This is a genomic window from Streptomyces sp. NPDC043908 (genome assembly GCF_056435525.1).
Genome location: NZ_JBWKEI010000002.1, coordinates 691121 through 746279, shown reverse-complemented (window position 1 = coordinate 746279; position 55159 = coordinate 691121). Strand labels below are relative to the sequence as shown.

The 55159-nt window shown below is 72.5% G+C and carries 54 protein-coding genes, 1 pseudogene and 1 riboswitch (2 of these 56 cut by a window edge); of the genes and pseudogenes, 21 read left to right on the top strand and 34 right to left on the bottom strand.

Annotation, left to right across the window (positions count from 1 at the left end; translation table 11 throughout):
* A pseudogene (locus AC069K_RS07610) lies at positions 1-190 on the top strand (EamA family transporter) (its annotated part extends 272 nt beyond the left edge of the window); the annotation flags it as partial.
* Between the two features lie 483 nt (positions 191-673).
* Here AC069K_RS07610 and AC069K_RS07605 read toward each other — a convergent pair.
* On the bottom strand, positions 674-1504 hold the full coding sequence (locus AC069K_RS07605) for an alpha/beta fold hydrolase (protein ID WP_478613324.1): 831 nt from the start codon (positions 1502-1504) through the stop codon (positions 674-676).
* A gap of 236 nt (positions 1505-1740) precedes the next feature.
* Here AC069K_RS07605 and AC069K_RS07600 point away from each other — a divergent pair, with 236 nt between their 5' ends.
* Positions 1741-2679, top strand: a complete 939-nt coding sequence (locus tag AC069K_RS07600; RefSeq protein WP_365104162.1) for an RNA polymerase sigma-70 factor — start codon at positions 1741-1743, stop codon at positions 2677-2679.
* Between the two features lie 250 nt (positions 2680-2929).
* Positions 2930-3691: a GntR family transcriptional regulator gene (locus AC069K_RS07595; RefSeq protein WP_478613121.1), complete on the top strand. Its 762-nt coding sequence runs from the start codon at positions 2930-2932 to the stop codon at positions 3689-3691.
* 239 nt (positions 3692-3930) lie between these two features.
* Here AC069K_RS07595 and AC069K_RS07590 read toward each other — a convergent pair whose 3' ends face one another.
* From AC069K_RS07590 to AC069K_RS07580, 3 genes are all read right to left on the bottom strand, one after another.
* Positions 3931-5088, bottom strand: coding sequence for an ROK family transcriptional regulator (locus tag AC069K_RS07590; protein WP_358833471.1), 1158 nt, complete (start codon positions 5086-5088; stop codon positions 3931-3933).
* Between the two features lie 88 nt (positions 5089-5176).
* Positions 5177-5827 carry a response regulator transcription factor gene (locus AC069K_RS07585; RefSeq protein WP_358833472.1) on the bottom strand — a complete coding sequence of 217 codons (651 nt, stop codon included), beginning with the start codon at positions 5825-5827 and terminating at the stop codon, positions 5177-5179.
* Positions 5828-5937: 110 nt separating this feature from the next.
* On the bottom strand, positions 5938-7110 hold the full coding sequence (locus tag AC069K_RS07580; RefSeq protein ID WP_365104170.1) for a sensor histidine kinase: 1173 nt from the start codon (positions 7108-7110) through the stop codon (positions 5938-5940).
* Positions 7111-7217: 107 nt separating this feature from the next.
* Between AC069K_RS07580 and AC069K_RS07575 the strand changes: the two genes are divergently transcribed.
* The 4 genes from AC069K_RS07575 to AC069K_RS07560 all read left to right on the top strand — a co-directional run bounded on the left by AC069K_RS07575 (position 7218) and on the right by AC069K_RS07560 (position 9979).
* Complete coding sequence (locus tag AC069K_RS07575; RefSeq protein WP_478613114.1) at positions 7218-8159, top strand: ATP-binding cassette domain-containing protein; 942 nt, start codon at positions 7218-7220, stop codon at positions 8157-8159.
* A 3-nt stretch (positions 8160-8162) separates the two neighbouring features.
* Positions 8163-8909 (top strand): ABC transporter permease, encoded by a 747-nt coding sequence (locus tag AC069K_RS07570; RefSeq protein ID WP_478613111.1) that lies wholly within the window; start codon positions 8163-8165, stop codon positions 8907-8909.
* A 101-nt stretch (positions 8910-9010) separates the two neighbouring features.
* Positions 9011-9448, top strand: a complete 438-nt coding sequence (locus tag AC069K_RS07565) for a hypothetical protein (RefSeq protein WP_478613108.1) — start codon at positions 9011-9013, stop codon at positions 9446-9448.
* Positions 9449-9538: 90 nt separating this feature from the next.
* Positions 9539-9979 carry a hypothetical protein gene (locus AC069K_RS07560; protein WP_478613105.1) on the top strand — a complete coding sequence of 147 codons (441 nt, stop codon included), beginning with the start codon at positions 9539-9541 and terminating at the stop codon, positions 9977-9979.
* Between the two features lie 46 nt (positions 9980-10025).
* Here the strand turns inward: AC069K_RS07560 and mug are convergent, their stop codons facing one another.
* From mug to AC069K_RS07545, 3 genes are read right to left on the bottom strand one after another with little or no spacing between them, the layout of a single operon-like run.
* Positions 10026-10583 (bottom strand): G/U mismatch-specific DNA glycosylase, encoded by a 558-nt coding sequence (gene mug, locus AC069K_RS07555; RefSeq protein ID WP_365104180.1) that lies wholly within the window; start codon positions 10581-10583, stop codon positions 10026-10028.
* 40 nt (positions 10584-10623) lie between these two features.
* On the bottom strand, positions 10624-12066 hold the full coding sequence (gene purB / locus AC069K_RS07550) for an adenylosuccinate lyase (protein WP_358833479.1): 1443 nt from the start codon (positions 12064-12066) through the stop codon (positions 10624-10626).
* Between the two features lie 59 nt (positions 12067-12125).
* Entirely contained in the window at positions 12126-12953 is an 828-nt protein-coding gene (locus AC069K_RS07545) for an SGNH/GDSL hydrolase family protein (RefSeq protein WP_478613100.1), read from the bottom strand.
* A gap of 642 nt (positions 12954-13595) precedes the next feature.
* Here AC069K_RS07545 and AC069K_RS07540 point away from each other — a divergent pair.
* Positions 13596-13886, top strand: a complete 291-nt coding sequence (locus AC069K_RS07540) for a holin (protein WP_358833481.1) — start codon at positions 13596-13598, stop codon at positions 13884-13886.
* Positions 13887-13972: 86 nt separating this feature from the next.
* On the opposite strand, the gene AC069K_RS07535 is transcribed toward AC069K_RS07540, so the two are convergent.
* The 9 genes from AC069K_RS07535 to bioB all read right to left on the bottom strand — a co-directional run bounded on the left by AC069K_RS07535 (position 13973) and on the right by bioB (position 25226).
* Positions 13973-14992 (bottom strand): hemolysin family protein, encoded by a 1020-nt coding sequence (locus tag AC069K_RS07535; RefSeq protein WP_358833482.1) that lies wholly within the window; start codon positions 14990-14992, stop codon positions 13973-13975.
* Positions 14989-16605 (bottom strand): hemolysin family protein, encoded by a 1617-nt coding sequence (locus AC069K_RS07530; protein WP_478613095.1) that lies wholly within the window; start codon positions 16603-16605, stop codon positions 14989-14991. The genes AC069K_RS07535 and AC069K_RS07530 overlap by 4 nt, the downstream gene beginning before the upstream one ends.
* A gap of 394 nt (positions 16606-16999) precedes the next feature.
* Positions 17000-19564, bottom strand: a complete 2565-nt coding sequence (locus AC069K_RS07525) for an ABC transporter permease (protein WP_478613092.1) — start codon at positions 19562-19564, stop codon at positions 17000-17002.
* A 6-nt stretch (positions 19565-19570) separates the two neighbouring features.
* Positions 19571-20578: an ABC transporter ATP-binding protein gene (locus AC069K_RS07520; RefSeq protein ID WP_478613089.1), complete on the bottom strand. Its 1008-nt coding sequence runs from the start codon at positions 20576-20578 to the stop codon at positions 19571-19573.
* A gap of 130 nt (positions 20579-20708) precedes the next feature.
* Positions 20709-21380, bottom strand: a complete 672-nt coding sequence (locus AC069K_RS07515; RefSeq protein WP_478613085.1) for a class I SAM-dependent methyltransferase — start codon at positions 21378-21380, stop codon at positions 20709-20711.
* Between the two features lie 311 nt (positions 21381-21691).
* A complete protein-coding gene (locus AC069K_RS07510; RefSeq protein WP_358833487.1) occupies positions 21692-22045 on the bottom strand; it encodes a VOC family protein in 354 nt (117 codons plus the stop codon).
* A complete protein-coding gene (gene bioD / locus AC069K_RS07505) occupies positions 22045-22737 on the bottom strand; it encodes a dethiobiotin synthase (protein WP_365108806.1) in 693 nt (230 codons plus the stop codon). The genes AC069K_RS07510 and bioD overlap by 1 nt, the downstream gene beginning before the upstream one ends.
* Before the next feature lies 1 nt (position 22738).
* On the bottom strand, positions 22739-24046 hold the full coding sequence (locus tag AC069K_RS07500) for an adenosylmethionine--8-amino-7-oxononanoate transaminase (RefSeq protein WP_365108809.1): 1308 nt from the start codon (positions 24044-24046) through the stop codon (positions 22739-22741).
* On the bottom strand, positions 24039-25226 hold the full coding sequence (gene bioB / locus AC069K_RS07495) for a biotin synthase BioB (protein WP_478613080.1): 1188 nt from the start codon (positions 25224-25226) through the stop codon (positions 24039-24041). Before bioB ends, AC069K_RS07500 begins: the two co-directional genes overlap by 8 nt.
* A gap of 144 nt (positions 25227-25370) precedes the next feature.
* Here bioB and AC069K_RS07490 point away from each other — a divergent pair, with 144 nt between their 5' ends.
* Positions 25371-26513: an 8-amino-7-oxononanoate synthase gene (locus tag AC069K_RS07490; RefSeq protein ID WP_365108814.1), complete on the top strand. Its 1143-nt coding sequence runs from the start codon at positions 25371-25373 to the stop codon at positions 26511-26513.
* 16 nt (positions 26514-26529) lie between these two features.
* Here the strand turns inward: AC069K_RS07490 and AC069K_RS07485 are convergent, their stop codons facing one another.
* Entirely contained in the window at positions 26530-26778 is a 249-nt protein-coding gene (locus AC069K_RS07485; RefSeq protein ID WP_478613076.1) for a DUF397 domain-containing protein, read from the bottom strand.
* 7 nt (positions 26779-26785) lie between these two features.
* Positions 26786-27643 (bottom strand): helix-turn-helix domain-containing protein, encoded by an 858-nt coding sequence (locus AC069K_RS07480; protein ID WP_365108817.1) that lies wholly within the window; start codon positions 27641-27643, stop codon positions 26786-26788.
* A gap of 242 nt (positions 27644-27885) precedes the next feature.
* Here AC069K_RS07480 and AC069K_RS07475 point away from each other — a divergent pair, with 242 nt between their 5' ends.
* Entirely contained in the window at positions 27886-28317 is a 432-nt protein-coding gene (locus AC069K_RS07475) for an ATP-binding protein (RefSeq protein WP_478613073.1), read from the top strand.
* 98 nt (positions 28318-28415) lie between these two features.
* Here AC069K_RS07475 and AC069K_RS07470 read toward each other — a convergent pair whose 3' ends face one another.
* From AC069K_RS07470 to AC069K_RS07460, 3 genes are all read right to left on the bottom strand, one after another.
* Positions 28416-28889, bottom strand: a complete 474-nt coding sequence (locus AC069K_RS07470) for a C40 family peptidase (RefSeq protein ID WP_365108822.1) — start codon at positions 28887-28889, stop codon at positions 28416-28418.
* A 4-nt stretch (positions 28890-28893) separates the two neighbouring features.
* Positions 28894-29052, bottom strand: a riboswitch (cyclic di-AMP (ydaO/yuaA leader).
* Positions 29053-29392: 340 nt separating this feature from the next.
* Positions 29393-29701, bottom strand: coding sequence for a hypothetical protein (locus AC069K_RS07465; protein ID WP_365108825.1), 309 nt, complete (start codon positions 29699-29701; stop codon positions 29393-29395).
* A gap of 5 nt (positions 29702-29706) precedes the next feature.
* Positions 29707-30339, bottom strand: a complete 633-nt coding sequence (locus tag AC069K_RS07460) for an ATP-dependent Clp protease proteolytic subunit (RefSeq protein ID WP_365108941.1) — start codon at positions 30337-30339, stop codon at positions 29707-29709.
* Between the two features lie 82 nt (positions 30340-30421).
* On the opposite strand from AC069K_RS07460, the gene AC069K_RS07455 reads away from it, so the two are divergent.
* The 8 genes from AC069K_RS07455 to AC069K_RS07420 all read left to right on the top strand — a co-directional run bounded on the left by AC069K_RS07455 (position 30422) and on the right by AC069K_RS07420 (position 37324).
* Positions 30422-30703, top strand: a complete 282-nt coding sequence (locus AC069K_RS07455) for a type II toxin-antitoxin system Phd/YefM family antitoxin (RefSeq protein WP_358833496.1) — start codon at positions 30422-30424, stop codon at positions 30701-30703.
* Positions 30704-30911: 208 nt separating this feature from the next.
* Positions 30912-31214, top strand: a complete 303-nt coding sequence (locus AC069K_RS07450) for an urease subunit gamma (RefSeq protein WP_358833497.1) — start codon at positions 30912-30914, stop codon at positions 31212-31214.
* A 14-nt stretch (positions 31215-31228) separates the two neighbouring features.
* The gene (locus tag AC069K_RS07445; RefSeq protein ID WP_365108831.1) at positions 31229-31540 is read left to right on the top strand and encodes an urease subunit beta; all 312 of its coding nucleotides are present in this window, start codon (positions 31229-31231) and stop codon (positions 31538-31540) included.
* Positions 31533-33254 (top strand): urease subunit alpha, encoded by a 1722-nt coding sequence (locus AC069K_RS07440; RefSeq protein ID WP_478613064.1) that lies wholly within the window; start codon positions 31533-31535, stop codon positions 33252-33254. Before AC069K_RS07445 ends, AC069K_RS07440 begins: the two co-directional genes overlap by 8 nt.
* A 76-nt stretch (positions 33255-33330) precedes the next feature.
* Positions 33331-34005 carry an urease accessory protein UreF gene (locus AC069K_RS07435; RefSeq protein ID WP_478613061.1) on the top strand — a complete coding sequence of 225 codons (675 nt, stop codon included), beginning with the start codon at positions 33331-33333 and terminating at the stop codon, positions 34003-34005.
* A 184-nt stretch (positions 34006-34189) separates the two neighbouring features.
* Entirely contained in the window at positions 34190-34867 is a 678-nt protein-coding gene (ureG, locus tag AC069K_RS07430) for an urease accessory protein UreG (protein ID WP_478613058.1), read from the top strand.
* Positions 34855-35637, top strand: coding sequence for an urease accessory protein UreD (locus AC069K_RS07425; protein WP_478613055.1), 783 nt, complete (start codon positions 34855-34857; stop codon positions 35635-35637). Before ureG ends, AC069K_RS07425 begins: the two co-directional genes overlap by 13 nt.
* Positions 35638-35746: 109 nt before the next feature.
* Positions 35747-37324 (top strand): alpha/beta hydrolase, encoded by a 1578-nt coding sequence (locus AC069K_RS07420; protein WP_365108843.1) that lies wholly within the window; start codon positions 35747-35749, stop codon positions 37322-37324.
* A 61-nt stretch (positions 37325-37385) separates the two neighbouring features.
* Here AC069K_RS07420 and AC069K_RS07415 read toward each other — a convergent pair whose 3' ends face one another.
* From AC069K_RS07415 to AC069K_RS07385, 7 genes are all read right to left on the bottom strand, one after another.
* Positions 37386-38414, bottom strand: coding sequence for an NAD-dependent epimerase/dehydratase family protein (locus AC069K_RS07415; RefSeq protein WP_478613051.1), 1029 nt, complete (start codon positions 38412-38414; stop codon positions 37386-37388).
* A 64-nt stretch (positions 38415-38478) separates the two neighbouring features.
* Complete coding sequence (locus tag AC069K_RS07410) at positions 38479-39180, bottom strand: lysophospholipid acyltransferase family protein (RefSeq protein ID WP_478613048.1); 702 nt, start codon at positions 39178-39180, stop codon at positions 38479-38481.
* A gap of 40 nt (positions 39181-39220) precedes the next feature.
* A complete protein-coding gene (locus AC069K_RS07405) occupies positions 39221-39379 on the bottom strand; it encodes a hypothetical protein (RefSeq protein ID WP_180357116.1) in 159 nt (52 codons plus the stop codon).
* Positions 39380-39462: 83 nt separating this feature from the next.
* Entirely contained in the window at positions 39463-40413 is a 951-nt protein-coding gene (locus tag AC069K_RS07400) for a cytochrome c oxidase assembly protein (protein WP_365108851.1), read from the bottom strand.
* A gap of 105 nt (positions 40414-40518) precedes the next feature.
* Complete coding sequence (locus AC069K_RS07395; RefSeq protein WP_365108854.1) at positions 40519-41544, bottom strand: 6-phosphofructokinase; 1026 nt, start codon at positions 41542-41544, stop codon at positions 40519-40521.
* Positions 41545-41716: 172 nt separating this feature from the next.
* Positions 41717-42445 (bottom strand): type 1 glutamine amidotransferase, encoded by a 729-nt coding sequence (locus AC069K_RS07390; protein ID WP_361381817.1) that lies wholly within the window; start codon positions 42443-42445, stop codon positions 41717-41719.
* A gap of 22 nt (positions 42446-42467) precedes the next feature.
* Entirely contained in the window at positions 42468-43706 is a 1239-nt protein-coding gene (locus tag AC069K_RS07385) for a MurT ligase domain-containing protein (protein WP_358836097.1), read from the bottom strand.
* A gap of 117 nt (positions 43707-43823) precedes the next feature.
* On the opposite strand from AC069K_RS07385, the gene def reads away from it, so the two are divergent.
* Positions 43824-44381: a peptide deformylase gene (gene def / locus AC069K_RS07380; protein WP_478613041.1), complete on the top strand. Its 558-nt coding sequence runs from the start codon at positions 43824-43826 to the stop codon at positions 44379-44381.
* Positions 44382-44888: 507 nt separating this feature from the next.
* Here the strand turns inward: def and AC069K_RS07375 are convergent.
* Positions 44889-45539 (bottom strand): TetR/AcrR family transcriptional regulator, encoded by a 651-nt coding sequence (locus AC069K_RS07375; RefSeq protein WP_365108861.1) that lies wholly within the window; start codon positions 45537-45539, stop codon positions 44889-44891.
* Between the two features lie 207 nt (positions 45540-45746).
* Between AC069K_RS07375 and AC069K_RS07370 the strand changes: the two genes are divergently transcribed.
* Positions 45747-46976 (top strand): acyl-CoA dehydrogenase family protein, encoded by a 1230-nt coding sequence (locus AC069K_RS07370; RefSeq protein WP_365108864.1) that lies wholly within the window; start codon positions 45747-45749, stop codon positions 46974-46976.
* An 81-nt stretch (positions 46977-47057) separates the two neighbouring features.
* On the opposite strand, the gene AC069K_RS07365 is transcribed toward AC069K_RS07370, so the two are convergent.
* The 3 genes from AC069K_RS07365 to AC069K_RS07355 are packed head-to-tail and all read right to left on the bottom strand — an operon-like array spanning position 47058 to position 50996.
* Entirely contained in the window at positions 47058-47546 is a 489-nt protein-coding gene (locus tag AC069K_RS07365) for a glutathione peroxidase (protein ID WP_365108867.1), read from the bottom strand.
* Between the two features lie 27 nt (positions 47547-47573).
* A complete protein-coding gene (locus AC069K_RS07360; RefSeq protein WP_365108870.1) occupies positions 47574-48452 on the bottom strand; it encodes an acyl-CoA thioesterase in 879 nt (292 codons plus the stop codon).
* A gap of 30 nt (positions 48453-48482) precedes the next feature.
* Positions 48483-50996: a DEAD/DEAH box helicase gene (locus AC069K_RS07355; protein WP_478613034.1), complete on the bottom strand. Its 2514-nt coding sequence runs from the start codon at positions 50994-50996 to the stop codon at positions 48483-48485.
* Between the two features lie 123 nt (positions 50997-51119).
* Here AC069K_RS07355 and AC069K_RS07350 point away from each other — a divergent pair, with 123 nt between their 5' ends.
* Positions 51120-51911 carry a metal-dependent hydrolase gene (locus AC069K_RS07350; protein ID WP_365108876.1) on the top strand — a complete coding sequence of 264 codons (792 nt, stop codon included), beginning with the start codon at positions 51120-51122 and terminating at the stop codon, positions 51909-51911.
* 50 nt (positions 51912-51961) lie between these two features.
* On the opposite strand, the gene AC069K_RS07345 is transcribed toward AC069K_RS07350, so the two are convergent.
* Positions 51962-53743: an ABC transporter ATP-binding protein gene (locus AC069K_RS07345; protein WP_478613031.1), complete on the bottom strand. Its 1782-nt coding sequence runs from the start codon at positions 53741-53743 to the stop codon at positions 51962-51964.
* Positions 53740-55159, bottom strand: the 3' portion of a protein-coding gene (locus AC069K_RS07340) for an ABC transporter transmembrane domain-containing protein (protein ID WP_478613028.1). 395 nt of this gene lie beyond the right edge of the window; 1420 of the gene's 1815 nt are visible here — the last part of the coding sequence; its start codon lies beyond the right edge, outside the window; its stop codon occupies positions 53740-53742. Before AC069K_RS07340 ends, AC069K_RS07345 begins: the two co-directional genes overlap by 4 nt.

Sequence of the window (55159 nt, the reverse complement as noted above, 5' to 3'; positions counted from 1 at the left end):
CGCGCTGCTCTCCGCCGTCGGCATGGTGGGCTTCAACATGGCCGTGCTGGCCGCCGAGCGCACGGCCGAACCCGCCGTCCCCGGTGTGTTCGTCGGGTGCGCGCCGGTCGTGGTGGCGGTCCTGGTGCCGTTGCTCGACGGGCGACGGCCCACCCGGCCGGTGCTCCACGGAGCGCTCCTGGTGGCCGCCGGGGCCTTCACCGTGCAGGGCTGGGGCCGCACGGACGCGGTGGGCATCGCGTGGTCGGCGGGGGCACTGGTGGGTGAGGTGGGGTTCGCGGTGCTGGCGGTGCCGGTGCTGCGCCCGCTCGGGCCCAAGCTGCTCTCGGCGGCCGTCTGCGGCGTCGCGGCCGTCGAGTCCGCCGTGCTCGCCCTCGTACTGGACGGGCGGGCGGCACTGCGGCTGCCCGACGCCACCGAAACGGCGGCCCTGGTGTGGCAGGCCGCCGTGGTCACCGTGATCGGCTTCGTCTGCTGGTACATGGGTGTGCAGCGCATCGGCGCCGAACGCGCGACGCTCTTCTCCGGCCTCATCCCGGTGTCGGCCGCGCTCACCGCCCCGCTGGTCGGCGCCGGGGCGTACGGCACGGCGCAGGGGGTGGGCAGTGCGCTGGTCGGCGCCGGGGTCGCGCTGGGCGCCGGGGTGCTGGGCGGGCGCCCCCGGCGCGGCGGCTCAGCGGCTGGTGTCGAGGATGACGCGCGCGACCAGGGCGGGGTCGTCGTTCATCGGGACATGGCCGCAGCCGGGCAGCCGCACCAGCCGGGCACCGGGAAGGGTGTGCTTGGCGCGGATGCCCTGCCGGCGAGGCAGCAGCCGGTCCTTGGCGCCCCAGGCGACGGTGACCGGGACTCCCGCCACGTCGTCGGTGAACCGTACGTCGATCCCCGCCCGCAGCGTCTGGTCGAAGCCGCCGGCCTCACGCAGCGCGAGCGTCTCGGCGACGACGGCCTCGGGTGAACGGCGCCCGGGTCGCGCGTAGATGGTGCTGGTGAGCGCCGCGCGCCCCGGCGCGCTCCGGGACAAACGCTCGATGACCGGCAGCGGCAGCATCTTCGCCCCCCGCCGCATCGCGCTCAGCGTCGCGAAGGCGTAGCGGCGCTCCGCCTGGGACCAGAACCCGGCGGGGGAGAAGGCCGTCACCGACCGTACGCGCTTCTCGCGCCCCAACTCCAGCGCCAGCAGCCCGCCGAGGGAGTTGCCCGCCACATGCGGCCGCTCGATGTCCAGCTCCTCACAGAACGCGCCCAGGACCGGTACGACCGTGGACAGGTCGTACGAAAGGCCTTCGGGCAGCGCCGGGGAGCGGCCGAAACCCGGCAGGTCCACGGCTATGACATCGCGCTCGACGGCCAGCAGGTCGAACACCGGGTCCCAGGCCTGGCGGTGGTGGCCGATGCCGTGGAGCAGGAGCAGGGGCTCGCCGGAGCCGGCCCTGCGGTAGGAGACGGTGACGGTGCGGCTGCCCCGGGGGGAGCCGGTCGTGAAGGAGACCTCTTCGGTCATGGCGCTGCTCCCGGTCATCTGCTGCTCCCGGTCATGGGCGGGGGCCCTGGGCGGACGGACGGACCCGCGTGGAGGGTGGTGGACGCGGACGGCGGTAGACACCGTGTCAGCAACAATTACCCTTCGGTAGCTTGGAGTTCAAGAGGCGAGTCCAGGACAGCGCGCGCGGGACGGATATTCGAACAGCGCGGGCGCTCCTTCTGGACAGCCGGGAGCCGGTCGGCTGGGATGGAGCGGTGACTGCCCCCACCGCCGCCGATCTCTTCGAAGACCACCGGTCCGTTCTCACGGGCGTGGCCTACCGCATGCTGGGCCGTGTCACCGACGCCGAGGACGTGGTGCAGGAGGCGTGGCTGCGCTGGTCGGCGCGGGATCGCGAGAGCGTGCGCGACCCGCGCGCGTTCCTCGTACGGATCACCACCCGGCTCGCGCTCGACCGGCTCCGGCAGATCCAGGCGCGGCGCGAGGCCTATGTGGGTCCCTGGCTGCCGGAGCTGATCGCGACCGATTTCGGGCCAGCGGTCCCCGATACCGTCGAACAGGCCATGCTGGCCGACTCCGTCTCGCTCGCCGTGCTGGTGGTCCTCGAATCGCTCTCGCCGCTGGAGCGGGCGGTCTTCGTCCTGCGCGAGGCGTTCGGCTTCCCCTTCGCGGAGATCGCGGCCACCCTGGACCGCTCCGAGCCCGCGGTGCGCCAGCTCGCGGGGCGCGCCCGGCGCCATGTCGACGAGCGCAAGCCGCGCTACGACGTCGACCCCGCACACCGCCGCGACCTCACCGAGCGGTTCATGGCCGCGGCGGGCGGCGGCGACCTGGACTCCATGCTCGCCCTGCTCGCCCCCGACGTCCGTTTCATCGGCGACAGCGGCGGCAAGTCCAAGGCCCCGACCAGGATCATCGAATCCGCCGACAAGGTCGGACGCTTCCTCTACGCGGTGTCGCACGAGGGCGGGCCGGACAGCGAATTCCGCATCACGGAGATCAACGGCGGCCCGGCCGTCCTGGTCCTGTACGACGGAAAGCCCGACAGCGTGCTCCAGCTCGACCTCCTCGACGGCCGCATCCACTGCGTCTATGTCGTACGCAACCCGGACAAACTGATCGCTCTCATCCGGAAGGAAGGACGCGAGAGGTGCGAGGGTCGCGAGGAATACGTGGACCAGTCGCCCCGGTAGTCCCACCCCGCCCCAGCAGCCATGACCCCCGTGCCCGGAACCGGGCACGGGGTTTTGTCGCGCCTGGCGCACGGATGCGCGAACGCCGTGTGAACGCTCTGCGCCAGGACTCGGATTCGTTCCGTAACGGAACGAGGATTGGTCTTGACCAAGGGGGTGGGCCGCCCTATGGTCGCAGAGTTAGTGCAGGAACCTTTAATAAACAAGGGCGCAGAAAAGCCGCCGGGGCACGGCGATTGCGGAGGACAGGGTGGGGACCACGCAGCTGGAAACGGTGCCGGAGCCGAAGTACTGGCACCTCAAGACCGTGCTGAGCGAGGCGCTCGACTCGGACTTCGCGGTGGGAGAGATCCTGCCCAACGAGCGTGAACTGGCCGCCCGCTTCGGCGTCGCGCGCGCCACGCTCCGCCAGGCTCTGGAGCAGCTCGAACTCGAAGGCAGGCTGCAACGCCGCCGAGGTGTCGGCACGACCGTCGCCCCGCCGCGCGTGGGCGTCTCCGTCGGCACCGAGCAGCACGACTGGCCCGGCGCGGCCGGTGACGCCTGGCAGGCCGTCGACTGCGCCGTCGGCGCCCCGCCGCTCTCGGTGGCCCGGCTCTTCGACGCCGGGGCGCTCGACGAGGTGCACATCGTCCGCCGAACCCGCACCACGCACGGCCAGCCCGTCGCCGCCGAGCTCCTCTACGTACCGGCGTCCTCGGTACCGGACCTCACCTCGATCGACGCGCCGTCCGGACCGGCCCGCGCGCGCGGCGTGTTGCGCGAGCTCCAGCGCCTCGACCTGGAAGGCCAGGACCGCGCGGTCGAACTCGGCTCGGCCCGCGCGGACGACGCCAAGGAACTCGACCGGCTGCCGGGCGCGCCCGTCCTCGTCGTGACCACGCGCTACTTCTCCCAGGGCCGGACCGTCGCCGTCTCGGTGGCGACCTACCGCGCCGACACCTGCCGCCTCACCTTCGGCGACTCGGGCGACGTCCAGATCAGCCACGACGGCCACCGCCAGGCATCCTGACCCGCTGCCCCACGGTTTCTCCGGTACGGCCCGCCGCTGTCAGCGGCGGGCCGTATCTGTTGCGGCTGCGGTTGGAGACGGTGACCAGGGAGAGAGGGAGAGAGGGAGGGAGGCGGACCGGGGGAGACCAGGCGGCCCTCTTGCCCTGCTCCAGGCAGGGCGGCAGAACACCTGCCCGCCCGTCCGCTGGCATGCCGACTTGCCCGCTCGCCCGCCTGTCGGCTGTCCGTCGGCCCGGCTCAGCGGCGAGCCGTCACCGTGCCCTCGACCGCGAACAACTGCTCCTCGACATGGTCGAGCGCCAACCGCAGCGCACCGGTCGCCACCGCCGCCTCCCCCAGCAGGGAGAGGGCCACACGCGGCGGCCGCAGGCAGTACCGCGCCAGCTCCTGACGCAGCGGCTCCAGCACTCCGTCGATCCCGGCCGCCCAGCCGCCCACGACGACCAGCTCCGGGTCGAGGGCGAGCACCAGGGCCGCCACGTCGTGGACCAGCCGCTGGATGAACCGCTCGACCGCCTCCTGTGCACCGCTGTCCCCCCGCTTGGCCAGCGCGAACACATCGGCGACCGCCTGCTCGTCCAGCGGGTGCAACGGCTCCTCGGTCGTCGACAGCAGCCTCTCCGGCGTCACATCCCGGCCCAGCAGATGCAGCGCGCCGATCTCGCCGGCCGCGCCGCCGAAGCCCCGGTGCAGCCGCCCGCCTATCAGCGATCCGGCCCCCGGGCTCAGCCCCGCCAGGACGAACACGATGTCGTCGGAGTCGGTCGCCGCTCCCTTCCAGTGCTCGGCCACGGCCGCCGCGTTGGCGTCGTTCTCGACCAGCACCGGGCAGCGGAACGACCGCCGCAGCCGCTCGCCCAGGGGCAGACCGGTCCACTCCGGGAGCGCCGTCCCGAGCCGTACGGTGCCGTCGGCCTCCACTATGCCCGGGCTGCCGACACCGACCGCGCGGAGCGAGCTGCGCGCCACCCCGGCCCGCCGCAGCAGATCGGCGACCGTCGCCCTGACCCGTTCCAGGCGCTCGTCGGCGGAGGCCGTCTCGGACACCTCGCGGGATCCGGCGCCGACGATCCGCCCGTCGAGCCCGGACAGCAGCGCCGCCACCCGGTGCGGGCCGATCTCGATGCCCAGCAGATGGCCCGCCTCGGCCCGGAACCTGAACCGGCGCGCGGGACGCCCCTGGCGGCGCGCCTCGCCCTCCTCGGGCGCCGACTCGACGACGAGCCCGCCCTCCATGAGCCCCTCGACCACACCCTCGACCGTCGGTCTCGACAGACCGGTGATCCGGGTCAGATCGGTCAGAGTGGGGGATTCCGCCCCACGCAGTGCATGGAGAACCACCGCGGAATTGATCCGCCGCAGCAGAGAGGGATCCCCGCCGGTCAGCCGCCCCAACGTGTGTCCTCCCAGCTCGTACGCGTGTCTGCCGGATCGTACTCGCTGGTCAGGTATACGGCGAGTGGCGGATGGTCACGGAGACGCATCAGCTCGGAGCCACGAAACCCGACTCGTACGCCGCGATGACCGCCTGGGTCCGGTCCCGGGCGCCCAACTTCGCCAGCACGGCACTGACATGCGTCTTCACCGTCTCGGTACCGACGATCAGCTTGGCGGCGATCTCCGCGTTGTTGAGCCCCCGCGCCATCAGCCGCAGAACGGCCGCCTCACGCTCGGTGAGCGCCGCCTTGTCCAGGGCCTTCTTCGCCTCCCGGTTGCCGTACTCGGCCGCGAGCGCACGGACCGCGGCCGGGAACAGCAGCGACTCGCCCTCCGCGACGAGCCGCACCGCGTGCACGATCTCGGCGGGCCGCGCCCGCTTCAGCAGGAACCCGTCGGCACCCGCCCGCAGCGCCTCGTAGACGTACTCGTCGTTCTCGAACGTCGTGACCACCAGGATCTTCGGCGGATCCTGCACGGTACGCAGCACCGCCCGGGTAGCCTCTATGCCGTCGAGCAACGGCATCCGCACATCCATCGCCACCACATCGGGGCGCAACTGGCGCACCAGCGGGATGACGGCGGCGCCATCAGCGGCCTCGCCCACCACCTCGATGTCGGGCTGAGCCTCGAGAACGGCCCGCAGACCCGCTCGGACCAGGGGTTCGTCGTCGACGAGAAGAACGGTAACCGGCATCCGACCAGCCTAGGGCTTGTCCTGGGGCTCCTCCCTCGGTCGCGGGGGCCGGCACACACGTCTGCGGCGTTGTCCTCGCTCTACGGAAAGGCACACCCCGGGGCGATCCATCAGCACAGCCCGTCCAGCGGCAACCGCACGCGCACCCTCCACTCTCCTCCCTGTGGGCCCGATCGGGCCTCGCCACCCAGCAGCGCCGCCCTTTCCCGTATGCCGCGCAGCCCGCTGCCGCCCTGTCCCCTGGGCACGGGACCCGGCAGTGGATTCGTCACATCGAGCTCCAATCGTTCACCTGACACCGCTATGCGCACCCGCACGGGCACCGGCCCCGAGTGCCGCAGCACATTGGTCAGCGCTTCCTGGAGGATCCGGTACCCCTCCCGGGAGACGGGGCCCGGCACCGAGGTCAGCGGGCCGCTCAGCTCGGACTCCACCTTCGCCCCCGAGGCCCGCGCCGATTCGAGGAGCCGGTCGGCCTCGTCGAGCGTCGGCCGCTGCCCCACCGGCCCCCCGCTCTCCCGCAGGACCAGCAGGACGCGCTCCAGGTCGTCCAGCGCCGCCCGGCCCGTCTCCTCGATCGCCGCAAGCGCCCTGGCGGTGAACGCCGGATCTCCCGCCGTCCGGGCGGCGCCGGCCTGCACCACGGCGACGGTCAGCGCGTGCCCGATCGAGTCATGGATCTCGCGCGCGATCCGGTTCCGTTCGAGCAGCTGCTCCGTCCTCGCCTCCAGCGCGGTCAGCCGCTCCTCCTTCGACGGACCGAGCAGATGCCGCGCGATGGTGGCGTTCAGCTCACCGAGGGCCGCGACACAGCCGAGCATGAGGAAGAGGGGCAGCGGAGCGAGCACCCACCACCACCAGTGCGGTTCCATCTCGCGCAGGACGGGAACCTCGCTGGTCCCGCGGCCCGCCGGGGCGGTCAGCAACTCATACGTGATGATGGGGAGCCACACCGAGACCACCATGGTCACCAGCGCGAGGGCCAGACGGATCTCCAGCCACGCGACGGTCCGCCACCGCTCGGCCCAACTGGCCGACGACGCCGCGGAGACGGTCGCGTCATGGCGGCCCCGCTCCGCCGGCACGACGAGCAACTGGACCTGTATCCCCTCGGCCAGGCGCACGGCCGGTATCAGCCCTATCAACAGCAGGGCGAGAAACGGGACGTAGGGCTTTTCCATGTCGATGAACAGCCAAATGCCGTACACGGCGACGGGCATCGACAGATGCAGCCATCGCGTGTACGTCACGGAGCGGCCCAGCGGGCGGAGGAAACGGAACATGTCGTCATCGTGCCAGCGCCCGGATCGCCGCGGCTCCCCCGCACGGGGGAGATGATCCCCACGCACGGGGGAGGCCCAGGACCTGGCCCGACGGCGAATGTTGAGACATGACCAGCATCGACGTCCAAGAGCTCACCAAGGAGTACGGAACCACCCGCGCCGTGGACCGCCTGACCTTCAGCGTCCGGCCCGGCCAGGTCATCGGCTTCCTCGGCCCCAACGGCGCAGGCAAGTCCACGACCATGCGCCTCGTGCTCGGCCTGGACCGGCCGACCTCGGGCACCGCCATGATCGGCGGCCGCGCGTACGCGGAATACGAGGAGCCGCTGCACCACGTCGGCGCGCTCCTCGACGCCCAGGCCGCGCACGGCTCGCGCACCGCGCGGAACCATCTGCGCGCCCTCGCCGCCAGCAACCGAATACCGGCTCGCCGCGTGGACGAGGTGCTGGAAGAGGCGGGAATCGCCCGTGTGGCGGACCGGCGCGTCAAGACCTTCTCCCTCGGTATGCGCCAGCGGCTCGGCATCGCCGCAGCCCTGCTCGGCGACCCCTCGGTGCTGATCCTCGACGAACCCTCCAACGGCCTCGATCCGGAAGGAATCATCTGGATAAGGGAGTTGATGCGCGGATTGGCGCGGCAGGGCCGTGCCGTCCTCATCTCCAGCCATCTGATGAACGAGACCGCCTCGTTCGCCGACCATCTCGTCGTCCTCGGCCGGGGGCGGCTGCTGGCCGACACCCCCATGAAGGACTTCATCGACTCGCGTATCCAGCCGCGGGTGCGCGTGCGGACCACCGAAGGCGACCGCCTGCGCACCGGCCTCACCTCCCGGGGCTTCGCACCCGTCCAGGGTGAGGACGGCCGCTGGATCGTCGAGGGCGCACGGGTCGAGGACGTGGGCCCGATCGCCGCGGCGGAGGGCATCCCGATCCTCGAACTGGCGACAGAGGAGGCCACGCTGGAACAGGCCTACCTCGACCTGACAGCCGGCGAGGCGGAGTTCGCGTCCGCCCTGTCCGGAAATCCCCATCGCGACCAGGAGGTGTGAGCCGTGTCGTTCCCCGCAGTTCTCCACGCGGAGTGGATCAAGGTCCGCTCGCTGCGGTCCCTCGTCGGGTCGCTGATATCCGTGTTCCTGGCGACAGCCGGACTGACCGTCCTCGCGGTCGCCGCGCTGGGGCGTCCGGAGCCCGACAGCACCGACTTCGATCCTGTTCTGTTCTCGTACTACGGCCTGAACTTCGGGCAGATGGCGGCCCTCACCTTCGGGGCGATAGCCATGGCCGCGGAGTACAAGAACGGAGGGATACGGATCTCCCTCGGAGCCGTGCCCGACCGCGGGCTGTTCTACGGGGCGAAACTGGCCGTGATCGGTGGTCTGGTCCTCGCCGTCGGCCTCGTCACCAGCCTGACGTCGTTCCTGTCCGGACAGGCGCTCATGGACAAGGGGTTCGGCATAGGCATCGGTGACCCCGGGGCGTTGCGCGCGGTGTTCGGGTGCGCCCTGTACCTGGCCCTGCTCAGCCTCCTGGCCGCGGGCCTGGCGGCCCTCCTGCGCAGCGTCACCGGGGCCATGAGCCTGATCGTGCCGCTGTTCCTGATCGTGCCCTTCGTCGTGGGGGACGTGTCGCAGGGCTCCGGCGCCCAGGACTTCCTGCCGGACCGGGCGGGGCGGCAGATCCTGCTGCTCCAGCCTGAAGGGCCGTTGGGAGCCTGGAGCGGCATGGCGGTGCTCGCGTTGTGGAGTGCTCTGTCCGTGGCGGCGGGCTGGTGGGCGCTGCGGAGGCGGGACGCCTGAAAGCCCAGGTGCCCGGGAGACCAGACACCTGGGAGCCCAGACGCTTGGGAGCCCAAACGCTTGGGAGGTCAATTGTCAGTGGTGGCGGGTTTACTGACTGCATGACCACCGCACGGCATCTCGAAGTCATCGACCTGCTGCGCGTCCGCGACTTCCCCGCGGAGCGCGGGAGGTCGGGAGCGATCACCAGCGGCCCGGGCTACCACCTGGTGGAGCTCCGTACCAGCGAGGACTTCTGGGACGACGACGGCAGCAGACGCGTCGAGGTGCAGGAGCAGTACGAGGCGGAGTGCGAGGCCCTGGCCGGGCTGCTGAGCAGACGGTGGGGTGAGGCGCAGATGTTCAGCCTTTGGAGTGTGCTGACCCGGAGCATGGAAGGAGAGGAGATAGCCGCGCCATGGGACGAGTTGAGCAGCTGTGTCCCGTATCTCCACATCTGGCAGGCGGATGGCCGCTGGGTCGCCGTCGGAGTCTCGCAGTGGGACACGGAGCTGGAGTTCCAGTTGATGGCGGTGGTGACGGAGGTCGATCCGCCGTAGGGATCAGGCAGAAGATGCCGTACGGGGGAGGTGCATGGCAGCCGGGGGAGGGAGCGGCGGGTCGGGGGTCCGAGGTGGCGTAACGTCCTGATGCGTCGCCGTCTCCTGCCGGCGGGTGAGGAGATCGTGATGGCGTACGCAGTGGCGGACCTGGGCGGCGGTACGACGGAAGTGTCCGTCGTGGCGGACGGCGTGGTGCAGATGACCGGCTACGCGGGAGGCGGTGAGGCGTCGGTCGCCGAGTTCACTCCCGCGCGGGCCCGGGAGCTGGCGGCGGCGCTGGTGCGGGCGGCGGACGAGGCGGAGAACCTGGCGCCGAGCGAGCCCGTGTCGGTCAAGGCGCAGGATCTGCGGCGCGGTGACGTACGGGACGGTGACCGGTCGATGACCGTGGACCGGGTCAAGGTGGAGGGGGCGATCTCGACGGCGCACGTGACCTGGAAGTCGGACGCGGGCCGCACCTGGACGCAGAGCTATGCGATGGACACGGACATCCGCCTGCGGAGACGGGGGCCGGAAGGGGCGGGGTGAGGAGAGAGGGGGCGCACAGTCTGAACCGGGGGCGAGGTGCCCGTGGCTATCCGTCCGCCGGGCCGGGTTCCGCCTGTGCTGCTCTGCGCAGGCGGGCGAACTCCTCGGCCATCGTCTCGGCCGTCCAATGGGCGTTCAGGCCGCTGGGGTTGGGCAGGACCCAGACGCGGGTCCCGCCGATGGTGCGGGTCTGGGGGCCTATGCGGGCCTTGCGGTCGTCGAAGGCGGTGCGGTAGGCGGTGACGCCGACCACGGCGAGGTAGCGCGGGCGGAGCCGTTCGACCTTGGCGGTGAGGAGGCGGCCGCCCTCGCGGTACTCCTCGGCGCTCAGCTCGTCGGCTCGGGCACTCGCCCGGGCGACGACGTTGGTGATGCCGAGGCCGTAGGTGAGCAGCTCGTTCTGCTCGGAGGGCTTCAGCCGGCGCGGGGTGAAGCCCGAGAGGTGCAGGACCGGCCAGAAGCGGTTGCCCGGGCGGGCGAAGTGGTGGCCGGTGGCGGCGGACATCAGACCGGGGTTGATGCCGCAGAACAGCACGGACAGACCGCCCGCGACCACGTCGGGGATGACGTTGTCGCGAGCGGCCTGGAGTTCCTCGGGAGTCATCGGGTGGTCCCGTCGGTGACGTCGGTGGCCCGGGGCCGGGTCAGAGGATCGAACCGGGAGTGTACGCGGCGGCGGCCGGGTGCTGCTTGAGAATCTCCTCGATCCGGGAGACCAGGGCGGCGACCTGGTCACCGGCGGCGCCGGTGAAGGACAGCTTGTCGGCCATCAGGGCGTCGAGCTGGGCGCGGTCGAGCGGCATGCGGTCGTCGGCGGCCAGCTTGTCGAGGAGCTCGTTGCGCTCGGCACCCTGCTCGCGCATGGCGAGCGCGGAGGCGACGGCGTGCTCCTTGATGACCTCGTGCGCGGCCTCGCGGCCGACCCCGGCGCGTACCGCCGCCATCAGCACCTTGGTGGTGGCGAGGAAGGGAAGGTAGCGGTCCAGCTCACGGGCCACGACGGCGGGGAAGGCGCCGAACTCGTCGAGCACGGTGAGGAAGGTCTCCAGCAGACCGTCGAAGGCGAAGAACGCGTCGGGGAGCGCGACACGGCGGACGACGGAGCAGGAGACGTCGCCCTCGTTCCACTGGTCGCCGGCGAGCTCGCCGGTCATCGAGGCGTAGCCGCGCAGGATGACCATCAGGCCGTTGACGCGCTCGCAGGAGCGGGTGTTCATCTTGTGCGGCATCGCGGACGAGCCGACCTGGCCCGGCTTGAAGCCCTCGGTGACCAGCTCGTGCCCGGCCATCAGACGGATCGTCTTGGCGACCGAGGAAGGCGCGGCGGCGAGCTGCACCAGGGCGGTGACGACGTCGTAGTCGAGGGAGCGGGGGTAGACCTGGCCGACGGAGGTGAAGGCGTGGGCGAAGCCGAGGTGACCGGCGATGCGCTGTTCGAGCTCGGCGAGCTTGGAGGCGTCGCCGCCGAGCAGGTCGAGCATGTCCTGCGCGGTGCCGACGGGACCCTTGATACCGCGCAGCGGGTAACGGGCGAGGAGCTCCTCCAGACGGCCGTAGGCGACGAGGAGCTCGTCGGCGGCGGTCGCGAAGCGCTTGCCCAGGGTGGTGGCCTGCGCGGCGACGTTGTGCGAGCGGCCCGCCATGACCAGCTCCGCGTACTCACCGGAGAGCTTGCCGAGCCGGGCGAGGACGGCCACGGTCCGGTCGCGCATCAGCTCCAGCGAGAGGCGGATCTGGAGCTGCTCGACGTTCTCGGTCAGGTCGCGGGAGGTCATGCCCTTGTGGACCTGCTCGTGCCCGGCGAGGGCGTTGAACTCCTCGATCCGCGCCTTCACGTCGTGGCGGGTGACCTTCTCGCGCTCGGCGATCGAGGCGAGGTCGACCTGGTCGAGTACGCGCTCGTAGTCGGCGAGGGCGGCGTCCGGCACCTCGATCCCGAGGTCCTTCTGCGCGCGCAGCACGGCGAGCCAGAGCTGACGCTCCAGCTTCACCTTCTGCTCGGGGGACCAGAGGACGGCCAGCTCCGTGGAGGCGTAGCGGCCGGCCAGGACATTGGGGATGCGAGGCTTCGCAGACACAGCAGTCACGTGTCCAGATTCTACTGGCGATTTCTGCAGGCCAGCGCCCCGGGCCGGTTTGTGGCTTGCTACGAGAGCGCGGTCACGTCGCCGGAGGCCGTGCCGGGTCCGTCCGCAACGGGCGGAGTGAGGTCGTACGGCAGGAGTTCCCCGCGCTTCGCCAGGCGGCCGTCGCCCGAGGACCTGCCGGTGAGGCGGCGGCCGATCCACGGGGCGAGGTGCCGGCGGGCGAACCGGACGTCGGCCACCCGGCGCGTCGCCCAGCGGGGACGCGGCCCGTTCGGCAGCGGGGCGAGCCAGTCGTCCTCGGCGGGAAGTCCGAGCTTCTGCCAGACCGCCTCGGCCACCCGGCGGTGGCCCTCGCCGGTCAGATGGAGCCGGTCGACGTCCCACAGGCGCGGATCGCCGAGCACCGCCGCGCCGTACAGGTCGACCACGAGGGCGTCGTGCTTGGCGGCGAGGTCCTCGATGTGCGAGAAGAGCTCTTCCATACGGGGACGGAAGCGCTCCATGACCGGGCCGTTGCGGCCGGGGCTGCGCATCAGGACGAGCCGGCCGCAGGACGGCGCCAGCGTCTCCACGGCCTCGGTGAGCAGCCCGCGCACCCGGCCCATGTCGCACTTGGGGCGCAGGGTGTCGTTGAGGCCGCCCACCAGGGTCACCACGTCCGCCCGCATCGCGGCGGCGGGCGCGACCTGCTCGTCGACGATCTGGCCGATGAGCTTGCCGCGTACGGCGAGGTTGGCGTAGCGGAAGCCGGGCGTCCGCGCGGCGAGCCGGGCCGCGAGCAGGTCCGCCCAGCCGCGGTAGGAGCCGTCGGGCAGGAGGTCGGACATGCCCTCGGTGAACGAGTCACCGAGCGCGACAAAGCTGGTGTAGCTGGCATTCATCTCCATGGCGGAGCGATCGTACCGCGCGGTAGTGTCACGCGGTCCGGGTGGAGAGGGCGAGGGGGAAGCGGATGAGCGAGGGGCCGGAACAGACGTGGGCTGGGGCCCTGGTGGGGGCCCGGCCGGGGGCGTTGGCGGAGGCGCTGGCGGGGGTGGTCGCCGCGGGGGGCACCTGCGACGGGGGCTTGCTCGATGCCTCCTCGACCGCGGCGGCGGTCTGACCATCGGCCGCCGATCGTAGGCTCCGCTTGGCCCGGGCGCCCTCGCCAGAACCTGGTGCCGTCACCGGACCGGAACTTGGCGCCCTTCACGGGAGCCCGGAGCCCGGAGCCCGGCGCCCGTCACCGGAACCCCGCGCCGATCGCCGGCGCCCGGCGCCACTGCCTCCCCGGCGGGAACTCGGCCGGTCCGGGGCGCGCGGGCCCTGTCGGTGGGGGGCGTTCCGCGGTATGCCGGGAACACCATCGGACCCGGGCGCCCCGGTCCGCGTGCCCCGGCCTCAATGCCGCTTCTGTCCCGGGCACTTGACCACGCAGACTACGTAGACAGATCACCGCGCAGACCACGCCACGACACAAGACTGCAACCACGCACCACGCACCACGCACCACGTAATCACGCAACGACGCACGAGAGAGCGAGCGTTCCATGTTCACCAAAGCCTTCTGGAAGGCGACTGCCGAGCGGGCGGTCCGTACGTTCGCGCAGTCACTCGCGGCCGTCCTGACGGCCGGGGCGACCAACCTCTTCGACGTGGACTGGAAGGCGGCGCTCGCCACCGCGGGCCTGGCCACGCTCGCCGCCGTGCTGATGGCCATCGGTTCGTCGGGCCTGGGGCGGCCGGGTCCGGGCCTCACCGAGACCACGGAGCCGGACGCCCCCGCCAAGCCGGTGCCCGCCGCGCCGGGCACCGAAGCCGCCCCCAAGCCCGCGGTGTAACGGATCAGTGTCTGCTGGGGGCGGCGGGCCCGGGGGCCCCGCCCCCTTGGTCCCGCCCCTAGGCCCCCGCCCCTGAGCCCCGCCCCCTACGCCGTGTCCGGTCTGCCGACCAGCTCGCGCAGGACGTCCTCCATAGCGACCAGGCCCGCCAGCCGTCCGTCCTCGTCGAGTACCGCCGCGAGGTGCGTACGGCTGCGGCGCATGGCGGTCAGCGCGTCGTCGAGCGGTGTCGAGGTCCGGACCCGGGCGATCGGCCACAGCGCCGTCACCGGGAACGGCACGTCGCGCGGCATCGCGTCGAGCGCGTCCTTGACGTGCAGATAGCCGAGGATGCGGTCGCCCGTGTCCACGACCGGGAAGCGGGAGAAGCCCGACAGCGCGGCGAGCCGTTCCAGCTCCTCGGGGGTCGTGCCGACCGGGGTGTGCACCACCTTCTCCAGGGGTACGACCACGTCCTGGACGGGGCGTCGCCCCAGCTCAAGTGCGTCGTGGAGCCGCTCGGCTGCCCGGTCGTCGAGCAGCCCGGCGTCGCCCGCGTCCCGGACCATCCGGGCCAGCTCGTCGTCGGAGAATGTCGCCGCCACCTCGTCCTTCGTCTCCACCCGCAAGAGCTTCAGCAGCGTGTTGGCGAAGGCGTTGATGGCGAAGATCACCGGGCGCAGAGCGCGGGCGAGCGTCACCAGCGGCGGACCGAGCAGGAGCGCGGTCCTGGCGGGCTCGGCCAGCGCGATGTTCTTCGGCACCATCTCGCCGAGCAGCATGTGGAGATAGGTGGCGAGGGCCAGCGCGATGAAGAAGGAGACCGGACGCGCCGCGGCCTCGGGCACCCCGACCAGGTGGAACACCGGCTCCAGCAGGTGCTCGATGGCGGGTTCGGCGACCACACCGAGCACCAGGGTGCACAGCGTGATGCCCAGCTGCGCCGCCGCCATCAGGGCGGAGACGTGCTCCAGCCCCCAGATCACGCTGCGCGCGCGACGGTTGCCCTGTTCGGCGAGGGGTTCGATCTGGCTGCGGCGCACCGAGATCAGTGCGAACTCCGCGCCGACGAAGAAGGCGTTGACGACCAGCGTCGCCAGACCGATCAGCAACTGGATGACGGTCATCGGCCGGCCCCCTCGTCGTCGGAATCCCGCAGGCCGTCACGGACAGCGGTGTCCTTGTGGACGGCGGTGTCCTCGCGGCCGGGAGGGGCCTCTCGGGCCTCGCGGGTCTCACGAGCCTCGTGGTCCTGGTGGGTCTCGCGGGCCTTACGAGCCTCGTCGGCCTCGTGGCCTTCACGAGTCTCGCGGGCCTCGCGTCGGTCGCCCCGGCCCCGCCACGTACCCCCGTGCTCACGGTGCCCGGCGCCCCGGTGCTCCCGCCGTCGGCGGTGTCCCGGACTCTCGCCCTCGTCATCCGCGTCCCCGTCGCCGGGCAGCGGCGCGTGCAGCAGGGCGCGGGCGGCGCGGCGGCCGGACGCGTCGACGACGTCGAGTCGCCAGCCGCCCAGCTCCAGGCTGTCGCCCAGGGCGGGGATGCGGCCGAGCCCGGTGGCGATCAGGCCGGCCAGCGTCTCGTACGGGCCCTCCGGCACGCGCAGGCCGATGGCCTCCAGCTGGTCGGTGCGGGCGGCGCCGTCGGCCGAGTAGAGGATGCGCCCGTCGGCGTCCTCGCCGGCCCGGGCCAGGTCGGACGTCTCGTGCGGATCGTGCTCGTCGCGTACCTCGCCGACGACTTCCTCGACGATGTCCTCCATGGTGACGACGCCGGCCGTACCGCCGTACTCGTCGATGACGACGGCCATGGTCCGCCGCCCGTACAGCTGGTCGAGGAGCCGGTCCACGGTCAGCGTGGCCGGTACGAGCAGCGGCTCGCGCAGCAGCTCGGTGACGGGGTGGCGCGGCCGCTGCTCGACGGGGATGGCGAGGACGTCCTTGATGTGCGCGATGCCGACGACGGTGTCGAGGCTGCCCCGGTAGACGGGGAAGCGCGACAGACCGGTCGCGCGCGTGGCGTTGGCGACGTCCTCCGCGGTGGCGTGCACCTCCAGGGCGGTGACCTGTACGCGGGGCGTCATCACGTTCTCCGCGTCGAGTTCCGCCAGGCTGAGGGTACGGACGAAGAGCTCGGCGGTGTCCGCTTCGAGGGCGCCCTGCTTGGCGGAGTGGCGCGCCAGCGCGACCAGCTCCTGCGGGCTGCGGGCGGATGCCAGCTCCTCGGCGGGCTCCAGTCCGAGCCGGCGCACCATGCGGTTGGCGGTGTTGTTGAGGTGGCTGATGAAGGGGCGGAAGGCGGAACTGAAGACGCGCTGCGGGGTGGCCACGACCTTGGCCACCGCCAGCGGCGAGGAGATCGCCCAGTTCTTGGGGACGAGCTCGCCGACGACCATCAGGAACACCGTCGAAAGGGCGGTGCCGAGGACCAGTGCGACGGAGCGGGCCGTCGAGCCGGACAGGCCGATCGAGCCGAGGGGGCCGCTGATCAGCTTGGCGATCGAGGGTTCGGCGAGCATGCCGATCACCAGGTTGGTGACGGTGATGCCGAGCTGGGCGCCGGAGAGCTGGAAGGTGAGGCTGCGGACGGCCTTGAGGGCGCCGCTCGCGCCGCGCTCGCCGTTCTCGACGGCCCGCTCCAGCTCGCCGCGCTCCACGGTGGTGAGGGAGAATTCGGCCGCCACGAAGGCCCCGCAGGCCAGCGACAGCAGCACGGCCACCACGAGCAGAAGCACTTCGGTCATCGGTTCACCTCCGTCCCATGATCGGGCAGGGCGGGGAGGATCGCGCGATGTCGTGTACCGGTACGGGGACGGGTACTGGGAGGCTCGCCCATGGGCGGACGCTCACACCTTTCAGTCGTGGGTAGGTGCACCCATGGTAAAGCACTGGCAAAGTGACGGGATGGGGCGGCTTCGCCTGACGGGGCGGGGACGGGGATCGGGGTTGAGGCCAGGGCCGGGGCGGCGGCTCGGTGCCGGGGCCAGGAGATTGCCCACGTCGCCCGGCCCGACACCCACACCCACACCCACACCCACACCCACCGCCCGCCCCGCCCCCGTCCGCCGCCGCGTCCCCCGTCCGCCGCCGGGACCGTCCCCCGTAGGCAGCCGCCCCCTCTACGCGATCGGCCCACCCCTACTCATGCGCGATCGCGGCCAGCACATTCATCCGCGACGCCCGCAGTGCCGGGAGCAGCGCCGCCAGCAGGCCCACGGCCGCCGCGCCCACGGCGACCGCGACCACCGTGGACCAGGGCACGGCGAACGCCTTGAGGCCCTGGAGTGCCAGCACCTGCTGGATGCCCACGCCCCACACCATGCCGAGGACGAGCCCGAGGAGCGCCCCGAAGACGGCGATCACCACCGACTCCAGCCGGATCATGCGCCGCAGCTGGACCCGGGAGAGCCCGATGGCCCGTAGGAGTCCGATCTCGCGGGTGCGTTCCACCACCGACAGGGCCAGCGTGTTGACCACACCGAGCACCGCGATGACGATCGCGAGGCCCAGCAGCGCGTAGACCAGATAGAGCATCACCGCGATCTGGTCACGGACCAGCTCCTTGTAGTCCGCCCGGTCCCTCACCTGCACCTGGGGATACGGCTCCAGGGTCTTCTCCAGCGCGCCCCGCAGCCCGTCGGCGCCGGTGCCGCCGTGCGCGTTGACGTACAGCGCGGCGTCCTGGCCGCCCGGAAGGTAGCGCTCCACGGTGGCCAGTCCCATGAAGACCCCGCCCTCCACGCCGAACCCGCCCGAGGTGTCCATGGCGGTCAGTGCCGCCACCCGCAGTCGCGCGTGGGCGCCGGTGGCGAAGGTGACGGGGAGGGTGTCGCCGAGGTGTACGCGGTGGTCGCGCGCGTAGTCGCGGTCCATCGCCAGGTTGCCGGGGGCGAGGGCCTGGGCCGAACCGCCCGCCGCGTAGGTGAGGTGGGCGACGTCGTCGAGCTGGGGATCGTAGCCGGAGGCGGTCGTACGGGGGGTCCTTCCGTCGGGCAGTGTCAGCCGCAGCGGGGCGAAGCGCTGGCGGACGACGGTCTCCGTGCCCCGCACCGCGCGCACCTTGTCGGTGATCTCCCGGGGGAAGGGCTGGAAGGCGCTGTTCTGTACGACGAAGTCGGCGCCCAGGGTCTTGTCGATCTGCTGGTCGAACGACTCGGTCATGGAGGCGCTGGCCACCGACAGCCCGGTCACCAGCGCGATCCCCACCATCAGGGCGGACGCGGTGGCACCGGTGCGGCGCGGGTTGCGCAGGGCGTTGCGCCGGCTCATCCGGCCCACCGGCCCGTACAGCCGGGGGAAGGCCGCGCCGAGCACCCCGATCACCGGCCGGACCAGGAGCGGCCCGGCCACCACGGTCGCGATCAGGGTGAGCACCACGCCCAGCCCGAGCAGTGAGGAGGAGGCCGCCGTCTTCGTGGAGGTGACGCACCCGGTGATCGCCGCCGCCCCCGCCGCCGCGAGCACCGCCCCCACCACGGCCCGCACCCGCAACGGCCGTCCCGCGCCCGACACTTCGGCATCCGCGAGCGCCGCCATCGGGGAGACCCTGGCGGCCCGTCGCGCGGGGAGGTACGCGGCCACGAACGTCACGCCGACGCCGACCGCGTACGCCGCGACCGGCGTCCCCCAGCCGATCACCATCTCGGCGGTGCTGAGCTTCATCCCGAACATGCCCATCAGCGCGATCAGCCCGGCCGCCAGGCCGATCCCCGCGCCGAACCCCAGGGTGGAGCCGACCAGGCCGAGCAGTAGCGCTTCGACCAGCACCGACCGGCGCACCTGCCGCCGGTCCGCGCCGAGCGCCCGCAACAGGCCCAGTTCACGAGTGCGTTGGGCGATCAGCATCGAGAAGGTGTTGACGATCAGGAAGACGCCCACCAGCGTGGCGACCCCGGCGAATCCCAGCATCACGTACTTCACGACGTCGAGGAATCCGCCGAGTTCGTCGGTGGCCGACTTGGCCCGCTGGGCGGCCGTCCTGATCTCGTACGAGCCGCCGACTGCGGCCGTGACGCGCTGCTTCAGCTCCTCGTCCGAGACTCCGGGGGCCGCGTCCACCGAGATGGAGGTGGCGGATTCCGAGGTGCCCAGGAGGCGGGTCTGTGCGGTCGGGGTGTCCAGGAAGAGCAGCGCCGCACCCGGGTTGGTGGTGGTGAAGGTGGCGATGCCGACCACCTTCACCCGGAAGGAGCCGGGCTGGGCGAGGACGGTGAGCGGGTCCCCGACGCGGACGTGCTTCCGGTCGGCGGTGTCCTTGTCGAGGAGCGCCTCGCCGGGGCCGTGCGGCGCGTGCCCGCTGGTCAGCTTCACCGGACTGCGCCTGGTGGGCGACCAGTTGGTCGCGATGGTGGGGGCGCCGCCGGCCGGGCCGACCGCGTGGTGGGCGCGGTCGACGACGGTGATGTTCTCGACGGCCGCGTCCACGCGCGTGGCGGCCACGCCTTCCACGCTCGCGATCCGCGCGGCGAGGGAGGCCGGGACCGTGCGGATCACCCCGGACGACACCCGTTCGTCGAGCCCCTTGGGCGGCCCGACCGTCACATCGGCGGAGGTCGAGGCGAAGAGGCGGTCGAAGGTACGGGCCACGGTGTCCGAGAAGACCAGCGAACCGGCGACGAACGCCACCGAGAGGATCACCGCGAGCGCGGACAGCAGCAGCCGCCCCTTGTGGGCGAGGAAGCCGCGCAGGGTCGCCCTCAGCACGGCCGTTCAGCCCTTGCGCAGGGGGTCGAAGCCGGAGCCGCCGTCCTGGGCACCGCCCGGAGAGGCGCCACCGGGCGCACCACCACCCGGCGAACCACCCCCTGGCGAGCGGCCCTCGGGCGGACCGCCGCCTGGTGGACCACCGTCTGCCGAACGGCCTTCCGGTGGACCGCCGCTTGGCGAACCACCGTCCGTCGAGCGGCTTTCCGGTGAACGACCGCCCGCCGCCCGTCCGTCCCCCGCCGCCTCCGCCTCCGTCCCGGCGCCTCCCGAGAAGAGCCGCAGCCGGTCCAGGACCGCCTCGGCCGTCGGCCTCGGCATCTCGTCGACGATCCGGCCGTCGGCCAGGAACAGCACCAGGTCGGCACGGCTCGCCGCGACCGGGTCGTGGGTGACCATGACGACGGTCTGGCCCAGCCCGTCCACCGCCTCCCGCAGGAAGGTGAGCACCTCGGCCCCGGCCCGCGAGTCGAGATTGCCGGTGGGCTCGTCCGCGAAGATCAGCTCCGGGCGGGAGGCCAGCGCCCGCGCGCACGCCACCCGCTGCTGCTGGCCGCCGGAGAGCTGGGCGGGCCGGTGCCGCAGCCGGTCGCGCAGCCCGAGCGTGTCGATGACCCGGTCCAGCCACTCCGGGTCGGGCTTGCGCCCGGCGATGTCCATGGGCAGCGTGATGTTCTCGGCCGCGGTGAGCGTGGGCAGCAGGTTGAAGGACTGGAACATGAAGCCGACACGGTCCCGGCGCAGCCGGGTCAGCTCGCGCTCCTTGAGGCCGGTGATCTCGGTGCCGCCGAGCCACACCTGCCCCGCCGAGACGGAGTCGAGCCCGGCCAGGCAGTGCATCAGGGTCGACTTGCCCGAACCCGAGGGGCCCATGACCGCCGTGAACCGGCCACGCGCGATGTCCACGTCGACCGCGTCCAGCGCCAGTACCGCCGTCTCGCCCGTGCCGTACGCCTTGGTCAGCGCCCGGGCCCGCGCGGCGGCCCCTTCACTCGCCGCTGCAGCTGTGGACAAGGCCGCCTCCCGGGTCGTTGCGTCGTGGCCGGACCGACTCCCGTACGGCATACGAGAGTAGAGGCGCGGACCGGTCCCCGGCCATCCGACGGCAGCGGGAGATCCGGCCCGTCCGGGCGGCGCCGGCGCGTCAGCCGAGATCCGGGCGCCGTGCCGTGCCCAGGACGCACGGCGAGGCCGGGTGGCGCGGCCCGTTCTCGGGCAGCCGCAGCCGGCGGATCCCGGTCACCTCGAAACCGGCCGCCCCGATCGCCGCGACCGGGTCGCGGGCGGTGTGGCAGCCGCCGAACAGCAGCGGCCACAGGGTCCGGTCCGCCACCCGCTGGACGGCCGTCAGGAGACGGCCCTCGGCCCGGCCGTGCTCGAAGAAGCGCAGCTCGCCGCCGGGGCGCAGGACCCGGCGGATCTCGCCCAGCGAGCGCGGCACGTCCCGTACGGAACACAGGACGAGCGAGACCACGGCCGCGTCGAACGCCTCGCTCTTGACCGGCAGCGCCTCGGCCGCGCCCGGCACGACGTCGACCGGCACGTCCGCGCGCAGCGCCGCCCGGACGGCGAGCCCGCGCAGCCCGCGTTCGGGTTCGATGGCGACCACCTCGGAGACGGTGCCGGGATAGTGCGGGAAGTTGAGGCCGTTGCCCGCGCCGATCTCGATCACCCGGCCGCTGAGCCCGGCCAGCAGTTCACGGCGGTGGGCGGCCAGGCCCGCCCGGCGGTCGGCGCCTTCGCTGAACCGGCCGTAGAAACGGGCGAACAGGGGGTGGTGCACGGCGTCCGGGGCGATCTTGGCGCGCTGCTCCATGGGGACCCTCCAACCAGGGGCGGAGAACGGCGGGGCGGACACCGGGATTGTCCCCGCCCCGGCCCCACGTCACCCTTCCCCGGCCCCCGGGTCACCCGCCCCGGCCAGTCACCACCCCCAGGGCCGGGTCACCCGCCCCGGCCATGTAACCAGCCCGAGGCTGAGTCACTGGCCCCGGCCACGTTCACCGGCCCGAGGCTGGGCCACTTCGCCCCGCCGGGCCCCCAAGCGTCACCCGCCCCGCGGGTTCACCCCACCCGAGCCTGGGCGACCCCGCCCCGAGCCCGGGTCACCCCGCCCCCGATCCCCCATCACTCGCCCACGAAACAGAACTCGTTCCCCTCCGGGTCGCGCATCACCTGGAACGTGCCCTGGGCGTCCGTCGCGGTCCCGCCCACCGCCCGCGCGCCCAGCCGCACCGCGGCCGCCCGGGCGCGGGCCACGTCCTCCACCGCGAGGTCGAAGTGGAGGCGGTTCTTGCCCGCCTTCGCCTCCGGCACCCGCTGGAAGGCGAGCCGCGCGGTGCCCGGCGCGTCGAGGTGGGCCCAGCCCGCGTCGCGGACCACCGGGGTGCCGCCGAGCAGCGCCGCCCAGAACCGCGCCAGGCGGTCCGGGGCGGCGCAGTCGACGACCGTCTGGCGCAGCCGTGCCCGTAAGACCGCCATCACAGGCTCCAGTCGCCGCCGAGCTCCGGACCGAGCCAACGCGCCGCCGAGGCACGGAAGTCGGCGGCCGGGAGCCGCCCCGCCCCCTCCGGCACCAGCCCCACCAGCGGCGAGCCCGAGGACTCCGGCAGGTCGGCCAGGTTGCAGCGGGACGCCAGGTCCGGCTCGGCGGGCCAGCTCCCCACGACCACGCCCGCGCACGCCAGGCCGCGGGCCCGCAGGGCCTCGCCGGTCAGGGCCGCCATGTTCAGCGTGCCGAGGCCGGCGGGGGTGACGACCAGGACGGGCGCGCCGAGCAGCCGGGCCGCGTCCGCGAGGGTGCCGCCCTCGTCGTCGAGGCGGACCAGGAGCCCGCCCGCGCCCTCCACCAGGACCAGATCGTGCTCGGCGGCCAGCTTCTCGGCCGCCTCGGCGACCTCCTCGGGCCGCACCGCGCGCATCCCGGCCCGCCGGGCCGCCGTGTTGGGGGCCAACGGGTCGGGGAACCGGGCGAGTTCGGCGCCGGTGATGTCGTCGCCCGCCAGGCGCAGCACCTCCGCCACGTCCCCGTGCTCGCCGGGCGCGACCCCGGTCTGGGCGGGCTTGAGGACGGCGACCGTGCGCCCGGCGGCGCGGGCCACCGCGGCGACGGCGGCGGTGACGACCGTCTTGCCGATCTCCGTGCCCGTACCGCTCACTACCAGTACCGCCATCTCAGCCCTCCCGAGCCGCAGCGCCCACGGCACGGCAGACGCGCGCCAGGTCCTCGTCGTTGGTCACATAGGGCGGCATCGTGTAGACGAGGTCGCGGAACGGGCGCAGCCACACACCCTCGCGGACCGCCGCCCGGGTCGCGGCCGCCATGTCCACCTCGTGGTCGAGCTGGACGACGCCGATGGCGCCGAGGACGCGGACGTCCTTGACCCCGGGCGCGTCGGCGAACGCGCCCAGGCCGTCCCGCAGCCCCGTCTCCAGGCGCTTGATCTCCGCCTGCCAGTCCTGGGCGAGCAGCAGGTCGATCGAGGCGCAGGCGACGGACGCGGCCAGCGGGTTGCCCATGTAGGTGGGGCCGTGGGCCAGGACCGGGACCTCACCGGAGGAGATGCCCTCGGCGACCCGGGTGGTGCAGAGCGTCGCGGCCATCGAGAGGTAGCCGCCGGTCATCGCCTTGCCCACGCACAGCACGTCGGGCGCCACGGCGGCGTGCTCGGAGGCGAAGAGCGTGCCGGTGCGGCCGAAGCCGGTGGCGATCTCGTCGAACACCAGCAGCACGTCGTGCTCGTCGCACAGCTCGCGCAGCACCCGCAGATAGCCGGGGGAGTGGAACCGCATCCCGCCCGCGTTCTGCACCACCGGCTCGACGATCACCGCCGCCACCTCGTCGGCGTGGGCGGCGACCGTCTCCCGCAGATGGCGTACGTAGGCCTCGTCCGGCTCCGCGTCGTACCCGGTGGGCGGCGCGTCCGCGAAGACCTGCTCCGGCAGGCGGCCGGACCACAGGGAGTGCATCCCGCCGTCCGGGTCGCACACCGACATCGGCTGCCAGGTGTCGCCGTGGTAGCCGCCGCGCCAGGTGAGCAGCCGCTGCTTGCGCGGGCGCCCGGCCGACTTCCAGTACTGGAGGCACATCTTGATGGCGACCTCGACCGAGACCGAGCCGGAGTCGCTGAGGAAGACGTGCTGGAGCGGCTCCGGGGTGATCTCCACGAGCTTGACGCTGAGGCGCACGGCGGGCTCGTGGGTGAGCCCGCCGAACATCACGTGGCTCATCCGGTCCAGCTGGCCGTGCGCGGCGGCGTTCAGGGCCGCGTGGTTGTAGCCGTGCAGCGCCGACCACCAGGAGGCCATGCCGTCGACGAGCTCGCGCTGCCCGTGGACCTCCTCCGCCAGGCGCAGCCGGACCCCGGACGCCGACTCCACGACCAGCGGCTCCTGGCGGCCCGGCATGGGGCCGTAGGGGTGCCAGACGTGCCGGCGGTCCAGGGCCCGCAGCTCGGCGACGTCGTAGTGGGGATCAGGCATTGGGGGCGAGGTCCGTTCCGGCGCCCCGGCGGCGCACCGCCACCAGGTCCGTACGCGCCTCGGGGACCTCGGCCGGGGCCGGGACGCTCTCGCCGCACGGGCCGCAGCCGCCGCCCTCGTGCGAGCCGCAGCCGCTCGCCGCGTGCGAGCCGCAGCCCGCGGCGGCGACCGCGTCGGCGCGGTGCTCGGGCAGCGTCGTGGTGCCCGCGCCCTCCACCTCGAAGCCGGCGTCCGCGATCATCTCCAGGTCCGCCTTGCCCTCCTGGCCCTCACTGGTGAGGTAGTCGCCGAGGAAGATCGAGTTGACCAGGTGCAGGGCGAGGGGCTGCATCGAGCGCAGATGCACCTCGCGGCCGCCCGCGAGCCGCACCTCGACGTCGGGGCAGACGAACCGGACCATCGCGAGGATCCGCAGACAGCGCTGCGGGGTGAGGTTCCACTCCTTGGCGAGCGGGGTGCCCTCGAACGGGATGAGGAAGTTGACCGGCACCGAGTCCGGGTCGAGCTCGCGCAGCGCGAAGACCACGTCGACCAGGTCCTCGTCGCTCTCACCCATGCCCGCGATCAGACCGGAGCAGGCGGAGAGCCCGGCCCCGTGCGCCTTCTGCACGGTGTCGACGCGGTCGGCGTAGGTGTGGGTGGTCGTGATGTCCCCGTACGTCCCCTCGGACGTGTTGAGGTTGTGGTTGTACGCGTCGGCGCCCGCCGCGCGCAGCCGCTCGGCCTGGCCGTCGGAGAGCAGGCCCAGACAGGCGCACACCTCGACGCCCTCGTTCTGCTCCTTGATCGCCTCGATGGTCTGCGAGACGCGGTCCACGTCGCGGTCGGTCGGGCCGCGTCCGCTGGCCACCAGGCAGACGCGCTTGGCGCCGCCCGCGACACCGGCGGCGGCGGCCCTGGACGCCTCGTCCGGCTTCAGCCAGGTGTACTTGAGGATCTCGGCCTTCGAGCCCAGCCGCTGCGAGCAGTACGAGCAGTCCTCCGGGCACAGCCCGGACTTCAGGTTCACCAGGTAGTTCAGCTTCACCCGGCGCCCGAACCACTGCCGGCGCACCTTTCCGGCGGCGGCCACCACGTCGAGCAGTTCCTCGTCGGAGGTCGCCAGTACGGCGAGCGCCTCTTCACGGCTCGGCAGCTCGCGCCGCAGCCCCTTGTCCACCAGCGTGTTCAGCAGGTCCATGGCGCCGATCCTTGCCCAAGACCCCGCTTCCAGCCAAGGAGGGATCGTACAACTGCGCTCCCTGAAGGTGTGTGTATCGCCACACCCTGTCCTCGTCCGCGCCGGAATAGGGTCTGTGCGCTGCCTACAAAAGGGATCTCCACCATGCCCCGAGCGCCATTCGACTGGATCGACGGAGCGACCGAGCGGCGCGAGCGCGCCGGTCTCGTACGGGTGCTGCGGCCGCGCGCCGCCGACCAGGACCTTCTGGACCTGGCGAGCAACGACTACCTGGGGCTCACCCGGCACCCGGCGGTCACCCGGGGCGCCGCCGACGCGGCGCTGCGCTGGGGCGCGGGCGCCACCGGCTCGCGCCTGGTCACCGGCACCACCGAGCTCCACACCGAGCTGGAGGAGGCGCTCGCCCGGTTCTGCGGGTTCGAGGCGGCGCTCGTGCTGTCCTCCGGGTACGCGGCCAACCTCGCCGCGCTGACCGCGCTCGGCGAACGGGACACGCTGATCGTCTCCGACGCGGGCAACCACGCCTCGATCGTCGACGGCTGCCGGCTGGCGCGCGCCGGCACCGAGGTGGTCCCGCACGCCGACCCCGAGGCCGTGCGCAAGGCCCTGGACGCCCATGGCGGGCCCGCGCTCGTGGTGAGCGACTCGGTCTTCTCCGTCGACGGCGACGCCGCCCCGCTGCCGGGGCTGGCCGCCGCCTGCCGGGAGTACGGGGCGGCGCTGGTGGTGGACGACGCCCACGGCCTCGGGGTGCTCGGCGAGGGCGGCCGGGGCGGCCTGCACGCCGCCGGGCTCGCGGGCGCGCAGGACGTGGTGGCCACCCTCACCCTGTCGAAGTCGCTCGGCAGCCAGGGCGGGGCGGTCCTGGGCCCGGCCCGGGTGATCCGGCACCTGGTCAACGCCGCCCGTACGTTCATCTTCGACACCGGTCTCGCCCCCGCGGCCGCGGGCGGCGCGCTGGCGGCGCTGCGGCTGCTGGAGGCCGAGCCGGAGCGGGCCGGGCGGGCCCGGGCCGTGGCGGCCGAGCTGTACGAACGGCTGACGGCGGCGGGTCTGCGGGCGGCGCGCCCGGACGCGGCGGTGGTCTCGGTGCGGGCGCCCTCGCCGGAGCGGGCGGTGGCCTGGGCCGCCGACTGCCGGAGCGCGGGCCTGGCGGTGGGGTGCTTCCGGCCGCCGTCGGTGCCGGACGGCGTCTCCCGGCTGCGGCTGACCGCCCGGGCCGACCTGACGGATCAGCAGATCCAGTGGGCGGTGGACACGATCCTGCGGACCGCGCCCACCGCCTAGTCCCCCGTTCGCACGCTCAACTCCCGCAGTCGGGCGCCTCGTCGAGGTCGACGGGCAGTCCGGCGAGGAAGCCGCGCCAGGCCCGCGCTCCGAAGAGCAGCGCGGGTCCGGCGGTCCGCTTGGAGTCGCGGACGGCGAGCAGTCCGGCGTCGAGCAAAGCGGTCTCGACGCAATTGTTCATTCCTGTACTACGGCTGCTGCGCCGCCATTTCGCACTGTTCAAAGAAGTGCTGGAAGGTGCATGCGCGGGGGGTACGGGCACCATGCCTCCCTTACACGCCGTCAGCCATCACGGCGATGAGATTCAATGATTCCTCGAACGAGAGGGCCTGCGCCTCGACCGTATGGAACGCGGCGCTGTACGCCTCAAGGTCTTCTCTCCGTTCGAGATAGAGGCTACTCGTCAAGTGGTCGATAACCACAACGTCCAGATCGGAAATGTGCGGAAAGGAGAAGATAATGAAAGAGCCGGTGAGACCGATATGGCCACCGCAGCTGAAAGGCAGCACCCGCAGCCGCACCTGGGGCAGTTGAGCCGCCTCCAGGAGATGGCGCAGCTGCCGCCGCATCGCGGCCGCGCCGCCCACCGCGCGGTGCAGCGCCGCCTCGTCGACCACCGCGCTCAGCTCCAGCGGCGGATCGGCCCGCAGCACCTCCTGGCGCGCCAGGCGTACGTCCACCAGGGAGTCCACCCGTGCCGCGTCGAGCCCGCCGACGGCCGCCCGGGTCACCGCGCGGGCGTACTCGGGCGTCTGGAGCAGCCCCGGCACCACCGACGTCTCCAGGGTGCGCGCGGCCGACGCCTGGGACTCCAGGCTGATGAAGTCCCGGTACTGCGGCGGCAGCAGCCCCCGGTAGGCCTGCCACCACTGGCCGCCGCGCCCGTCCCCCGCGCCCGCCAGCGCCTCAAGCAGCGCCCGCAGCCCGGGGTCGTCCACCCCGTACACCTCCAGGAGGAGGGCCACGTCGGCCGCCTTCACCCCGCTGCGGCCGGTCTCGATCCGGCTCACCTTCGACTGGTGCCAGCCCAGCCGCCCGGCGACCTGGCCGCTCGTGAGGCCGGCCGCGCAGCGCAGCCGGCGCAGTTCCTCGCCCAGTTTGCGACGGCGTACCGCGGGCCCGTGCCACATGTCGGTCTCCTTCCACCCGGGCGGGATTCGGGTGATGGGCAAGTGTGGCGCCCAAATACGGTCCTTCGTCGCAGAGTTCACCGCTTTGAGCGACAGATATATGCACATCTTGGTGGATCGGCGCATCCGGCGGCACGATGAGTGGCACTCTGGCGCGAAGCACAAGTCCGGGCCGTCCTCGTGTTTGTCCGCTCGCCGCGAGTCCAGCAGGCCGGTCCGGGTGGGAAAGGGACAGCGTCGCCATGGCAGACCACCAAGAATCAACCCTCACTCTGCCGAGCGATCCCGCCTCGGTCTCCGCCGCCCGCAGACACGTCGCCGGCGTACTCACCGAGTGGGGTCTTCCGTCGGACGCCGACACCGCCGACACGATCCGCCTGATCGTCTCCGAGCTGGCGACCAACGCCGTGCAGCACACCTTCGGCCAGTCGCCGACCTTCACCGTGGACCTGCGCCTGGAGTGCGACGAGCAGCTCCACATCGGGGTGACGGACAGCCACCCGCGCTGGCCGAAACGGCTCCCCGCGGCCGTCCAGCAGGACAACGGCCGGGGCATGGTGATCATCCGCTGGCTCGCCGCCGAGTGCGGGGGGCGTCTTTCGGTCACCCCGACGCCGGAGGGCGGCAAGACCGTCTGGATCGCGCTGCCGTGGACGGCGCCGGTCCAGAGCTGAGCCCCGGGGGCGGCTCGGGCGCCCTTGTACGGGCCGCGGGCCGGTGAGTGCGGGCGCGCCCACCCGCCCGCACCGACCGGCCCCGGGGGCGGCGTGCGTCAGCGCACGCGCCCGTACCAGACGCTCTTCGACCAGATCTTCTCCAGCCGGACCACGGACCCCGTCTTGGGGGAGTGCCATATCTTTCCGTCCCCCGCGTAGATCCCCACGTGGTAGACGTTCGAGCCCGAGTGGAAGAACACCAGGTCGCCGCGTTGGCGGGCGGACGAGGAGATGTGCCTGGTGCTGTTGTACTGCTGCTGCGTGGTGCGCGGCAGCTTCTTGCCGGCCTGCTTGAACGAGTAGAGCGTGAGCCCCGAGCAGTCGAAGCGGTGCGGACCGCTGGCGCCGTACTTGTACGGGGCGCCCTTCTTCGACGCGGCGACGTTGAGCGCCTTCGTGCCCGACGTGGCGGCACTCGCCTCACCGCTGGCGCCCGGCGCCAGCATCGTGCCGCCGACGGCGGCGAGAGTGAGGGCGGAGACCGCCCCGACTCGGGTCAGCAGGGACGGAACGTGATTCAGCGCAGACATGCGCGACCCTTCGTCAAACCGCCTGCGAAGGATGACCTGTCGGGTTCGGACTGGCGAAGATGCCCGGCCGCTCTCACGGCTTCACCCCAGGGGCCTTCCGGTTGCCCGGCGGCCCCGCACTGCTTGGGTCCTCCACTCCTGCCGATCCGTGCGTTCGACCAGTCATCCGGGTACGGCGGCAGGACTCGGCGTCCGCCCGGACCGCCCCGCCGCGGTGGCGGGGGCTTGTCGTCGGTAGGGATCTTGACCCACCAAGTGTCGTATTTCCGAGCCGAAACGGCGTTTTGTGAGGCTCCTCACGACTGACCCGTTCGGGTGGACATCGATGTTTCAAGCTCCCTGACGGGGTGTCCGACCTGCGTCGTACCGGCGACGGAACGATTCATTCCGTCCGGTGTCTGCGCAGACGGAGCAATATCGCCGGTACGTCGTTCGGACCATCGGATGGTGCGAACGGGGGACGCCGCCTCGTACCGGCGCGGGGGTGAACGGACGCCGGGGCGTCAACTCGCGGATGACGGCGGCGGCACCGTGACCCGGCCCGCGCGGCGCTCCCCGTCGAGCAGCCGCAGCGCCCGCGCCAGCGTCTCGGAGTGCAGCTCCGTCTCCCCGCGCCGGTGCATGGTCGCCAGCGCGTCGCGCAGCGCCACGGCCCGCCCGACCAGGGCCTGCGCGGAGCGCAGCGCGCCGTAGGTGTCCCGGTGCCGGGCCGGGTTGATCCGGCCGAGCTTGTCGAGGGCGTCGAGGTAGGCGTCGATGAACTCGCCCTCGGCGCGTGTCAGGGCGGGCAGCGGCGGCAGTTCGGGCAGCACGGTCCCTACTTCCCCTGCGCGGCGGCCGAGTTCCCGCGGCCGGCGACGACGTGGTCGACCAGCCCGTACGCGGCCGCCGCGGCGGCGTCGAGGATGGTGTCCCGTTCGAGGTCCGCGTCGACCCGCTCGACGGAGTTCCCGGTGTGCCGGGCGAGCAGGTCCGTCAACAGTGCCCGGCCGCGCTGGAGTTCGGCGGCGTAGATCTCCAGGTCGGACGGCCGGCCCTGGATCGGTTCGGCGACCGAGGGCTGGTGGATCAGAACCCGCGCGCCGGGCAGCGCGAGCCGCTTGCCGGGGGTGCCCGCGGCGAGCAGGACGGCCGCCGCGGAGGCGGCCTGGCCGATGCACACGGTCTCCACGTCGCAGGTGACGAACCGCATCGTGTCGTAGATCGCCGTCATCGCGGTGAGGGAGCCGCCGGGGGAGTTGATGTAGAGCGAGATGTCGCGGTCGGGGTCGGCGTACTCCAGCTGCATGAACTGCGCCATCACGTCGTTGGCCGCGGTGTCGTCGACCGGGGTGCCGAGGAAGACGATCCGCTCCTCCAGGAGCTTGGAGTACGGGTCGAGGGTGCGGATCCCGGTCGAGGTGCGCTCGGAGAACTCGGGCAGGACGTAACGGGCGGACGGGCCGTGCATGACGTACCTCTTCTCTGGCGTGGCTCTCATGCCGTCGTCTGTGAAAAATGTACAGGACGTACAGGCCGTTATGATGGGGAGCATGGCCTATGAGATTCCGGTGACGCAAGCCCGAGCTGAGCTCGCCGAGCTGATCAACCGCGTGGTGTACGGCGGGGAGCGCGTCGTGGTGACCCGGCACGGCAAGCCCCTGGTCGCCCTGGTGTCCGCCGCTGACCTGGAGCGACTGGAGGGCGCGGCGGAGCCGGCCGAGGAGCAGGTGATCCGTTCGGTGTCGTCCGTGCGCCCGGCCGCGTCCGCTCCCGGCGAACGGCGCCGGTTCGGCATCGCCGCCGAGCACCGGCAGCCGCCGGCGGGTGACTGAGGGGCTCCGGGTGCGGGTCCGCGATGGATGCATTGGCCATGGATATGCAAAGCGTGAGTTAACGAGCCGGAAAAACTTCCGCCGTAACGTGCAATGCCTCGCTGTGGAGCAGGGAACCCCAGGTCAACAGAGTGTTGAACTTGGATAGGGTCCCGCAGCGTCGAGAACGGGATTCCCCCGTTCCGGGCACGACTGTGAGGTGGGAAGCGTGCAACTGACGCCGCACGAGCAGGAGAGACTGCTCATCCATGTGGCCGCGGACGTCGCGGACAAGCGCCGCGCCCGGGGGGTGCGGCTCAACCACCCCGAGGCCGTCGCCCTCATCACCTCGCACATCCTCGAAGGCGCCCGCGACGGCCGGACCGTGGCCGAACTCATGGTGTCCGGACGCGAGGTGCTCTCCCGCGACGAGGTCATGCCGGGCATCCCGGAGATGATCCACGACGTACAGGTCGAGGCGACCTTCCCGGACGGCACCAAGCTCGTCACCGTCCACGAGCCCATCGTCTGACGGGGGAGCGCCGCGTGATCCCCGGAGAGATCCTGTTCGCGGACGGACCCGTCGTCCTCAACGAGGGCCGCGAGACCACCACGATGACCGTCCTCAACGCCGCCGACCGGCCCGTCCAGGTCGGCTCGCACTACCACTTCGCCGAGGCCAACCCGGGCCTTGACTTCGACCGCGCCGCAGCCCGCGGGCTGCGGCTGAACATCGCCGCGGGCACCGCCGTGCGCTTCGAACCCGGCATCCCCGTCGATGTCGAGCTCGTCCCCCTCGCCGGACGCAGGACCGTCCCCGGGCTGCGCGGCGCGATCGGAGGCCCCCTCGATGGCTGAGCTCCACCGTGCCGTCCACGCCGACCTGTTCGGCCCCACCACCGGCGACCGCGTCCGGCTCGCCGACACCGATCTGCTGATCGAGATCGAGGAGGACCGCGCCGGCGGGCCCGGACGCGCGGGCGACGAGGCCGTGTTCGGCGGCGGCAAGGTGATCCGCGAGTCCATGGGCCAGGCCCGCACCACCCGTGCCGAGGGCGCCCCCGACACCGTGATCACGGGCGTCGTCGTCCTCGACCACTGGGGGATCGTCAAGGGCGACCTCGGCATCCGGGACGGCCGGATCACCGCGCTCGGCAAGACGGGCAACCCCGACACCATGGACGGCGTCCACCCCGACCTCGTCATCGGCCCCGAGACCGAGATCATCGCGGGCAACGGGAAGATCCTCACCGCGGGCGGTGTCGACACCCACGTCCACTTCATCTCGCCCACCCTGATCGACCAGGCGCTCTCCTCGGGCATCACCACCCTCGTCGGCGGTGGCACCGGTCCCGCCGAGGGCACCAAGGCCACCACCGTCACCCCCGGCCCCTGGCATCTGGCCCGGATGTTCGCGGCCCTGGAGAACGCGCCCGTCAACATCGGCCTGCTGGGCAAGGGCAACACCATGTCGCGCGAGGCCATGCACTCCCAGCTGCGCGGCGGAGCCCTAGGATTCAAGATCCACGAGGACTGGGGCGCCACCCCGGCCGTCATCGACGCCTGTCTGTCCGTCTGCGACGAGACCGGCGCCCAACTCGCCATCCACACCGACACGTTGAACGAGGCGGGCTTCGTCGGCGACACCCTCGCCGCCATCGCGGGCCGCTCGATCCACGCCTACCACACCGAGGGCGCGGGCGGCGGGCACGCCCCCGACATCATCACCGTGGTCTCCGAGCCGTACGTGCTCCCGAGCTCCACCAACCCGACCCGGCCGCACACCGTCAACACCATCGAGGAACACCTCGACATGCTGATGGTCTGCCACCACCTGAACCCGTCGGTCCCGGAGGACCTGGCGTTCGCCGAGTCGCGCATCCGGCCCTCGACCATCGCGGCCGAGGACATCCTGCACGACCTGGGCGCCATCTCCATCCTCTCCTCCGACTCCCAGGCCATGGGCCGGATCGGCGAGGTCATCCTGCGTACCTGGCAGACCGCGCACGTCATGAAGGCGCGCCGGGGTGCGCTCCCGGGCGACGGCCGCGCCGACAACCACCGGGCCCGCCGCTATGTCGCCAAGTACACGATCAACCCGGCGGTCGCCCAGGGCCTGGACGACGAGATCGGCTCGGTCGAGCCGGGCAAGCTCGCGGACCTGGTGCTGTGGGACCCCGCGTTCTTCGGGGTCAAGCCGCAGCTCGTCATCAAGGGCGGCCAGATCGCCTACGCGCAGATGGGCGACGCCAACGCGTCCATCCCCACCCCCCAGCCGGTGCTGCCGCGCCCGATGTTCGGCGCGTACGGGAAGGCTCCCGCGGCCAACTCGCTCACGTTCGTGGCGCAGGCGGCCCTCGACGACGGGCTGCCCGAACGGCTGGGCCTGGACAAGAGGTTCACCGCCATCAAGAGCACCCGCCGGGTGGGCAAGGCGGACATGCGCGAGAACGACGCGCTGCCGGACGTCCGGGTCGACCCGGACACCTTCACCGTGACCATCGACGGCGAGGCGGTCGAGCCCGCGCCCGCCGCCGAACTGCCCATGGCGCAGCGGTACTTCCTCTTCTGATGCGCCGGTCACCCCACGCCGGTCCCGATGCCTGTCCCCACCCCTGTCCCGATGTCTGTACGAAAGCGGCCGGCCGATGTCTCGCGCAGCTCTGCTCGTCCTCGCCGACGGCCGGTTCCCGGCCGGTGGCCACGCCCACTCGGGGGGCGCCGAAGCCGCCGTGCGGGCGGGGCGCGTCCGCGACGCGGATGGTCTGGCGGAGTTCTGCCGGGGCCGGCTGCACACGGCCGGGCTCGTCTCCGCCTCGCTCGCGGCGGCGGCCGCCCTCGGCCTTGACCCGCTCGCCCTGGACGAGGCCGCCGACGCCCGCACCCCCTCTCCCGCGCTCCGGGCCACCGCGCGCAGGCTCGGCCGGCAGATGATGCGGGCGGCCCGGGCCACCTGGCCCGGCGCGGAACTGGCCGCGCTCGCCGCGGCCCGGCCGCGCGGCGCCCACCAGCCGGTCGTGCTCGGGCTCGCGGCGCGGGCGGCGGGGCTGGGGCCCGAGGACGCGGCGCACTGCGTGGCGTACGAGTGCGTCAGCGGCCCGGCGACCGCGGTGGTGCGGTTGCTGAGCCTCGATCCGTACGACGCCACGGGGGTGCTCGCCCGGTTGGCGCCCGAGCTGGACGCCGTGGCCGCGTGGGCCGCGCGGTGGGCGGCCTCGGCCGCCGTGGAGGGGCTGGAGGTGCTGCCCGCCGCCTCGGCGCCGCTGCTCGACGTCATGGCCGAGGCACACGCGGCCTGGCCGGTGCGGCTGTTCGCGTCCTAGCCCTCCCCACCCCGCCCCTTCCCGCGACCCCGCGGGGGCGGGTGGGACCCCGTTGCCGGGGGCTCCGCCCCCGGACCCCCTGTCGCCCTGCACGGGCTCGTCCTCGAACTCGAACGCCGGACGGGCCGACCTTCCCCGGACCGGCTCACGTCGCCCGGCCAACCGAAAGAGTGGAGCCGCCCCCATGCATCTCGACCATTCCCACCCCGGCCCCGCCGCCGTCAGCGCCGACGCCCACCGGCCCGACGGGACGCGCCGCGCGCTGCGCGTCGGGCTCGGCGGACCCGTCGGGTCCGGGAAGACCGCGACCGTAGCCGCGCTCTGCCGCGCCCTGCGGGACCGCTACTCGCTGGCCGTCGTCACCAACGACATCTACACCCGCGAGGACGCCGATTTCCTGCTGCGCAACGCCGTGCTGCCGCCCGAGCGGATCCAGGCCGTGGAGACCGGCGCCTGCCCGCACACCGCCATCCGGGACGACATCTCCGCCAACCTCGAAGCCGTCGAGGACCTGGAGGAGGCGGTCGGGCCGCTCGACCTGATCCTGGTCGAGTCCGGCGGCGACAACCTCACCGCCACCTTCTCCAAGGGCCTGGTGGACGCCCAGATCTTCGTCATCGACGTGGCGGGCGGCGACGACATCCCCCGCAAGGGCGGCCCCGGGGTCACCACGGCCGACCTGCTCGTCGTCAACAAGACCGACCTCGCCCCGTACGTCGGCTCCGACCTGGAGCGCATGGCCCGCGACGCCGAGCGGCAGCGGGCCGGACTGCCCGTGGTCTTCCAGTCGTTGCGCTCCGAGGACGGCGTGGACGCGGTCGCCGCGTGGGTAGGGGAGCAACTCGCGGCATGGCGGCGATGACCACCGGCTCCGGGGTGCGCGCCACCGCCCGGATCGTCGCCACCCCCGAGGGCCTGCCCGTGCTCGCGGGGGAGGGGCCGCTGGCGCTGCGCCGCACCCGGGCCCCCGGCGGCCGCCACCGGGTCACCGTCGTCGGGGCGATGAGCGCCCCGCTCGGCGGCGACCGCCTCGCGGTGGAGGCCGAGGTGCGGGACGGCGCCCGGCTCACCGTGGACGCGGCCGCGGCCACCATCGCCCTGCCCGGCCGCACCGGCGAGCCCGCGCACTACGACGTGCGGCTGGGCGTGGGCCCCGGCGGTGAACTCCAGTGGCTGCCCGAGCAGCTGATCTCGGCGCGCGGCAGCGATCTGCGGATGCGCACCCGGGTCGAGCTCGCGCCCGACGCGCGGCTCGTGCTGCGCGAGGAGCAGATCCTCGGACGCCACGGCGAGGACCCCGGGACGCTCACCACCCGGCTCACCGTGCACCGCGCGGGCCGCCCGCTCCTGGACCAGGAGCTGGCGTACGGCCCGGGCGCGCCCGGTGGCTGGAACGGATCGGCGGTCCTGGGCGGGCACCGGGCGGTGGGGCAGCTCCTCGTCGTCGACCCGGAGCTGGCCGAAAACCCCCTCCCGGCGCGGATGCTCGGGGAGAGCGCGGTGCTGACTCCGCTGGCCGGGCCCGCCTTCCTGGTGACGGCCCTGGCGCCGGACGCCCGGCTGCTGCGGCGCGTACTCGACGAAGTCCGCACCGCTCAGCGGGACTCGGCTCCCCGGCTATCGGTTCGGTAAAGAAACACCAGTACGACCTGTTCTCGACAGGCATCGAGGCGCGAGGATCCCCCGAGACCATGGAACGCGCCGCTTTGACGCGGCGCACCTCATCTGGGGGAGGAACGACTTGAGACGCACCGCAGTGCTCGGTTCGGCCGGCACTCTGATAGCGGGCACGCTCATAGCCGGCGCGATAGCGGCACCGGCGGCCACCGCCGAAAGCCGTCACCACGGCACGTCCGAGGCGCGCGGCGTCCAGCTCGCCGCCGAGCGGGCCGCCAAGAAGGGCGTCGACTGGACCGACTGCCCGGCCGACTGGGGCTTCGCCAAGCCGATCCAGTGCGGTTACGTCAGCGTTCCGCTCGACTACGCCCACCCCTACGGCCAGCAGATCAAGCTCGCCGTGGACCGCATCTCCTCCACCGGCACCCCGGCCGAGCGCCAGGGCGCACTCATCTACAACCCGGGCGGACCCGGTGCCTCCGGCATGCGGTTCCCGGCCCGGGTGACGGCCAAGAACCCCCTGTGGGTCAACACCGCCAAGGCATACGACTTCGTGGGCTTCGACCCGCGCGGCGTGGGCCACTCCACGCCGATCTCCTGTGTGGACCCGCAGGAGTTCGTCAAGGCGCCCAAGGCCGACCCGGTGCCCTCCAGCGAGGCCGACAAGCGCGCCCAGCGCAAGCTCGCCGCCGAGTACGCGGACGGCTGCGCCGAGCGCAGCGGCTGGATGCTGCCGTTCATGACCACCCCGAACACCGCCCGCGACCTGGACGTCATCCGCGCCGCGCTCGGGGAGAAGAAGCTCAACTACCTGGGCGTCTCCTACGGCACCTACCTGGGCGCCGTCTACGGCACGCTCTTCCCCTCGCACGTGCGCCGCATGCTGGTCGACAGCGTCGTCGACCCGGCGCGCGACAACATCTGGTACCAGGCCAACCTGAACCAGGACGTCGCCTTCCAGGGCCGCTGGAGCGACTGGGAGAAGTGGGTCGCCCAGAACGACGCCACCTTCCACCTCGGTGACACGGCCGCCAAGGTCGAGCAGCAGTGGCTGAAGCTGCGCGCCACGGCCAAGAAGAGCCCCATCGGCGGCGTGGTCGGCCCGGCCGAGCTCATCGCCTACTTCCAGAGCGCCCCGTACTACGACTCCTCCTGGGTGCCCACCGCCCAGACGTGGAGCAAGTACGTGGCGGGCGACACCCAGGCGCTGGTGGACGCCGCCGCGCCCGACATGTCGGACACCAAGGGCAACATCAGCGCCGAGAACGGCAACGCGGTCTACACCGCCGTCGAGTGCGCCGACGCCAAGTGGCCCACCAGCTGGAAGAAGTGGGACCGGGACAACACCCGGCTCCACAAGAACAACCCGTTCATGACGTGGGCGAACGCCTGGATGAACCTGCCGTGTGCCACCTGGCAGACCAAGCAGCAGACGCCGGTCGAGGTCAGGACCGGCAAGGGCCTGCCGCCCGTCCTGATCGTCCAGAGCACCCGGGACGCCGCCACCCCGTACCAGGGCGCCGTCTCGCTCCACCAGCGCTTCAAGGGCTCGCGCCTGATCACCGAGAAGGACGCGGGTTCGCACGGCGTGACCGGTCTGGTCAACCCGTGCGTCAACACGCGGGTCGAGGCCTACTTCCTGACCGGCAAGGTCGACAGCGCCGATGTGACGTGCGCCCCGCACGCCACGCCGAAGCCGTGACCGCGCAGCACCGCTGAGGTGGGGGCGGCCGGGAACTCCGGCCGCCCCCTTGCGTTTCCCCTCAGCCCCGCGCCGCCAGCCAGGCGTCCTCCGCCGCGTAGTCGAACAAGTCCGGGTACGCGGACATCCCCGGGAACGCCTCCCGCCAGTCGCCGCCCCCGAGCCGGTCCGCGATCGAGGCGACCGTCCCGGGCAGCGACTGCGCGTACCCGGTCACCGGCCGGTAGCCCAGCTCGCGCTCGGCCGCCGACATGTCGTAGACGACCGGGTGCGGCGCGCTCCACGGGGTGAGGCCCACCGTGCCCGCCTCCGGCGGCCCCTCGACGGTCACCGTCTCGCTGCGCACGCCGAGCACTTCGTCGATGGCCGCGCCGATCTCGGCGACCGTCGGCGCCTGCGGGTCGGCCGCGTTGAGCACCCGCGAGCCCGGCCGGAGCGCGGCCAGCCGGATCAGCTCGGCGATGTTGGCGACGTGCGCCGGATGGAAGCGGCTCGCCCCGCCGTACGCGAGGACCCGCACCGGCCGCCGGTCCAGGGCCCGCTTCACGAAGAACAGCTCCCTCGGGGCGCGGCAGTGCGGCCCGTGGACCGCGCCCGCCCGCAGCAGCGTCGAGGGCAGCTCGGAGGCGAGCAGCTCCCGCTCCAGCGCGATCTTGCGCGTGCCGTACGTCCGGCCGCCCGGCGCGACCGTGCCCAGCGACTCCGGGATCGGCAGCGGATAGCACGGTGAACCGTCCGGTTCGCCCTGGGTGTCGAAGCTGCGGCCCCGCCCGTCCTCGTACACCGCCCCGCTGGAGATCACCACGGCCGAGCCGATCCGGTCCGTGAGCGAGGCCAGTTGCCGGGCGTGGCCGCCGTCGTACGCGACCATGTCCACCAGGACGTCGCAGCCGTCCCCGAGGGCCGCGGCCAGACCGCCCTCCGCGTCCCGGTCGAGCGCGAGCGGACGCACCCCTTCCGGCCAGTGCGGATCGCTCCCGCCGCCGCGCGAGGCGGCGCGCACCTCCCACCCGTCCTCGGCGAGCACGCGCACCGCGACCCGCCCGATCTGTCCTGTGGCGCCTATGACGAACGCTGTTCCTCTGCCCATGCGCCCGACGCTACGGCCTGGTGATCACCGGGGGCAGCGGGTTGCGCCCTGCGCGGATCCGCTGTCAGCCGAGGATCCTCGGGAACTTCTTGGCCGCCTCGGCCTTCACCTCGGCCGCGTACCGGTCCACGTACTCCTGCCCCGACAGCTCCAGGATCTTGTACATCAGCTCGTCGGTAGCCGCCCGCAGCACCGCCTTCTCGTTCTCCATCCCGGCGTAGCGGGAGAAGTCCAGCGGCTCGCCGAACCGGATGGTGACCCGGCGGATCTTCGGCATCACCTGGCCGGGCGGCTGGATCTCGAAGGTGCCGACCATCGCGCAGGGGATCACCGGCACGCCCGCCCTGATGGCCATCACGGCGACCCCGACCTTGCCCTTGTAGAGCCGTCCGTCGTGCGAGCGGGTGCCCTCCGGATAGATGCCGAGCAGCTCGTCCCGGCTCAGCACCCCGAGGCCCTCGCGGATCGCCGCCTGCCCGGCCTCCTTGCCGGAGCGGTCCACCGGGATCTGCCCGACCGCGCGGAAGAAGGCGGCCGTGAGCCGGCCCTTGACGCCGGGCCCGGTGAAGTACTCCTGCTTGGCGAGGAAGGTGATGCGCCGCCTGAGCATCACCGGCATCAGGAAGTGGTCGGAGAACGACAGATGGTTGCCCGCGACGATCGCCGCCCCCTCGTCCGGGACGTGCTCCAGGCCCTCGATCCTCGGCCGGAAGAGCAGCTTGAGCAGGGGCCCCAGAACGGCGTACTTGAGCACGTAGTACAGCAACGCACCAGCTCCTCACTCGGCCCGCCCGCCGGGCCGCCGCTCAGGCGCTGCGCGAAGCCGCCATGCCCACCGTCGCCAGGCCGAGGACCACCCAGCCGAACCAGAGCCAGCCGCTGCTGCCGAGCGCCACCGTGTACGCAGTGATCATCACCAGCGCCACGACGGTGAGCACCACCATCGCCTTCGTCGTACCGGGCATGGGGTCCCCTTCCTCCCGGCCGCTGCCGTGGAGTCCATGGTCGCCCCCAGGAGCCCCGCCGCGCCAGAGGGACGCACCGGCCGTTACCGACCGCGTGCGTCGAGCGACGCCAGATAGGCGTTGTAGGCGGCCAGCTCCTTGTCGCCGTCGCGGTCGGCGGCCCGGTCCTGCCGCTTCGCCTCGCGCTTCTCGGTGGCGTACCACTGGAAGACGAGCGCGATGAGGACCACCACGGACGGGATCTCGCTGAACGCCCAGGCGATGCCGCCGGCCGCCTCCTGGTCGGCGAGCGCGTCGATCCCGAGCGAGGAGGGCGGGTTCTTGTACGTGCCGACCATCGGCTGCGTCGCCATCATCAGGGCGATGCCGAAGAAGGCGTGGAAGGGCATGCCCGCGAAGAGCTCCAGCATCCGCATGATGTAGCCGGGGCGGTGCGGGCCCGGGTCCACGCCCATGATCGGCCAGAAGAAGATCAGGCCGACCGCGAGGAAGTGGACCATCATCGCGATGTGCCCGGTCTTCGAGCCCATCAGGAAGTCGAAGAGCGGGGTGAAGTAGAGCGCGTACAGGCTCGCGATGAACATCGGGATGGTGAACGCGGGATGCGTGATCACCTTCAGATAGCGGCTGTGGAGCAGCGCCAGCAGCAGCTCGCGCGGGCCCTTGCGGCCGCGCCCGGCCACCGGCAGCGCCCGCAGCGTCAGCGTCACCGGCGCGCCGAGCAGCAGCAGGATCGGCGAGAGCATGCTGATGACCATGTGCTGGACCATGTGCACGCTGAACATGACCATGCCGTAGTCGTTGAGCTTCGTGCACATCACCAGGGCGATGCTCAGCACCCCGAGGGTCCAGAAGACCAGTCGGCTCACCGGCCAGCTGTCGCCGCGCCTGCGCAGCCGCAGCACGCCGTAGCCGTACAGGCCGAGGCCGGCGACGCAGCCGATCAGGAAGAACGGGTCCATGGACCACTCCAGGCCGCGTCCCAGCGTGAACGGCGGCAGATCCATCGTCATGCCGTGCCCGCTGTGATCCATCCGCTGACTCCTGATTTCGTACCGGTTGTCCGCACCCAGAGTAGAGCCGCCCCCGGTCGCGATCGCGACCGGGGGCGGCTCGTGGAGTCCGGGACGACGCGCTCCTCAGAGCACGCACTCCGCCTCGGAGTAGCGCTCGGCGGGGACGGTCTTGAGCGTCGCCGTCGCCTCGGCGAGCGGGACCATGGTGATGTCGGTGCCGCGCAGGGCGGTGAGCATCCCGAACTCGCCGCGGTGCACGGCCTCCACCGCGTGCCAGCCGAACCGGGTGGCCAGGACGCGGTCGTACGCGGTCGGGGTGCCGCCGCGCTGGACGTGGCCGAGGATGACCGCGCGGGCCTCCTTGCCCAGGCGCCGCTCCAGCTCGACGGAGAGCTGGCTGGCGACCCCGGCGAAGCGCTCGTGGCCGTAGATGTCGGTGCTGCCCACGTCGAAGCGCATCGAGCCCTCGCGCGGCTTGGCGCCCTCGGCGACCACCACGATCGCGAACTTCTTGCCCGCCGAGAAGCGGCGGCCGACCAGCTCGGTCAGCTCGTCGATGTCGAAGGGGCGCTCGGGCACCACGATCGCGTGGGCGCCGGCGGCCATCCCGGAGTGCAGGGCGATCCAGCCGGTGTGGCGGCCCATGACCTCGACGATCAGCACGCGCTGGTGCGACTCGGCGGTCGTCTTCAGCCGGTCGAGGGCCTCGGTCGCCACGCCCACGGCCGTGTCGAAGCCGAAGGTGACGTCGGTGGAGGCGATGTCGTTGTCGATGGTCTTCGGCACGCCGACGATGGGCAGACCGGCCTCGGACAGCAGATGGGCGGCCTTGAGCGTGCCCTCGCCGCCGATCGGGATGATCGCGTCGAGGCCGAGCTCGGCGACATGGCCCCGGGCGCGCTCCACGCCGTCGCGCAGATGCGCGGGCTGGACGCGGGAGGAGCCGAGGATGGTGCCGCCGAGGGCGAGGATGCCGCCGACCGCGTCGAGGTCGAGCTTGCGGTAGTCGGCCTCCAGGAGACCCTTCCAGCCGTCGTGGAAACCGATGACCTCGTCGCCGTGGTCCACCACCGCGCGGTGCACGACGGAACGGATGACGGCGTTGAGGCCGGGGCAGTCGCCGCCGGAGGTGAGCACACCAATTCGCATTGCCCGGAAAACCTTTGCAACGTGGGCCGACGACCGGACCACGTCGTCCGGTTGGATCCCCGCCACCCTACCGGCGCAGGGTGGCGGGGCCGAATCAGACGTCCGACTGATGGACGTCGGAGGAACGTACGAACACCGGCCCTCGGAGGCCGGGCCGGATCAGCGGGCCCGATCAGGCGGGCTGGGTCGCCGAGGCGATGCGCTCGGCGCGCAGCGCCTCGTACCACCGGTCGTCGGTCGGCGGCAGCGCGTTCACATCGAGGGCCAGCTTCAGGAGCAGGTCCGCGATCTGCGGGTTCCGCGCGAGCACGGGACCGTGCATGTACGTGCCGAACACCGTCTCGTTGTACGCGCCCTCGGTGCCGTCGCCGGTGCCGTTGCCCTTGCCCAGGCGCACCCGGGCGAACGGGCGGGCCGTGGGGCCCAGGTGCGTGATGCCCTGGTGGTTCTCGAAACCGGTCAACTGCGGAAGGCCCAGGCGCTCGTCGATGTCGCCCAGGACGTCGCCGACGCAGCGCTCGCCCTCGCCCCGGGTGGAGACCACGTCCAGCAGACCGAGGCCGGGCTCGCGCTCGCCGAGGTCGTTGATGAACTCGTGGCCCAGGATCTGGTACCCGGCGCAGACCGAGAAGATGATCGCGCCGTTGGCGGCGGCGCGCTGGAGGCCGCCGTCGCGGCGCAGCCGCTCGGAGGCGAGCCGCTGCGGCCGGTCCTCGCCGCCGCCGATCAGATAGATGTCGCCGGACGACGGCACCGGCTGGTCGCTGCGGACGTCCAGGCGGGCCACGTCGAGGCCGCGCTGGCGGGCGCGGCGCTCCACGACCAGCGCGTTGCCCTGGTCGCCGTAGGTGCTCAGCAGGTCGGGGTAGACCCACACGAGGCGCAGGCTGTTGTCGCTCATGCTCGCTTGCTCCTTAAGGGTCTCAGTTGCCGACCGTGCGGCGCACGTCCTGGAAGGCGGTGTAGTTGGCGATCAGCTCGATCTGGCCGGGGGGCGCGAGCTGGACGCACTCCGCGAGGCTCTCGCAGACCCGGAAGTCCAGGTTCGCGACCTCCAGGCGGACCGCCAGGTCCAGCTTGCGGTCGCCGATCACGAAGATCGGGTGACCGGCCAGCCGGGTGTAGTCGACGTCCCACAGCCACGAGGTGTCCGTGCCGTCGGCGCCGCGGGCGTTGACGGAGAGGATCACCGGCGTGGGCGGCGGGTCGATCAGGGAAAACGTTTCGAGCCAGCCCGCCGGGTTCTTCGCGAGCAGCAGCCGCAGCTCACGGCCCTGGAACGAGACGACGTCATAGCGGCCGGCGACCGCCTGCACCTGGTACATCCGCTCCAGGGCGACCTGCGGCGGCACCCCGAAGACCGCGGCGACCGCGGCGGACGTGGCGGCGTTGGCCTTGTTGGCGCGGCCGGGCAGCTGGAGGTGGATCGGCCAGGCCGAGCCGTGCGGGTCCAGGACGTAGTCGCCGCTGAGCACCCAGCTCGGGGCGGGGCGGCGGAAGCCGCACTCACCGCAGAACCAGTCGTCGCCGGGGCGCTGCATCACACCGCCGCAGGCCGGGCACGACCAGGCGTCGTCCTTCCACTCCTGACCGGCCGCCACCCACACCACGTTGGGGGAGGAGGACGCCGCCCAGACGACCAGCGGGTCGTCGGCGTTGGCGATCACCACGGCCTTGGTGCCCTGGAGCCCCTCGCGCCACTTCTCCGCGAGCATCCGGGTCTCGGCGGCCCGGTCGAGCTGGTCGCGGCTCAGGTTGAGCAGTGCGATCGCCTTGGGCGTCACATCGCGAGCGACTCCCGAGAGGTACTTCTCGTCCACCTCGATGACGCCGAAGCGGGCGTCCGAGCCGCCCGCCAGCGCCGAGGTGATGCCCGCGGGCATGTTGGCGCCCAGCGCGTTGGACACCACCGGGCCGCTGGCCCGCAGCGCCTCGGCGATGAGCCGGGTCGTCGTCGTCTTGCCGTTCGTCGCCGAGACCAGGACCACGTCCAGGTGGTTCGCCAGCCGCCCCAGCAGATCGGGGTCCAGCTTGAGCGCCACCCGGCCGCCGATCACCGATCCACTGCCCCGCCCCGCCGCGCGCGACACCGCCGCAGCGGCCTTGCCCGCCGTCACGGCGAGCTTGGCCCGCGGTGACAGCGGCTCCGCGTTGCCTGCCATCGTCCTTGATCCTCCTTGCGCCTGGGTCGGACCTCAGCCTATCGAGATCCGGACAGCGGCCCGAACCGCGCCACCACCAGCGCGGCTCCGCGTCGCCCGGAACGTACGCTTGCGGCCATGCGCCACCGTCCGATTCCCGGCAGTTCCGGCACCGTACGAGAGATGTCTCTCCTCGGCGCCCCGGTGCTGCACGCCCCCTGCGAGCCCGTCACCGACTTCGGTCCCTCCCTCGCCCGACTGGTCGAGGACCTCTTCGCGACGATGTACGCGGCACGGGGAGTCGGCCTCGCGGCCAATCAGATCGGCGTGGGCCTGCGGGTGTTCGTCCACGACTGCCCCGACGACGAGGACGTCCGCCACCTCGGACACCTCGTCAACCCCCGACTGGTGTCGACGGACGGCGTGGTGGTCCGCGGCCCCGAGGGCTGCCTGTCCCTGCCGGGCCTGGAGGCCGGTACGGAGCGGTACGACGAGGCGGTGGTGGAGGGGTGGACGGTCTCGGGGGAGCCGGTGCGGGTGTCCGGGACGGGGTTCTTCGCGCGGTGCCTCCAGCACGAGATGGACCACCTGGAGGGGTTGGTGTACGCGGATCGCTTGACGGGGTGGAGGAGGGGGCGGGCGGTACGGGCTGCCCGTCGGGCGGGACTGGGGTTCCCGGGGCGGGGGTTGCCCTGACCGGGGGATGCGTCCGGCGGGGGCGAGTGGCTGCCCGCCCAGTTCCCCGCGCCCCTTTTTGCCCGGATGTCGTCTGCGGGCCGACGGTGGGTTGCTCGCGCAGTTCCCCGCGCCCCTTATCGGGCCCGGATGTCGTCTGCGGGTTGTGGTGGGCTGCTCGCGCAGTTCCCCGCGCCCCTTTTTGGGCCCGGACTTTGTCTGCGGGTTGTGGTGGGCTGGTCGCGCAGTTCCCCGCGCCCCTTATCGGGCCCGGATGTCGTCTGCGGGCCGTGGTGGGTTGCTCGCGCAGTTCCCCGCGCCCCTTTAGGGGCCGGACTTCGTCTGCGGCCGGCGCCGTTCCCCGGGACCCTTGGCGTCTTCGGTCGCCGCGCCTTCAGCCCCTCCGGCGTTTGAGGAGAGGGGCCGGGGCGGAGCCCCGGGCCGCCTTCAGGGGCGCGGGGAACTGCGCGACCAGCCCCCACCGGCCCGCGGATGAGCGCCAACCGGGGTGCGGGGCCGGAGGCCCCGCTAGAAGCCCGGGCCTCCGGCACGGTCCGCCGCCGCGGCCAGGCGGCCCCACAGCAGGTCCGCCAGCCCCCGCACCAACTCCGCCCGCGAGCACGGCCGTTCCCCCAGCCACCAGTCGCCCGCCGCGTGCATCATGCCGACGATCCCGTGCCCCCACACCCGCGCCAGCGCCTCGCTCCCCGGCCCGAGGTCGATCCGCTCGGCTATCACCACGCCCAGCTCCTCGCCCATCCGCCGCAGCAGCGGCGCGGAGTGGCGGCCCACGTCGAACCCGGCGTGCTCACCGCCGCCGCTGTCCTCCGCGGGGTGCATCAGGAAGCGGTACACCTGCGGCCGCGCCTCGATCGCCACCAGATACGTCTCCAGCGTCGCCTCGACCCGCTCGCGGCGGCCCGCCGGCGCGTCCAGCGCCGCCCGCAGCGCCGCGAGCAGCGCGTCCGTGTGGCGCTGGGCGAGGGCGCGGTAGAGCCCGCCCTTGTCCCCGAAGTGCCGGTAGAGGATCGGCTTGGTGATCCCGGCCTCCGCGGCGATCGCGTTCATCGACGCCTTGGGGCCGTCCCGGAGCACCACCCGGTCCGCCGCCTCCAGCAGTTCCCGCCGACGGCTCTCGGCCGACGTCCGCTGCTGCTCGGCCTGGTGTGTGGTCTCCATGGCTTCGTCTCCCCGCCCGTACTCGTCCTGCGTCTTTCCTGGTTCCGCCGGCGTGTTCCGCCATCCGGAATGTCTGCGCAACGTAACACTCCGGCCAGGTCCCGCGCTGAGCGGTGGTGCGCCGGTTGACATGCGCTACCGACGAGTAACATACTGCCGTTACCGCAAGTAACGCTTGTCTGTGGCACGGGAAGTGGTGGAGGGGACATGGCTGAGTTCACGATGGAGCTCAACGACGACCAGAAGCAGGTCAGGGACTGGTTGCACGGGTTCGCGAAGGACGTCGTCCGCCCCGCCGCCGCGGAGTGGGACGAGCGCGAGGAGACCCCCTGGCCGGTGATCCAGGAAGCCGCCAAGGTCGGAATCTACTCCCTGGACTTCTATGCCCAACAGTTCTTCGACCCGACCGGTCTCGGCATCCCCGTCGCCATGGAGGAGCTGTTCTGGGGCGACGCGGGCATCGCCCTGTCGATCGTCGGTACGGGCCTGGCCGCCGTCGGCGTCCTCGCCAACGGCACCGAGGAGCAGATCGGCACCTGGATCCCGCAGATGTACGGCGACGTGGACGATGTGAAGGTCGCCGCCTTCTGTTCCTCCGAGCCGGACGCGGGCTCCGACGTCGCCTCGATGCGGACGAAGGCCGTCTACGACGAGGCCAAGGACGAGTGGGTCCTCAACGGCACCAAGACCTGGGCCACCAACGGCGGCATCGCCAACGTGCACGTGGTCGTGGCCGTCGTCGACCCCGACCTCGGCTCCAAGGGGCACGCCTCCTTCATCGTGCCGCCGAACACCCCCGGGCTGTCCCAGGGGCAGAAGTTCAAGAAGCACGGCATCCGCGCCTCGCACACCGCCGAGGTCGTCCTGGAGAACGTGCGCGTCCCCGGCCACTGCCTGCTCGGCGGCAAGGAGAAGCTGGACGAGCGCCTGGCCCGGGCCCGCGAGAAGGCGAAGGCGGGCGGCGGCGAGCGCGTGAAGAACGCCGCGATGGCCACCTTCGAGGCGTCCCGCCCGGCCGTCGGCGCCATGGCGGTCGGCACCGCCCGCGCCGCGTACGACTACGCGCTGGAATACGCCAAGGACCGCGAGCAGTTCGGCCGCCCGATCATCGACAACCAGGGCGTCGCGTTCCAGCTCGCCGACATGCGGACGCAGATCGACGCGGCCCGCCTCCTGGTGTGGCGCGCCTCCTGGATGGCGACGGCGGGCCGGCCCTTCACCTCCGCCGAGGGCTCGATGTCCAAGCTGTTCGCCAGCGAGACCGCCAAGAAGGTCACCGCGCAGGCGATCCAGATCCTCGGCGGCAACGGCTACACCCGCGAGTACCCGGTGGAGCGCATGCACCGGGACGCCGCCATCTACACGATCTTCGAAGGCACCAGCGAGATCCAGCGCCTGGTCATCGCCCGCACCCTGTCGGGCATGCCGATCCGCTAACGTGCTTCCGCTGCGAAGCCGGCTCCGTTCCCGTGTGGCGGGAACGGAGCCGCGTCGTTTCTCCCGCAGCCGTGCGGTTGCTCAGACCGCCAGCTGCGCCTCGATCGCCGCCACGACCTCCGGGGCCTCCGGCTCGGTGGCCGGACGGATCCGGGCGACCACCTCGCCGGCCGGGGAGATCAGGAACTTCTCGAAGTTCCACTGGACGTCACCGGCCTCGCCCTCCGCGTCCGCGACCTCGGTGAGGCGCTGGTACAGCGGGTGGCGGCCGTCGCCGTTGACGTCGGTCTTCTCAAGGAGCGGGAACGTCACCCCGTACGTCGCCGAGCAGAACGTCTGGATCTCCTCCGCGCTGCCGGGCTCCTGGGCGCCGAACTGGTTGCAGGGCACGCCGAGCACGGTGAAGCCGCGCTCGCCGTACCGCGCCTGGAGGCGCTCAAGACCGGCGTACTGCGGGGTCAGACCGCACTTGGACGCCACGTTCACGACCAGCACCGCCTTGCCCTTGTAGTCGGCCAGCGAAGTGGGCTCGCCGGTCAGGGTGCGCAGCGGGATGTCGTACAGGCTCATCAGCGAACTCCTCGTAACAGGGATGGGTCAGTCGCGGGCCGACAGCGGGCGGAACAGGCCCTCCTGGACCACCGACACCAGCAGCCGGCCCTCGCGGTCGTAGATGCGGCCGCGGGCCAGGCCCCGGCCGCCGGTCGCGATGGGGGACTCCTGGTCGTACAGGAACCACTCGTCGGCCCGGAACGGGCGGTGGAACCACATGGCGTGGTCCAGCGAGGCCATGTCGAAGCCCCGCGGGCCCCACAGCGGCTCCACCGGGATGCGGACCGCGTCGAGCAGCGTCATGTCGGACGCGTAGGTGAGCGCGCAGGTGTGCACCAGCGGATCGTCGCCCAGCGGGCCGACCGCGCGCATCCACACCGCGCTGCGCGGATCCGCGTCCTTGATCTCCTGGGCCGTCCAGCGCAGCCGGTCCACGTACCGGATGTCGAAGGGCTGGCGGCGCGCCATGCGCTCCAGGGCCTCCGGCAGCGCGCCCAGGTGCTCGCGGATCTCGTCGGCGACGGTCGGCAGCGACTCGGGCTCGGGGAAGTCCAGGCGCGGCGGCAGCTGGTGCTCGATGCTGCCCCGCTCCGGCTGGTGGAAGGAGGCCGTCAGATTGAAGATCGTGCGGCCCTGCTGGACCGCGGTGACCCGGCGGGTGGTGAACGACCTGCCGTCCCGGACCCGCTCGACCTGGTAGACGATCGGCACCCCGGGGCGGCCGGGGCGCAGGAAGTAGGCGTGCAGCGAGTGCACCGGGCGCTCGCCGTCCGTGGTGCGCCCGGCCGCCACCAGCGCCTGGCCGGCCACCTGCCCGCCGAAGACCCGTTGCAGGGACTCCTCGGGGCTGCGGCCGCGGAAGATGTCGACCTCGATCTGCTCCAGGTCGAGCAGGTCGACGAGTCTGTCGGCGGGGTTGGTCATGTCGTCGCGGTCCTTTCGGGGGCCAGGGGGTCAGAGCTCGCCGACGTCGGTGACGCGCACCACCGCGCGGCCCTCTTCGTCGGACGCCGCCAGATCGACCTCCGCGCTGATGCCCCAGCCATGGTCGCCGTTGGGGTCGGCGAAGGTCTGCCGGACGCGCCACAGGCCGTGCGCCGGGTCCTCCTCGATGAGCAGCAGCTTGGGGCCGCGGGCGTCGGGGCCGGTGCCCAGGTCCTCGTACTCGTCCCAGTACTTGTCCATCGCCTCGCCCCAGGCGTCCGCGTCCCAGCCGGACTCCGCGTCCATCTCGCCGAGCGCGTCCACGTTGTCGAGCGCGGCCAGCTCCACCCGGCGGAACATCGCGTTGCGCACCAGGACGCGGAAGGCGCGGGCGTTGGCGGTGACCGGCTTGACCTCGTCGGCCTTCTCCTGGGCCTGCTCGGCCGTCTCGATCTCCGGGTTGGCCAGCTGCTCCCACTCGTCGAGCAGGCTGGAGTCGACCTGGCGGACCATCTCGCTGAGCCAGGCGATCAGGTCTTCCAGGTCCTCGGTCTTCAGGTCGTCCGGGATGGTGTGGTCGAGCGCCTTGTACGCGCTCGCCAGATAGCGCAGGACGATCCCCTCGGTGCGCGCCAGCTCGTACCAGGAGGTGAACTCGGTGAAGGTGAGCGCCCGTTCGTACATGTCGCGGATGACGGACTTGGGCGAGACCGGGTGGTCGCCCACCCAGGGGTGCGACTTCTTGTAGACGTTGTACGCGTGCCACAGCAGCTCTTCCAGCGGCTTCGGGTACGAGATGTCCTGGAGCCGCTCCATGCGCTCCTCGTACTCGATCCCGTCCGCCTTCATCTGCCCGACCGCTTCGCCGCGCGCCTTGTTCTGCATGGCCGCGAGGATCTGGCGCGGGTCGTCCAGCGTCGACTCGACGACCGAGACCATGTCCAGCGCGTACGACGGCGACTCCGGGTCCAGCAGGTCGAAGGCCGCGAGGGCGAACGTGGACAGCGGCTGGTTGAGCGCGAAGTCCTGCTGGAGGTCGACGGTGAGCCGGATGGTGCGGCCCTCGGCGTCCGGGGTGTCCAGCTGCTCCACCACACCGCCGTCGAGCAGCGAGCGGTAGATCGCGATGGCGCGGCGGATGTGCCGCAGCTGCGCCTTGCGCGGCTCGTGGTTGTCCTCCAGCAGGTGGCGCATCGCCTCGAAGGCGTTGCCCGGCCGGGCGATCACCGAGAGCAGCATGATGTTGGTGACCCGGAAGCGCGAGGTCAGCGGCTCGGGCTCGGCGGCGATCAGCTTCTCGAAGGTGGCGTCCGACCAGGCCACGAAGCCCTCGGGAGCCTTCTTGCGGACCACCTTGCGGCGCTTCTTCGGGTCGTCGCCCGCCTTGGCGAGGGCCTTCTCGTTCTCGATGACGTGCTCGGGCGCCTGGGCGACCACGAACCCGGCGGTGTCGAACCCGGCCCGCCCGGCCCGGCCCGCGATCTGGTGGAACTCACGGGCGCGCAGGGTGCGCACCCGGTTGCCGTCGTACTTGGTGAGCGCGGTGAACAGCACCGTGCGGATGGGCACGTTGACGCCGACGCCGAGGGTGTCCGTCCCGCAGATCACCTTCAGCAGACCGGCCTGCGCCAGCTTCTCGACCAGCCGGCGGTACTTGGGCAGCATGCCCGCGTGGTGCACCCCGATGCCGTGGCGCACATAGCGGGAGAGGTTCTGGCCGAACTTGGTGGTGAAGCGGAAGTTGCCGATCAGCTCCGCGATCGCGTCCTTCTCCTCGCGCGAGCACATGTTGATGCTCATCAGCGACTGCGCCCGCTCCACCGCCTGGGCCTGGGTGAAGTGCACGATGTAGACCGGCGACTGCTTCGTCTCCAGGAGCTCGGTGAGCGTCTCGGTGATCGGCGTGGTGACGTACTCGTACGAGAGCGGCACCGGGCGGGTCGCCGAGCGGACCACCGCGGTCGGGCGGCCGGTGCGCCGGGTGAGGTCCTTCTCGAACATCGAGACGTCGCCGAGCGTCGCCGACATCAGGACGAACTGGGCCTGGGGCAGTTCCAGGATCGGGATCTGCCAGGCCCAGCCGCGGTCCGCCTCGGCGTAGAAGTGGAACTCGTCCATCACGACCTGGCCGATGTCGGCGTGCCTGCCGTCACGCAGCGCGATGGAGGCGAGGACCTCGGCGGTGCAGCAGATGACCGGGGCGTCGGCGTTCACGGACGCGTCGCCGGTCAGCATGCCGACGTTCTCGGTGCCGAAGAGCTTGCACAGGTCGAAGAACTTCTCCGAGACCAGCGCCTTGATCGGCGCGGTGTAGAACGTGACCTCGTCCCGGGCCAGCGCCGCGAAGTGCGCACCCGCCGCCACCAGGCTCTTTCCGGAGCCGGTCGGGGTGGAAAGGATCACGTTCGCGCCCGAGACCACCTCGATCAGCGCCTCCTCCTGGGCCGGGTACAGGGAGATGCCCCGCTCCTCGGCCCAGGTGGAGAAGGCCTCGAAGAGGGCGTCGGGGTCGGCACTCGGCGGCAGCTGATCGATAAGGGTCACGCCCCCATCTTGCCTGGCTTCCCCCCGTGAGAGGGAACCGGAGGCGAGGCAAGAAGATCATGAACGATAGGCTGACGGGTCAACTGGGCCACAGGACAACAGGAAATGGGGCGGGGCACGGTCATGATGGGACCTGCGCACTCACTGTCAGGAGCGGCAGCCTGGCTGGGGGTGGGGGCCGCCGCGGCGGCCACGGGACACACCATGCCCTGGCCGGTCCTCGTCGCCGGCGCGCTGATCAGCGCCGGGGCGGCGCTCGCGCCCGACCTCGACCACAAGTCCGCGACCATCTCGCGCGCCTTCGGACCGGTCTCCCGGGCCCTGTGCGGCATCGTCGACGACCTCTCGCACGCCGTCTACCAGGCGACCAGGGGCCCCGGCGACCCGCGCCGCAACGGCGGCCACCGCACGCTCACCCACACCTGGCTGTGGGCCGTCCTGATCGGGGCGGGCGCGTCGGCCGCGGCCGTCTTCGGCGGGCGCTGGGCGGTGCTCGGCATCCTCTTCGTCCATGTGGTGCTCGCCGTCGAGGGCCTGCTGTGGCGGGCCGCCCGGATGTCCAGCGACGTCCTGGTGTGGCTGCTGGGCGCGGCCGGCGCCTGGATCATGGCCGGGGTCCTGGACAAGCCCGGCAACGGCTCCGACTGGCTCTTCACCGGCTCCGGCCAGGAGTACCTGTGGCTTGGCCTGCCGATCGTGCTCGGCGCCCTCGTCCACGACATCGGGGACGCGCTGACCGTCTCCGGCTGCCCGGTCCTGTGGCCGATCCCGGTGGGCCGCAAGCGCTGGTACCCCGTCGGCCCGCCCAAGATGCTGCGGTTCCGGGCCGGGAGCTGGGTCGAGCTGAAGGTGCTGATGCCCGCGTTCATGGTGCTCGGCGGGATAGGGGCGGCGGGGGCGCTCAACTTCATCTGAGCCCGCCACCACCGCCCCGCACGCCCCGGCCCGCCTGCCCGGCCGCTGCCTCACCCGTGCCAGGAGCGCCACAGCGCCGCGTACGCCCCGTCCGCCTCGACCAGGGCGTCATGGCTGCCCAGCTCGCTGATGCGGCCGTTCTCGACCACCGCGATCACGTCCGCGTCGTGCGCGGTGTGCAGCCGGTGGGCGATCGCCACGACCGTACGGCCGTCGAGCACCCGGGCCAGCGACCGCTCCAGGTGGCGTGCCGCGCGCGGGTCCAGGAGCGAGGTCGCCTCGTCCAGGACCAGCGTGTGCGGATCCGCCAGGACGAGCCGGGCCAGCGCGATCTGCTGGGCCTGCGCGGGGGTGAGGGCGTGTCCGCCCGAGCCGACCTCCGTCGCCAGGCCGTCGTCGAGTCCCCGCGCCCAGCCGTCCGCGTCGACCGCGCCCAGGGCCGCCCACAGCTCGGCGTCCTCGGCCCCGGCCCTGGCCAGCAGCAGGTTGTCCCGCAGCGAGCCCACGAACACGTGGTGCTCCTGGTTGACCAGGGCCACGTGCTCGCGCACCCGCTCGGCCGGCATCCGCGACAGCTCGGCCTCCCCGAGCGTGATCCGGCCCTCGCGCGGCGCGTAGATGCCCGCGAGCAGCCGTCCGAGCGTGGACTTGCCCGCCCCGGACGGGCCCACCAGCGCCACCCGGGTGCCCGGGGCGACCGACAGGGACACCCGGTGCAGGACGTCCACGCCCTCGCGGTAGCCGAAGCGCACCTCCTCCGCCTCGACGTCGCGGCCCCGCGGGCGCAGCGCGGTGTCGCCCGCGTCCGGCTCGATGTCCCGGACGCCGACGAGCCGGGCCAGGGAGACCTGGGCCACCTGGAGCTCGTCGTACCAGCGCAGGATGAGGCCGACGGGCTCGACCAGCATCTGGGCGAGGAGCGCGCCCGTGGTCAGCTGTCCCACCGTGAGCCAGCCGTGGAGCACGAAGGAGCCGCCGATCATCAGCACCGCGAGCATGATCGTCATGTGGGTGGCGCTGACGACCGGGAAGAGCACCGACCGCAGCCACAGCGTGTACCGCTCCCAGGCCGTCCACTCGCTGATCCGCCGCTCGGACAGCGCGATCCGGCGCTCGCCCAGGCGGTGTGCCTCCACCGTCCGGCCCGCGTCCACGGTCTCGGCGAGCACGGCGGCGACCGCCGCGTACCCGGCGGCCTCCGAGCGGTACGCCGAGGGCGCCCGCCTGAAGTACCAGCGGCACCCGACCACCAGCAGCGGCGCCGCGAGCAGCACCGCCAGCGCCAGCGGCGGCGCGGTGACGCCGAGCGCGCCGATGAGCAGCAGCGCCCACACCACGCCGATGGCCAGCTGCGGCACGGCCTCGCGCATCGCGTTGGCCAGCCGGTCGATGTCCGTGGTGATCCGCGAGAGCAGGTCGCCGGTTCCCGCGCGCTCCAGGACGCCCGGCGGCAGCCCCACCGACCGCACCAGGAAGTCCTCGCGCAGATCGGCCAGCATCTCCTCGCCGAGCATCCCGCCGCGCAGCCGCACCAGCCGGACGAACACCGTCTGCACCACGAGCGCGATGGCGAACAGCGCCGCCGTGCGCCCCAGATGGAGGTCCGCGACGTCGTCGGAGAGGTCCTCGACGACCCCGCCGAGCAGATACGGGCCGACCATCGAGGCGATTACCGCGACCGCGTTGACGCCCACCAGGAGCGCGAACGCCGCGCGGTGGCGCCGCAGCAGATGCCGTACGTAGGCCCGGACGGTCGCCGGGGTGCCGACGGGCAGGGTGGTGGCCGACTCCGGGGCCGCCGGGTCGTACTCGGGTGCCCTCACGCCGATCATGCCGTCTCCTCCCAGGTGTCCTGTCCGTGCGTCTCCTCGTCCGTCTCCCGGGTGACCACCGCGCGGTAGCGGGCGTCGGTGCGCAGCAGCTCGCGGTGGAGGCCGACCGAGGCGACCTCGCCGTCGTGCACCAGCACCACCCGGTCCGCGAGGTCGAGCAGCAGCGGTGACGACGAGAACACGACCGTGGTGCGGCCCGCCCGCAGCCGTCTGACGCCGCCCGCGACCCGTGACTCGGTGTGCGAGTCGACCGCCGAGGTCGGCTCGTCCAGGACGAGCACCTCCGGATCGGTCACCAAGGACCGTGCCAGCGCCAGGCGTTGGCGCTGGCCGCCGGAGAGCGACCGGCCGCGCTCGGTGATCCGGGTGCGCATCGGGTCGCCGTCGCTGTCCACCGACGCCTGCGCCAGCGCGTCGAGGACGTCCGCGCACTGGGCGGCGGCCAGCGCCTCGTCCGGCGCGACCTTCCCGGACGCGGGCACGTCCAGGAGCTCGTGGAGCGTGCCGGAGAGCAGCACCGGGTCCTTGTCCTGGACGAGGACGGCGGCGCGTGCCGTGTCCAGCGGGAGCCCGTCGAGCGCGACCCCGCCGAGCAGGGCGGACGGCAGTCCGTCCGCCTCGGCGGCATGCCCGCCCAGGCGCTCGGCCAGCCGTCCGGCCGCGTCCGGATCGCCGCACACCACGGCCGTGAACCGGCCCTCGGGCGCGAGCAGTCCGCTCGCCGGGTCGTACAGGTCGCCGGCGGGGGCCTCGGCCCTCCGCGACGGCCCGCCCGTCCGGGACGGCACCCCCGTGTCCGTCCCGGACGGGTCGGTGGCCCGGCTCAGGGCGAGCACGCGGGCCGCGCGCACGGCCGAGGGCCGGGAGAAGGAGTACGCCATGGCGATCTCCTCGAAGTGGCGCAGCGGGTACAGCATCAGCGTCACCGCGCTGTAGACGGTGACCAGTTCACCGACCTCGATCCGGCCGTCGCGGGCCAGCGCCGCCCCGTACCAGACCACCGCGATCAGCAGCAGGCCCGGCAGCAGCACCTGGACCGCCGAGATCAGCGACCACATCCGCGCGCTGCGCACGGCGGCTCGGCGCACCTCCTGGGAGGCCTCGCGGTAGCGGGTGAGGAACAGCTCCTCGCCGCCGATGCCGCGCAGCACCCGCAGCCCGGCCACGGTGTCCGAGGCCAGCTCGGTCGCCCGGCCCGCCTTCTCGCGCTGGACGTCGGCCCGCCGGGTGGCGGGCGGCAGCAACGGCAGCACGGCCAGGGCCAGTACGGGAACGCCGACGGCGACCAGCACGCCGAGCGCCGGCTGGTAGAGCACCAGACCGACGCAGATGATCACCAGGGCGGCGGCCGCCGCGGCGAACCGCGACAGGGCCTCCACGAACCAGCCGATCTTCTCGACGTCGGCGGTGGAGACC

What these genes read in the sequence shown, in the direction of transcription:
- AC069K_RS07540 (WP_358833481.1), top strand. Translation starts at nt 13,596, where the DNA reads ATGTTCACCAAAGCCTTCTGGAAGGCGACTGCCGAGCGGGCGGTCCGT.
- AC069K_RS07475 (WP_478613073.1), top strand. Translation starts at nt 27,886, where the DNA reads ATGGCAGACCACCAAGAATCAACCCTCACTCTGCCGAGCGATCCCGCC.
- AC069K_RS07485 (WP_478613076.1), bottom strand. Translation starts at nt 26,778, where the DNA reads ATGGTGCCCGTACCCCCCGCGCATGCACCTTCCAGCACTTCTTTGAAC.
- AC069K_RS07365 (WP_365108867.1), bottom strand. Translation starts at nt 47,546, where the DNA reads ATGAGCCTGTACGACATCCCGCTGCGCACCCTGACCGGCGAGCCCACT.
- AC069K_RS07360 (WP_365108870.1), bottom strand. Translation starts at nt 48,452, where the DNA reads ATGACCAACCCCGCCGACAGACTCGTCGACCTGCTCGACCTGGAGCAG.
- AC069K_RS07605 (WP_478613324.1), bottom strand. Translation starts at nt 1,504, where the DNA reads ATGACCGAAGAGGTCTCCTTCACGACCGGCTCCCCCCGGGGCAGCCGC.
- AC069K_RS07530 (WP_478613095.1), bottom strand. Translation starts at nt 16,605, where the DNA reads ATGACCGAAGTGCTTCTGCTCGTGGTGGCCGTGCTGCTGTCGCTGGCC.
- AC069K_RS07395 (WP_365108854.1), bottom strand. Translation starts at nt 41,544, where the DNA reads ATGCGAATTGGTGTGCTCACCTCCGGCGGCGACTGCCCCGGCCTCAAC.
- AC069K_RS07480 (WP_365108817.1), bottom strand. Translation starts at nt 27,643, where the DNA reads ATGTGGCACGGGCCCGCGGTACGCCGTCGCAAACTGGGCGAGGAACTG.
- AC069K_RS07500 (WP_365108809.1), bottom strand. Translation starts at nt 24,046, where the DNA reads ATGCCTGATCCCCACTACGACGTCGCCGAGCTGCGGGCCCTGGACCGC.
- AC069K_RS07435 (WP_478613061.1), top strand. Translation starts at nt 33,331, where the DNA reads ATGTCTCGCGCAGCTCTGCTCGTCCTCGCCGACGGCCGGTTCCCGGCC.
- ureG (WP_478613058.1), top strand. Translation starts at nt 34,190, where the DNA reads ATGCATCTCGACCATTCCCACCCCGGCCCCGCCGCCGTCAGCGCCGAC.
- AC069K_RS07415 (WP_478613051.1), bottom strand. Translation starts at nt 38,414, where the DNA reads ATGGGCAGAGGAACAGCGTTCGTCATAGGCGCCACAGGACAGATCGGG.
- AC069K_RS07460 (WP_365108941.1), bottom strand. Translation starts at nt 30,339, where the DNA reads ATGCACGGCCCGTCCGCCCGTTACGTCCTGCCCGAGTTCTCCGAGCGC.
- AC069K_RS07580 (WP_365104170.1), bottom strand. Translation starts at nt 7,110, where the DNA reads ATGTTCCGTTTCCTCCGCCCGCTGGGCCGCTCCGTGACGTACACGCGA.
- bioB (WP_478613080.1), bottom strand. Translation starts at nt 25,226, where the DNA reads ATGGACCTGCTGAACACGCTGGTGGACAAGGGGCTGCGGCGCGAGCTG.
- AC069K_RS07545 (WP_478613100.1), bottom strand. Translation starts at nt 12,953, where the DNA reads ATGGAGATGAATGCCAGCTACACCAGCTTTGTCGCGCTCGGTGACTCG.
- mug (WP_365104180.1), bottom strand. Translation starts at nt 10,583, where the DNA reads ATGACTCCCGAGGAACTCCAGGCCGCTCGCGACAACGTCATCCCCGAC.
- AC069K_RS07575 (WP_478613114.1), top strand. Translation starts at nt 7,218, where the DNA reads ATGACCAGCATCGACGTCCAAGAGCTCACCAAGGAGTACGGAACCACC.
- AC069K_RS07390 (WP_361381817.1), bottom strand. Translation starts at nt 42,445, where the DNA reads ATGAGCGACAACAGCCTGCGCCTCGTGTGGGTCTACCCCGACCTGCTG.
- AC069K_RS07585 (WP_358833472.1), bottom strand. Translation starts at nt 5,827, where the DNA reads ATGCCGGTTACCGTTCTTCTCGTCGACGACGAACCCCTGGTCCGAGCG.
- AC069K_RS07515 (WP_478613085.1), bottom strand. Translation starts at nt 21,380, where the DNA reads ATGGAGCAGCGCGCCAAGATCGCCCCGGACGCCGTGCACCACCCCCTG.
- AC069K_RS07405 (WP_180357116.1), bottom strand. Translation starts at nt 39,379, where the DNA reads ATGCCCGGTACGACGAAGGCGATGGTGGTGCTCACCGTCGTGGCGCTG.
- AC069K_RS07560 (WP_478613105.1), top strand. Translation starts at nt 9,539, where the DNA reads ATGCGTCGCCGTCTCCTGCCGGCGGGTGAGGAGATCGTGATGGCGTAC.
- AC069K_RS07400 (WP_365108851.1), bottom strand. Translation starts at nt 40,413, where the DNA reads ATGGATCACAGCGGGCACGGCATGACGATGGATCTGCCGCCGTTCACG.
- AC069K_RS07510 (WP_358833487.1), bottom strand. Translation starts at nt 22,045, where the DNA reads ATGGCGGTCTTACGGGCACGGCTGCGCCAGACGGTCGTCGACTGCGCC.
- AC069K_RS07370 (WP_365108864.1), top strand. Translation starts at nt 45,747, where the DNA reads ATGGCTGAGTTCACGATGGAGCTCAACGACGACCAGAAGCAGGTCAGG.
- AC069K_RS07345 (WP_478613031.1), bottom strand. Translation starts at nt 53,743, where the DNA reads ATGATCGGCGTGAGGGCACCCGAGTACGACCCGGCGGCCCCGGAGTCG.
- bioD (WP_365108806.1), bottom strand. Translation starts at nt 22,737, where the DNA reads ATGGCGGTACTGGTAGTGAGCGGTACGGGCACGGAGATCGGCAAGACG.
- AC069K_RS07375 (WP_365108861.1), bottom strand. Translation starts at nt 45,539, where the DNA reads ATGGAGACCACACACCAGGCCGAGCAGCAGCGGACGTCGGCCGAGAGC.
- AC069K_RS07535 (WP_358833482.1), bottom strand. Translation starts at nt 14,992, where the DNA reads ATGACCGTCATCCAGTTGCTGATCGGTCTGGCGACGCTGGTCGTCAAC.
- AC069K_RS07440 (WP_478613064.1), top strand. Translation starts at nt 31,533, where the DNA reads ATGGCTGAGCTCCACCGTGCCGTCCACGCCGACCTGTTCGGCCCCACC.
- AC069K_RS07455 (WP_358833496.1), top strand. Translation starts at nt 30,422, where the DNA reads ATGGCCTATGAGATTCCGGTGACGCAAGCCCGAGCTGAGCTCGCCGAG.
- AC069K_RS07565 (WP_478613108.1), top strand. Translation starts at nt 9,011, where the DNA reads ATGACCACCGCACGGCATCTCGAAGTCATCGACCTGCTGCGCGTCCGC.
- AC069K_RS07425 (WP_478613055.1), top strand. Translation starts at nt 34,855, where the DNA reads ATGGCGGCGATGACCACCGGCTCCGGGGTGCGCGCCACCGCCCGGATC.
- AC069K_RS07385 (WP_358836097.1), bottom strand. Translation starts at nt 43,706, where the DNA reads ATGGCAGGCAACGCGGAGCCGCTGTCACCGCGGGCCAAGCTCGCCGTG.
- AC069K_RS07490 (WP_365108814.1), top strand. Translation starts at nt 25,371, where the DNA reads ATGCCCCGAGCGCCATTCGACTGGATCGACGGAGCGACCGAGCGGCGC.
- def (WP_478613041.1), top strand. Translation starts at nt 43,824, where the DNA reads ATGCGCCACCGTCCGATTCCCGGCAGTTCCGGCACCGTACGAGAGATG.
- AC069K_RS07350 (WP_365108876.1), top strand. Translation starts at nt 51,120, where the DNA reads ATGATGGGACCTGCGCACTCACTGTCAGGAGCGGCAGCCTGGCTGGGG.
- AC069K_RS07470 (WP_365108822.1), bottom strand. Translation starts at nt 28,889, where the DNA reads ATGTCTGCGCTGAATCACGTTCCGTCCCTGCTGACCCGAGTCGGGGCG.